The sequence below is a fragment of the Saccharibacillus sp. O23 genome (assembly GCF_002205895.1).
GTDB lineage: Bacteria > Bacillota > Bacilli > Paenibacillales > Paenibacillaceae > Saccharibacillus.
In genome coordinates this window covers 1-57671 of sequence record NZ_NJDE01000004.1, presented here as the reverse complement: position 1 = coordinate 57671, position 57671 = coordinate 1, and the positions used below count along the sequence as shown (strand labels likewise).

Annotated in this window: 42 protein-coding genes and 1 pseudogene (1 of these 43 running past the window's edge); 27 read left to right on the top strand and 16 right to left on the bottom strand. The window is 58.1% G+C overall.

Annotated elements, in window-relative coordinates; genetic code table 11:
• The 3 genes from CDO73_RS06700 to CDO73_RS06685 form a co-directional block, all read left to right on the top strand.
• A protein-coding gene (locus tag CDO73_RS06700; protein ID WP_088487747.1) for a MarR family transcriptional regulator crosses the window boundary here: on the top strand, positions 1-375 show its 3' portion. It extends 141 nt beyond the left edge of the window; the window shows 375 of its 516 coding nt (coding positions 142-516); its start codon lies off the left edge, out of view; it ends in the stop codon at positions 373-375.
• 226 nt (positions 376-601) lie between these two features.
• Complete coding sequence (locus CDO73_RS06695; protein WP_088487746.1) at positions 602-1216, top strand: DUF4241 domain-containing protein; 615 nt, start codon at positions 602-604, stop codon at positions 1214-1216.
• A gap of 208 nt (positions 1217-1424) precedes the next feature.
• A complete protein-coding gene (locus CDO73_RS06685) occupies positions 1425-2027 on the top strand; it encodes a hypothetical protein (RefSeq protein ID WP_088487744.1) in 603 nt (200 codons plus the stop codon).
• Between the two features lie 91 nt (positions 2028-2118).
• Here the strand turns inward: CDO73_RS06685 and CDO73_RS06680 are convergent, their stop codons facing one another.
• Entirely contained in the window at positions 2119-3042 is a 924-nt protein-coding gene (locus CDO73_RS06680) for a DMT family transporter (protein ID WP_088487743.1), read from the bottom strand.
• Positions 3043-3218: 176 nt separating this feature from the next.
• On the opposite strand from CDO73_RS06680, the gene CDO73_RS06675 reads away from it, so the two are divergent.
• The 8 genes from CDO73_RS06675 (at position 3219) to CDO73_RS06640 (ending at position 18639) form a co-directional block, all read left to right on the top strand.
• Complete coding sequence (locus CDO73_RS06675; RefSeq protein WP_088487742.1) at positions 3219-4109, top strand: LysR family transcriptional regulator; 891 nt, start codon at positions 3219-3221, stop codon at positions 4107-4109.
• Between the two features lie 47 nt (positions 4110-4156).
• On the top strand, positions 4157-4504 hold the full coding sequence (locus CDO73_RS06670) for an immunity 51 family protein (RefSeq protein ID WP_088487741.1): 348 nt from the start codon (positions 4157-4159) through the stop codon (positions 4502-4504).
• 265 nt (positions 4505-4769) lie between these two features.
• A complete protein-coding gene (locus CDO73_RS06665; protein WP_088487740.1) occupies positions 4770-5687 on the top strand; it encodes a DUF6612 family protein in 918 nt (305 codons plus the stop codon).
• 265 nt (positions 5688-5952) lie between these two features.
• Positions 5953-11376 carry a diguanylate cyclase gene (locus CDO73_RS06660; protein WP_088487739.1) on the top strand — a complete coding sequence of 1808 codons (5424 nt, stop codon included), beginning with the start codon at positions 5953-5955 and terminating at the stop codon, positions 11374-11376.
• A gap of 76 nt (positions 11377-11452) precedes the next feature.
• Positions 11453-12409: a copper amine oxidase N-terminal domain-containing protein gene (locus tag CDO73_RS06655; protein ID WP_088487738.1), complete on the top strand. Its 957-nt coding sequence runs from the start codon at positions 11453-11455 to the stop codon at positions 12407-12409.
• A gap of 174 nt (positions 12410-12583) precedes the next feature.
• Positions 12584-13876 carry an MFS transporter gene (locus tag CDO73_RS06650; RefSeq protein ID WP_088487737.1) on the top strand — a complete coding sequence of 431 codons (1293 nt, stop codon included), beginning with the start codon at positions 12584-12586 and terminating at the stop codon, positions 13874-13876.
• 423 nt (positions 13877-14299) lie between these two features.
• Positions 14300-16732, top strand: coding sequence for a 5-methyltetrahydropteroyltriglutamate--homocysteine S-methyltransferase (metE, locus tag CDO73_RS06645; protein WP_088487736.1), 2433 nt, complete (start codon positions 14300-14302; stop codon positions 16730-16732).
• Entirely contained in the window at positions 16732-18639 is a 1908-nt protein-coding gene (locus tag CDO73_RS06640) for a bifunctional homocysteine S-methyltransferase/methylenetetrahydrofolate reductase (RefSeq protein WP_088487735.1), read from the top strand. Before metE ends, CDO73_RS06640 begins: the two co-directional genes overlap by 1 nt.
• Before the next feature lie 146 nt (positions 18640-18785).
• On the opposite strand, the gene CDO73_RS06635 is transcribed toward CDO73_RS06640, so the two are convergent.
• Positions 18786-19190, bottom strand: coding sequence for a CBS domain-containing protein (locus CDO73_RS06635; protein ID WP_088487734.1), 405 nt, complete (start codon positions 19188-19190; stop codon positions 18786-18788).
• Positions 19191-19362: 172 nt separating this feature from the next.
• Between CDO73_RS06635 and CDO73_RS06630 the strand changes: the two genes are divergently transcribed.
• Complete coding sequence (locus CDO73_RS06630; protein ID WP_088487733.1) at positions 19363-19863, top strand: hypothetical protein; 501 nt, start codon at positions 19363-19365, stop codon at positions 19861-19863.
• On the top strand, positions 19860-20396 hold the full coding sequence (locus CDO73_RS06625; RefSeq protein WP_088487732.1) for a hypothetical protein: 537 nt from the start codon (positions 19860-19862) through the stop codon (positions 20394-20396). Before CDO73_RS06630 ends, CDO73_RS06625 begins: the two co-directional genes overlap by 4 nt.
• A gap of 135 nt (positions 20397-20531) precedes the next feature.
• On the opposite strand, the gene CDO73_RS06620 is transcribed toward CDO73_RS06625, so the two are convergent.
• Positions 20532-22151: a PucR family transcriptional regulator gene (locus CDO73_RS06620; protein WP_088487731.1), complete on the bottom strand. Its 1620-nt coding sequence runs from the start codon at positions 22149-22151 to the stop codon at positions 20532-20534.
• A 173-nt stretch (positions 22152-22324) separates the two neighbouring features.
• Here CDO73_RS06620 and allC point away from each other — a divergent pair, with 173 nt between their 5' ends.
• From allC to CDO73_RS06575, 9 genes are all read left to right on the top strand, one after another.
• Positions 22325-23569, top strand: coding sequence for an allantoate deiminase (gene allC / locus CDO73_RS06615; RefSeq protein WP_088487892.1), 1245 nt, complete (start codon positions 22325-22327; stop codon positions 23567-23569).
• A gap of 59 nt (positions 23570-23628) precedes the next feature.
• The gene (locus CDO73_RS06610) at positions 23629-24870 is read left to right on the top strand and encodes a pyridoxal-phosphate-dependent aminotransferase family protein (protein ID WP_088487730.1); all 1242 of its coding nucleotides are present in this window, start codon (positions 23629-23631) and stop codon (positions 24868-24870) included.
• 687 nt (positions 24871-25557) lie between these two features.
• Entirely contained in the window at positions 25558-27033 is a 1476-nt protein-coding gene (locus tag CDO73_RS06605) for a uracil/xanthine transporter (RefSeq protein ID WP_088487729.1), read from the top strand.
• 61 nt (positions 27034-27094) lie between these two features.
• Positions 27095-28336 (top strand): amidase, encoded by a 1242-nt coding sequence (locus tag CDO73_RS06600; RefSeq protein ID WP_088487891.1) that lies wholly within the window; start codon positions 27095-27097, stop codon positions 28334-28336.
• Positions 28333-29205, top strand: coding sequence for a fumarylacetoacetate hydrolase family protein (locus tag CDO73_RS06595; protein ID WP_088487728.1), 873 nt, complete (start codon positions 28333-28335; stop codon positions 29203-29205). Before CDO73_RS06600 ends, CDO73_RS06595 begins: the two co-directional genes overlap by 4 nt.
• 443 nt (positions 29206-29648) lie before the next feature.
• Complete coding sequence (locus CDO73_RS06590) at positions 29649-31043, top strand: NCS1 family transporter (RefSeq protein WP_088487727.1); 1395 nt, start codon at positions 29649-29651, stop codon at positions 31041-31043.
• A gap of 84 nt (positions 31044-31127) precedes the next feature.
• Positions 31128-32522, top strand: a complete 1395-nt coding sequence (locus tag CDO73_RS06585) for an allantoinase (RefSeq protein WP_088487726.1) — start codon at positions 31128-31130, stop codon at positions 32520-32522.
• A 164-nt stretch (positions 32523-32686) separates the two neighbouring features.
• Entirely contained in the window at positions 32687-34603 is a 1917-nt protein-coding gene (locus tag CDO73_RS06580; RefSeq protein ID WP_088487725.1) for an SGNH/GDSL hydrolase family protein, read from the top strand.
• 72 nt (positions 34604-34675) lie between these two features.
• Complete coding sequence (locus CDO73_RS06575) at positions 34676-36106, top strand: alpha-L-fucosidase (RefSeq protein WP_088487724.1); 1431 nt, start codon at positions 34676-34678, stop codon at positions 36104-36106.
• Positions 36107-36121: 15 nt separating this feature from the next.
• Here CDO73_RS06575 and CDO73_RS06570 read toward each other — a convergent pair whose 3' ends face one another.
• The gene (locus CDO73_RS06570) at positions 36122-36685 is read right to left on the bottom strand and encodes a hypothetical protein (RefSeq protein ID WP_088487723.1); all 564 of its coding nucleotides are present in this window, start codon (positions 36683-36685) and stop codon (positions 36122-36124) included.
• A 139-nt stretch (positions 36686-36824) separates the two neighbouring features.
• Positions 36825-38816, bottom strand: coding sequence for a beta-galactosidase trimerization domain-containing protein (locus CDO73_RS06565; protein ID WP_088487722.1), 1992 nt, complete (start codon positions 38814-38816; stop codon positions 36825-36827).
• Between the two features lie 200 nt (positions 38817-39016).
• Between CDO73_RS06565 and CDO73_RS06560 the strand changes: the two genes are divergently transcribed.
• Positions 39017-39895: a helix-turn-helix domain-containing protein gene (locus CDO73_RS06560; protein ID WP_179218609.1), complete on the top strand. Its 879-nt coding sequence runs from the start codon at positions 39017-39019 to the stop codon at positions 39893-39895.
• Positions 39896-40083: 188 nt separating this feature from the next.
• Here the strand turns inward: CDO73_RS06560 and uxaC are convergent, their stop codons facing one another.
• The 11 genes from uxaC to CDO73_RS06505 all read right to left on the bottom strand — a co-directional run bounded on the left by uxaC (position 40084) and on the right by CDO73_RS06505 (position 49784).
• Positions 40084-41523 (bottom strand): glucuronate isomerase, encoded by a 1440-nt coding sequence (gene uxaC, locus CDO73_RS06555; protein WP_088487720.1) that lies wholly within the window; start codon positions 41521-41523, stop codon positions 40084-40086.
• Positions 41520-43007 carry a UxaA family hydrolase gene (locus CDO73_RS06550; protein ID WP_088487719.1) on the bottom strand — a complete coding sequence of 496 codons (1488 nt, stop codon included), beginning with the start codon at positions 43005-43007 and terminating at the stop codon, positions 41520-41522. Before CDO73_RS06550 ends, uxaC begins: the two co-directional genes overlap by 4 nt.
• A gap of 18 nt (positions 43008-43025) precedes the next feature.
• Positions 43026-44447 carry a tagaturonate reductase gene (locus CDO73_RS06545; RefSeq protein WP_088487718.1) on the bottom strand — a complete coding sequence of 474 codons (1422 nt, stop codon included), beginning with the start codon at positions 44445-44447 and terminating at the stop codon, positions 43026-43028.
• 137 nt (positions 44448-44584) lie between these two features.
• Complete coding sequence (locus tag CDO73_RS06540) at positions 44585-45610, bottom strand: LacI family DNA-binding transcriptional regulator (RefSeq protein WP_088487717.1); 1026 nt, start codon at positions 45608-45610, stop codon at positions 44585-44587.
• A 129-nt stretch (positions 45611-45739) separates the two neighbouring features.
• Positions 45740-46606: an AraC family transcriptional regulator gene (locus tag CDO73_RS06535; RefSeq protein WP_088487716.1), complete on the bottom strand. Its 867-nt coding sequence runs from the start codon at positions 46604-46606 to the stop codon at positions 45740-45742.
• A gap of 161 nt (positions 46607-46767) precedes the next feature.
• A complete protein-coding gene (locus CDO73_RS06530) occupies positions 46768-47019 on the bottom strand; it encodes a SunI/YnzG family protein (RefSeq protein WP_088487715.1) in 252 nt (83 codons plus the stop codon).
• A gap of 93 nt (positions 47020-47112) precedes the next feature.
• Positions 47113-47391: a DUF2653 family protein gene (locus tag CDO73_RS06525; protein WP_088487714.1), complete on the bottom strand. Its 279-nt coding sequence runs from the start codon at positions 47389-47391 to the stop codon at positions 47113-47115.
• Between the two features lie 3 nt (positions 47392-47394).
• Positions 47395-47853 carry a hypothetical protein gene (locus CDO73_RS06520; protein ID WP_088487713.1) on the bottom strand — a complete coding sequence of 153 codons (459 nt, stop codon included), beginning with the start codon at positions 47851-47853 and terminating at the stop codon, positions 47395-47397.
• A gap of 110 nt (positions 47854-47963) precedes the next feature.
• Positions 47964-48503, bottom strand: a complete 540-nt coding sequence (locus CDO73_RS06515; RefSeq protein ID WP_088487712.1) for a PadR family transcriptional regulator — start codon at positions 48501-48503, stop codon at positions 47964-47966.
• A 193-nt stretch (positions 48504-48696) separates the two neighbouring features.
• Positions 48697-49287, bottom strand: coding sequence for a beta-class carbonic anhydrase (locus CDO73_RS06510; RefSeq protein ID WP_088487711.1), 591 nt, complete (start codon positions 49285-49287; stop codon positions 48697-48699).
• Positions 49288-49427: 140 nt separating this feature from the next.
• Positions 49428-49784: an iron-sulfur cluster biosynthesis family protein gene (locus tag CDO73_RS06505; protein ID WP_088487710.1), complete on the bottom strand. Its 357-nt coding sequence runs from the start codon at positions 49782-49784 to the stop codon at positions 49428-49430.
• A 145-nt stretch (positions 49785-49929) separates the two neighbouring features.
• On the opposite strand from CDO73_RS06505, the gene CDO73_RS06500 reads away from it, so the two are divergent.
• The 4 genes and pseudogenes from CDO73_RS06500 to mutL all read left to right on the top strand — a co-directional run.
• Entirely contained in the window at positions 49930-51453 is a 1524-nt protein-coding gene (locus tag CDO73_RS06500) for a carboxypeptidase M32 (protein WP_088487709.1), read from the top strand.
• A 153-nt stretch (positions 51454-51606) separates the two neighbouring features.
• Positions 51607-52566 (top strand): aromatic acid exporter family protein, encoded by a 960-nt coding sequence (locus CDO73_RS06495; protein ID WP_088487708.1) that lies wholly within the window; start codon positions 51607-51609, stop codon positions 52564-52566.
• Between the two features lie 723 nt (positions 52567-53289).
• Positions 53290-56172: a DNA mismatch repair protein MutS gene (mutS, locus tag CDO73_RS06490; RefSeq protein ID WP_088487707.1), complete on the top strand. Its 2883-nt coding sequence runs from the start codon at positions 53290-53292 to the stop codon at positions 56170-56172.
• 54 nt (positions 56173-56226) lie between these two features.
• Positions 56227-57303: pseudogene (gene mutL, locus CDO73_RS06485) on the top strand (DNA mismatch repair endonuclease MutL); the annotation flags it as partial.
• Between the last annotated feature and the right edge of the window lie 368 nt (positions 57304-57671).

The following is a 57671-nucleotide window of genomic DNA, read 5'->3' as shown; positions in this document are numbered from 1 at the left end:
AGCCGGGTCGGCAATCTGACCGTGGTCAACGCGATCCGCTGCATCGGTCTGCACGAACCGATCAACGGCACGACGATCGCGGAGAAAATCGGGCTGTCGCGCGCCGGCGTGACCAAGATCGGTACGCGTCTGGTGCATGAAGGTCTGGTCAAGCGCGAACGCATGCGCCACAACCGCAAAGAAATCTACTATCGTCTGACGCCGGCCGGCCGCGAAGTATTCGAGACCCATCGTCAACTGCACGAACGGGAAGAAGAACGGTTCCGTACGTTCCTTAATGCGTACAGTCACGAGCAAATCGCTTTTGTCGGAGAATTTCTGCGTCATGCCGGCGCGGAATTCGAACGCCAACAGTTCATGGAATACGCCAGATAAGAACAGCAGGTTGGCTGGATAGCCGGCCGCCGCGCGAGCATTCTCGCGCGGCGGCTTTTTTGCGTATTCAAATCGTCGAACGAAGAGCGTAAAGTAAAGAAGAAACAAGCTTTGCGGTTCCGCGAAACGTTAGGGGTTCGCGCGCAGAGGCGCAGGCTTGAGTTCGATATTCGGTAAACGGGTATACATAATGGGATGACATTCGAAACAGAGAGGGAGATGTGCGATGTCGAAACTACTGCAAGGTCTGTTGGAACCGTCGGGCGGCGCGCTGCGTCCGCAGCCGCTCGAACCGTTGAAGATCGTATCGGGACGCGTCGCGGCGTGCGATCCGCTGACTGCGCCGCTCGAAGCGTTCGAATTGGAAGTAAAGCCGGGGACTTATCCGGTCTATGCTTGGCACAGCGAGCAGCACGGCGCGATCGCGGGAGCGGAGCTGCGATTCTCCGATAATAAGCCGGTGCGTTGGGAATTGGCCGTACGTCCCGGTCAGGACAAATCCGCGCTCAAAGAAGACGAGATCTTCGGTTATCCGGTCGATGCGGGCATCGGAAGCTTTGCCGACGAAGAAGCGCTGAGCGCTTTGCAATCTTTGGACGAACGCCTGCAAGAAGAACTGGGCGACGAATACATCAGTTTGTACGACGATCTGGTCGCCGACGTGCTCGAAGAACACGACGACGTCTGGGGCAACCTCGTTGCGGACGAAGAAGCCGGCTTGAACGTGATCCTGTTTACTTCCGGTCACGGAGACGGCGTCTACGCGTCTTACTGGGGAATCGACGAGAACGACGAAGTCGTCTCGCTGTTGACCGACTTCCGCGTATTGGAAGAAAGCTGATCGCGGCGAACCCGGTCGACCCGGAGTTCTTTTGGACGATTGGATTCGTTTTCTAAGCCCGACAGCATAGCAGATACCGGCTCGCCGCAGAACGATTCGTTCGCAGGCGGGCCGTTTTTTATCTTTTTCTTTGTCGGCTTCATGGTACAATGGTCAGCAAAGTCGGCCTTGAAAAGAAACGAGGCCATACAGTCGGAGGAGCAGACCCATGGGAAATGAATCGTTGCAGAAAACGAAGCAGGCGGAGAACGACGCGGCATTCGCGCATACTGCGGAAATGCAGGGCAAAATGGACGCGCTGCGCGCCGTGGCGATGCGTCTGGAACGCGCGGGCGTCGAGTACGCGATCGGCGGAAGCGGCATGCTGCTCGGCTTGGGATTGGCGGAAGCGGTACGCGATTGGGATCTGATGACCGACGCGCCGGAAGCCGAAGTCCGCGCGGCGCTGAGCGATCTGGAAGTGACGTCCGACAGCGGCACGAGCGAGCTGTACGGAAGCGGCAGCAAGCTTACCGTGGAAGGGCTGGAACCGGAAGTGGAAGTCATCGTCGGCTTCGCCATTCGTTCCGGGCGGGAGATCTGCCGTTTGCCTGCGCTGTCGGGCGGCGTCCGCCGCGGTCTGCGGATCGCCAGTCCGGAAGTCTGGTTCGCCGCGTACGCGCTGATGGGACGGACGGAGAAAGCGGCGCTGCTCGAAACGTATCTGCGCGAGCGCGGAGCCGACGCGGCGGCGGTCGCAAGATTGCGCGAAGAGCCGCTGCCTCCAGAATTGGCGCAGCGGCTCGATCTTCTGCCGATCGCGGAGAACTGAGTTTCGGCCGTCGCGAATCGTCTGTTGGAATCATGTTGTTCGAATCGACGGATCGGCGGCGAATCCGATCCGTTTGCTGTTTTTCCGTTTTTCAATCGCCCGCGCAGTCCTGAAGCGATCCCGTTTTCGGAGCGGGAACGGGAACTTGGCGGCGATTGACGAGCATGATGCTGCCGGCGATCATCAGCAGGCCGATCAGCAGCGTCAAAGTGGCTTTTTCGCCGAGCAGCAGAATGCTGAACGTATTCGACAGCACGGGGATCAAAAAGGTATAAGCGCCTACCGTGCTGACTTCGCCCGCGTCGATCAGCAGGAAATAGATCAGCCAGCCGCCCGCGATGACGAACAGGGAAATGAACAGCAGGATGCCGACGAAAGAAGGCGTCCACGAGATAGCGCTCCAGCTTTCCGTGCCGCTTCCGATCATCAGCAGCGCGGCGCCGCCGATCAGCAGCTGCACGGTCACCGCCCAGACGGAATCGAGACGCGCGCCTTGTTTTTTCATATAAATCGTGCCGAGTCCCCAGCAGAGAGCGGAAGCCAGCGCAAGCAGGATGCCGAGCGGCGACAAGCTGCCTTCGAGACCGCCGAGACTGATCACGGCCACGCCGGCGAATCCGAGCACGAGTCCCGCGATCTTGAACCGGTTCAACCGTTCGCCGAGCCAGATTCGGGAGAAGATGCCGAGCAGGATCGGCTGCAAGAAGACCAGCGTCGAGAACAATCCGGCGGGCAGATACCCGATGCCGATCGTTTGAAGTCCGTAATAGCCGCCGACGTTGAGCAGGCCGAGCAGCAGATAAGCGCCGGCGTTGGACTTCAAGCGCAGCGACGGCAAGCGGCGCAGCGCGATCGGCAGCAGGATCAGCCCGCCGATCAACGTGCGGAGTCCCGAGAACAGCAGCGGAGGCGTATGCGGCAGCGCCATCTTGGTAAGCGGCCAGTTGATCCCCCAGACCAACACGAGGAACAGCACCATTCCGAACGTTTTGCGCGGTGAAAATGCGTGAGTCATATTCATCATCCTTTCATTAAACAACAAGATAAAGCAAAATAAAGCGAAGCGCCGGATCGAAGCCTGAAGATGCGACGGCGATTTCGCTTTTTTGGCGTTTCGGGCTTATTAAGCGTATACTGAAAAACGACATAAATAAAATGAATGTTTTGCATGAAGGAGATAACGATAAAGTTATGACTATTACGCAGATCGCCGTATTCGTGAAGGTCGCCGAAAGTTTGAGCTTTACCCGTGCCGCGGAAGAACTGCATATGACCCAGCCTGCGGTCAGCCATGCCATCGCGGCGATCGAGTCGGAATTGGAGACCCGACTGCTGCTGCGCGACCGAAAACGCGGCGTAGCTCTAACGGACATCGGGGAGCGTTTGCTGCCTCAGTTTCGCGCGATGCTGCAACGGATGGATCAGATTCGGCAGCAGGTCGCGGCGGATAAAGGAATCGACGTCGGAAGCGTGTCGATCGGCGCTTTTCCTTCGGCTTCGGCGTATTTCTTGCCTACCGTTATCCGCGAGATGCGCGAAAACTATCCGAACCTGCATTTCGAATTGAGCGAAGGTACGGCCGACGAGATTCGCCGAGGCGTGCACGAACGCGAATACGACGTCGGTCTGGTCCTGCTTCCGGCTCCCGGACTGGACACGATTCAATTGGCCGAGAGCCGGATGGTGCTGCTGCTTCCGGACGGTCATCGGCTGCATCGCCGGGAAAAAGTCGCGATTCGGGATCTGGAACACGAAGATCTCATCTTATGCCGAGGCGGCCACGAAGTCGCGGTGCTGAACGCTTTCGAGCAGGAAGGTCTTGAACCGAATATCCGGTTTACCACCCATAACGTCAGCACGATGGTGGGCATGACCGCGCAAGGACTGGGCATCGGCATCGTATCGGAGATGGCGCTGTCCATGCACCCCCATTCGCTGCAAGTCCGGGAGACGGTGCCGTCGATCGTGCGAAGCATCGGCGCCGCCGTGCCTTCGCTCGAAGAAGCCTCGCCCGCGGTCCGGCTGTTCTTGGAGACGGCCGGCCGGCTTTTTGTGGAGCAGGAGGGTTTTATAGTAAAATAAGAAAGACGCTGTACCTATCTTTTCGCGTAGGCGGAGGAGGAAGGGGAATGACGGAAACGGAGCGAAGCATGGAACCTTTCAAATGGGTTCGACACGACGGAGGCAAAGCCTCGGTCATCTTGAACGCGGGCATGTACAAAAACGAAGTATTCGAAGAACGGGCGGACGAAGGGTTCGAAGGCGGCGGTTACGATTGGGCTTCTCTGGCCGCCGTGTTTCTCCAAGAAAAAATGCCGCATCTCGTCGGACGGGTGAAGTTCGATCCCGAAGCGGACATGTTCGCCGCTTATTCCGACGATCCGGAAGCGCTGGAATTGTTCGTTTACGCGTTCAAAGACGCTTGCGAAGACGATGCGTTGATCCGCGATTTGTTCTCCCGGGCGGAACTGGATTAGGCCGACTCGAAATTCGACCGCTCCGTTCACGAGATTCGTCAAAAACGATTAGTCTCGAAGACCTGTTTGATTATGAAAAAAGCCCCTGTTCACATTCGTTCGAAAGGCATCTGTTTACCTGCTCGGTAACTTGGTATGCGTCTCGCTTGTTTTTCGGTTTTTTTTGCGGCTTGCGGCGCAAATTCGCGAAAAAACGTTAGAAAGCAGGCGATTTGGTGTAATGACCCAAAGAGAGAGACATTTATCATAACCGGGAGGGTTAAAAATGAAAAAATGGTGGACTATGGTGTTCTCGGCCATGCTCGTCGTAAGCATGACGGCCTGCGGCAAAAATAGCGAAACGGCGGAAAAGCCTGCGGATACGACGGCTTCCACGGGAGCGGCGACCGAAACGCCTGCAGCGGAAACCCCTGCGGCCGAAACGCCGGCAGCCGAAGAGCCTGCCGCAAGCGGCGACGCTTCGTCGATGTCGGCCGAAGATCTGCTGAACAAAGCTCAAGAAGCGAGCAAAGAGCTGAAAAGCTTCAACATGAAAGCCGACGTCGAACAGAACATCAATCTGAACGGCCAAGAACAAGCTTCCACGACGAAAATGGACACGGACATGGTGCTTGATCCGCTGAGCGCGCATCAAACGATCTCCAGCGATGCGGGCGGCAAGGCGATGGACATCGAACAGTACATTACGCCGGACGCCGTATACATGGGTCTCGACGGCAAATGGACGAAACTTCCGGAAGCACAACGCGCTCAGATCATGAGCAGCATTGAAGCCTCGGCCAAACTGGAAGATTCGTTCGGTCAATTCAAATCGATGGCCAAAGAGATGAAAGTCACCGAAGAAGGCGACGATTATGTGCTGACGGCCAATCTGTCCGGCGACGACATCAAATCGATGGCCAAAGAAGTCATGGGACAGAACGATCCGCAAGGTCAAATGTCCGCGATGATCGATCAGATGAACATCGAGAAAATGAACGTCGTCTACAAAATCAACAAAAAAACGTATTACCCGACCGATTCCACGATCGATATGACGATGTCGATGAAGAACGAAGCGGGCGGCGAAGGCGCCGAAGCCGTGGACATGAAAATGGACATGGTCATGAAGAGCAGCATCTCGAAACACAACGAAATCAAAACGATCGAAGTGCCGAAAGAAGTTACCGACGGCGCGCAATAAGCTCCATGCCATGCAAGCCGGTCGCGAATCCCGCGATCGGCTTTTTCCGTGTGCGGAAAGGGATCATACAACCGCGACGAAAGGCGCATTCCCCGGCTTCTCATCGCTTTCGTAATAGGATATGCTAGAGCCAAGAGGGGCTGAATGAAGGTCGGGCTTTGTTGGGGAGCGCCGACCGGATCGTCCCGATTCTAAGCCCGGAATTTCGTATGCGCGAAAAGCAGCGGAGGGGCATGCGAAGCCGGGCGGACGAAGGTGGAATGGGATGATGTTGACGATCGATCAGTTTAGCGTTATAGAAACTTTCTCCGAGTATGGTCGAAAAGCCGTCTATCGTGCCGTCGACGGAGAGTCCGGCAAATCCGTTATTCTGAAAATTTTGCGCGCCGGCGCCGCGGACGCTCACGAGATCTCGCGGTTCAAACGCGAATATCGGCTGCTGAAGCGGTTAAGCGCGGATATTCGCGGCGTGGTCCGTCCTCTTCGATTGGAGGAGCGGGGCGGGCTGTTGATGCTCGAACTGGAAGACATCGGCGGCAGTTCGCTGGATCGGATCTGGGCGGACGAACCGCCGGATCGCCATGCTTTTATGCGTACGATGATCGGATTCGTCGAGATCTTGGAGGATGTGCACCGTCTCGGCGTCGTTCACAAAGACATCAAACCTTCCAATCTGATCTGGAACCGCAGAACCGACGAGGTTCGGCTGATCGATTTCGGATTGTCCGAAGAGCCGAAACGGAATTCCGATTCGGATTACGCGTTCGATCTGCCGGAAGGCAGTCTGGCTTATATGTCGCCGGAGCAGACGGGTCGAATCAATCGGGAATTGGATTTCCGTACGGACTATTATTCGTTCGGAGTGACGTTATACGAACTTGCGGCCGGTCAACGGCCTTATCAGGAGGAACACGCTCCGGAATATCTGTATTCGCTGATGGCGAAAAACCCCGTTCCGCCGCATGAAATCTCGCCGCGGAGCGTGTCGCCCGCTTTGTCCCGCGTGATCATGAAATTGATGAGCAAATCGCCGGAAGAGCGTTATCAGAGCGCTTCCGGCATCAAAGCGGATCTGCTGCGCTGCTTGGCAGGCGAAGAAGATTTCGAACCGGGAACGGAAGATCTTCGGGAACGATTCCGTATTCCGCAGCGTCTGTACGGCCGCGCCGCGGAGCTTCGGCAGGCGGAGGAATGGTTTCGCGGAGGCGTGGGCGAAGCGCCGCGTCTCATGCTTGTTTCGGGAGAAGCCGGAACGGGCAAAACGGCTTTCGTGCACGAACTGATGCAAGCGGCGGAGCGGGAGAACGGCCGTTTTGCCGAAGGCAAATGCGATCCTTACAATCAAAGCGTGCCTCATGCCGCGATCGTACATGCTTTTCGCGGGCTGATCGTCCGGTTGGCGGCCGAACTTCACGGCACCCTGCCTGCCGAGTCGGAGATCGCCGCGGCGCTGCGGCGCGAGCTGGCCGACGGCGGAGCGTTGATTACGCGGCTCGTTCCCGAACTGGAAGCTTGGATCGGCTCACGGCCGGAGCCCGAAGCATTGGGACCGGCCGAAGATACGAACCGTTTCTTCCTGACGTTCGCCGCTTTCGTTCGCGGCTTGACGGACGGCGGGCGTCCGATTCTGCTGTTTCTCGACGATATGCAGAGAGCGGACGCGGCCGAGATGCAGTTGATCGAACGGCTGATGCTTGATCCCGAGCTTCGCGGCTTGTGCGTCGTCTGGGCTTATCGGCCGAGCGAAACCGGAGAAGGCCATGTGCTGCCGCCCACGGTTTCGCGGATCGCGGCGAGCCGCGAGGTATCGGAGATCGAACTCGGCCCGCTGTCCAACGAAGCGTTGGAAGCTCTTGTCTCCGACGCGCTGCATGCCGATGTCGAGCGAACGCGATCTTTGACCGCGCTGGTCCGCCGCAGAACCCGGGGCAATGCGCTGTTCGCCCGGGAAATGCTGCGGGATCTGCATCGGGACGGATGGCTGGCTTACGATGCCCGTCGAGGAGGATGGGACTGGCAGACGGAGCAGATCGCGGAGCTGCCGGTTCGCGAAGACGTGCTTGAACTGCTGATGCGGCGCCTGCTGAATCTGAACGAAGCTTCGCGTCGTTTGTTGGGAGTCGGAGCCATTCTGGGCGCCGGATTCGACAGCGAGCTGCTGGAGCGGGGGAGCGGACAGGATGCGACGACCGTCGCCCGCTGCTTGAACGAAGCGTTGGAAGAAGAACTGCTCGTGCCTCAATCGGCTTTCGAAGCGGGAACCGCCGCAGTCGAAGAGGACGAGCCGCTTGCTCCGATCCGTTACCGATTCCGGCATGATCGCATTCAACAGGCGGCTTACGAGATGCATGCGCCGGAAGAGATCGGGCGGCTGCACCTGAACGCGGGCCGCGCTCTGCTGGAACGATCGGACCGGTTTCCGGCTCGCCGGGAAAAATATCTGCTGGAAGCGGCGTCGCATTTGAACGCCGGCCGGGAGTGGATCTCCGGCGAGACGGAGCGCGAGCGTCTGGTCGCGCTGAATATCGAAGCCGCTCGGGCGGCGAAGTCGGCGTACGGCTACGCGACGGCGCTGAATCTGGTCTCGGTCGCTATGGAAATGCTGGGAGATCGGCGCTGGGAGAAACATGCGGCATTAACGCGCGAAGGGTTGACCCTGTATGCGGAGTGCGCTTATCTGTGCCGCCGCGTGGCCGAAGCCGATGCGGCATGCGCGGAATTGCTCGGCCGCGCGAACGGTCCTCTGGAAGCGGCGGCACTGTACGAGATGCAGGTCGGTTTCTACTTCCATCTCGGTCTGATGCGCGAATCGCTGGACGCGGGCAGACGCGGGTTGGCGCTGTTGGATATCCGCCTGCCCGAACGCGCCGCCATGACGGGCGTGATGGCCGAGTTCGTTCGGGTCAAAGGAAAGCTCGCTTTGTCTTCGATTCAACGCGTCGAGAACGGGAAAGAGATGAGCGATCCGCGGGTGAAGCTGGCCATGCGTCTTCTGATCGGCATGTTTCCTCCGGCCTTCGTCTCGGGCGACCAGCCGTTGTTCGGCTTGCTCGTGCTCAAAAAAACCGGACTGACGCTGAAATACGGTCTGGCGCCGGAATCCTCGCTTGCTTTTACCGGTTACGCGCTGCTGCTGTCGGGAATGGGCGACGCGGAAGGCGCTTACCGATTCGCTCGGCTGGCGCTTCGCATCAACGAGCGGTTCAACGATCTGCGTTCGCGAAGCGCCGTGCAAGTGCTGGTCGCGTTATTCGCCCGGGTCTGGAAAGAACCGTGGCAGCGCCTGCCGGAAGCATTCGGGGAAGCGATCGATTCCGGAATGCGTTCGGGCAGTCTGCTGTATCTGGCTCACGCTTGTTATTACGTCAACCTATGGCATCCCGATATGGACCTGAACGCGCAGATCGAAGAAAGCGGACGCCATATCGCCATGATCGAAAACACCGGGCATCAAGAAGCGTTGGCCACCGCCAAGCTTGCCCGGCAGCAGTGGCGAAGCTTGGCGGGGCTGCTGGAAGATTCGACTTCGTTCGACGGGCCGGATTTCAGCGAAGAAGATTGTTTGGCGCAGCTGCGGCAAGCCGATTACCAGTCGGGCATCGCGATTTACTACCTCTACAAGATGAAACAGCAGTTTGCCGCCGGACAATACGAAGACGCCGCTTCGTATCTCGAACAAGCGGAAGCTTGCATCGGCGCTTTGGCCGGTTCCGCTTTTATGGAAGAATTCGCGCTGTACGCGGCATTGATCTGCCTATACGCGAAACGTCCGCCCGAAGCGGGCAAGCAGCGCCGCAGACAGAACCGGCTGCGCCGGGAGATTCGCCGTTTGCGGGGTTGGTCGGATCATAATCCGGCCAACTTCGCTTGGCATGTACGGTTGATGCGAGCCGAACTGGCCCGCCGAGCCGGCGACGTTAAAGAAGCGGGACGTTTGTACGACGAGGCCTGCGCGGAAGCGGAAGAGAATGCGCCGATCCGTTACAAAGCGTTGAGTTTCGAGTTGGCGGCCTCGTTCCGGTTTCAGAAAGGGCAGACCGATTACGGCGCTTATTTGCTGAACAAAGCGGTCTATTATTACGCGATCTGGGGAGCGGAAGGCAAGGTTCGCCAACTGGGTCTGCGTTATCCGCAGCATGCCGCGCCGCGCGACGAAGAACCTTCGGGGTCGGGCAGTCTGAGCGGTTCGACGGGCAGTATCGATCTCGGAGCGCTGATGCAGGCGTCCCAGGCCATTTCGCGGGAGATCGAACTGGACCATCTGCTGCAAGCGCTGATGGAGATCGTCATCAAGAACGCCGGCGCGCAGCGAGGCTGCATCCTGCTCCGGCAGAGCCCGATGATGGTCGAAGGCCGGTACTCGGCCGATCAGGATCGGGTCACGGTATTCGTGCGGGAAACGACCTTGTACGATCGGCTTCCGGAAAGTCTGCTGCACACGGCCGAGGAAACGAGGAAAACGTTGATCTACGACGACGCGAGCCTTGACCCGGAACTCGCCGACGATCCGTACGTGCGCGCATACCGTCCGCGTTCGCTCGTTTGCATGCCGCTGATCAACCAGAATCGGACGGTGGCCGTCATTTATTTGGAGAACAATCTGGTTTCCGGCGCGTTCACCCGAGAACGGATGAAGATCATCAACTTGCTGTCGCGGGACATGGTCTTTTCTCTCGAGAACGCGACCTTGTACGAAGAACTCGAACAATCGGAAGCCAAGTACCGGGAGTTGGTCGACAATATCCAAGACGGGATCTTCCTGATTCAAGACGGGCGTTTCGTGTACGTGAACGAAGCGTTGGCCGAGATGTTGGGTTACCGGGCGGAAGAGATTCTGGGCGCGCGTTACCATGCTTTTATCCATCCGAAAGACGCGGAACGCATCGAGAGTTATTATTGGAACCGCATCGAGAACCGCGAGGTGCCTTCCGAGTACGAAGCCGGCCTGCTGCATCGGGACGGTCTGCGCTCGATTATCGCGATCCACAAAGTCAGCGGCGTGACGTATCGCGGCAAACGCGCGGTCCAAGGCACGGTCAAAGACATCACGGCGCGCAAAAGGGCGGAGCAGGAACTTCGCCGGCACAAAGAACATCTCGAGGAGCTCGTGGCGGAACGGACCGAAGAGCTGGAACGCAATAACGAAGAACTGAATCGTTCTCTGAAGCTGATCGAACGGTTATCCGTGACGGACGAATTGACGGGTCTCTATAACCGTAGGCATTTCAATACCGTGTTTACCGAAAGCGTCGCCCGAGCGAATCGGTACGGACAGACGCTGGCTTATCTCATGCTGGATATCGATCACTACAAAAAATATAACGACACCTACGGACATTTCGAAGGCGATCGGGTGTTGGAACGTCTCGGCCGGACGCTGCACGGATTTTCGGCCGAAGGACGCAGCTTCGTTTTTCGGCTGGGCGGCGAGGAGTTCGGCATTCTGCTGCCGGGGGCGGGAGAAGAAGAGACGCGGCGTTACGCGGAACAAATCCGTCAAGGAGTCGCCGCTTTGGAGATCGAGCACAGCGGGCATCCGGAAGCGGGCATCGTGACGGTATCGATCGGAGCCGCATGGGTTCAAGGACCGGGAATCCAAGAAGAGAACTTATACAAAACGGCCGACGAAGCGTTATACGTTTCCAAACACGCGGGCCGCAATCGGGTGACTTTGGCGGAAAAGGAATAACCCGAAGAACTTTCGGCTTTCTCCGAGCGTCAATAGGAGAGAAAGAGGATGACAGCCGAAAGAAGGGAAGATCAAGATGAGCACGAAGAAAAGAAAAATAACGACGGCGATCGCGGCCGCGGCGCTGACGGCAAGCGTATGGTGCACCGGCGGAGTCTCGGCTTCGCCGGCCGTCATCCAAGCTCCGGGCAGCAGCATTCGCACGGATATGCAGACGACGGCGTATCAAGGACGGATCGGGATGCCGCTAAGCGATCTGGCGAAAGCGATCGGCGCGGAATTGAAATGGAAGCCGGCGGCGGGTACGCTGACTCTCCGCAAATGGAATCGCACGTATACGTTCAAGATCGGCAGCCGCGAATACGACGACGGCATGAACGCGGGACAGAAACCGATGCTGCTCGAACCCGTGCGCTCGATCGGCGGCCGGGCGTATATCGAAGCGACTTTTCTGCGGGTGATGGGGTATCAGGTGGATTATCGGGGCGGAACGTTGACCGTCGCGCCGCCGCTGGGCAAGCAGCTGCAGGAGACGCTGTACCGAGGCGATCTGTCTCAAGCGAGAAAGGCGGTCATGCGGATCGCGTCGAACGGACAACTGCTGCGTTACGAGCACGAGCCGCTGGAGACCAAGGCCGGAGAAACCTCCGATGAGATCTTCTTGTTCCCGCAGGGAGAAGCGCTTCGCTTCTATATGATGTACGGCGACACGGTTTCTTTGGTTCGATTCGAAGACGGCTTTCCGGTCGTGAAGGCGCAGGCCCATATTATAGAAGGAGACGGGGCATTCAAGCAGTTGTTCGGCGGCCGGGCGACAGGAGCAAACGGCAAATTCCCGCGGATCGACAAGCCTTTCTTGACGTACGCTTCGCACATTTTCGGAGAATCGACTTCGCTCAGCAGCGGCCGGGTCGAACCGGACGGTACGTATACGTCGCTCGGCAGCGAATATTGGTTCGGCGGACAAGTCGACAAAAGCCGGGGCAAGATCACGTATACGTTGGATGGGGAAAAACGGACGGATCAACGTTGACGCGTAAGTCCGTACGTCGAACGCGTCGTCGGCCAAAGCGGCTTCTTCTCCAAAACTCTTGAAGCTTCGCTTTCGGGCGAAGCTTTTTTGTACGGCAAAACGATGAAGCATTGACGGATAAGCCGTCATTCTATAGAATTCAAGCATTCGATTGACGGTAAAGGAAGGTGCAAGGTGAAAGCAGGTATATCGGAAAAACAGCAGGCGCTCATTTCCGCTTATGCGGAATCGCCCGAGAAACAGCGCAAGCTCTACAAGCGCACTCTGATCACGGTAATCGCTTCGCAAATCTTCGGCGGAGCCGGCTTGGCCGCGGGCATTACGGTCGGGGCCCTGCTGGCGCAGGAGATGTTGGGCGACGAGCAGGTGACGGGGCTTCCGACTGCCCTGTTCACGCTCGGCTCGGCGCTCGCCGCTTTTATGGTGGGGCGCGCGGCGCAGAAGTTAGGCAGGCGGGCCGGCCTCGGCATCGGATTTATCGCCGGAGGCTTGGGCGCGATCGGCGTCGTGGCGGCGGCGATCTTGAACAGCGTCGGGCTGCTGTTCGTATCGTTGTTCGTTTACGGAGCCGGTTCGGCAACCAATCTGCAAGCCCGTTACGCGGGAACGGACTTGGCCGGACCGGGTCAGCGCGCGACGGCGGTCAGCATGGCGATGGTCTTTACGACCGTCGGCGCGGTAGCCGGTCCCAATCTGGTCGAGATCACCGGAGACTTTGCGCGGTCTATCGGGATACCGGCGTTGGCCGGGCCGTTCCTGCTGGCCGCTGCCGCGTATCTGGTGGCAGGAAGCTTCTTATTGATCTTTCTGCGGCCCGATCCTTTATTGGTGGCCCGAGAGATCGCGGCACGCCTCGAACGGAGCGGCGCAGCAGGTTCGGCTTCGACGGCCGCCGACGAATCGGCGGGACGCAAAGGCGTCATGCTCGGCGCTCTGGTGATGGTGCTGACCCAGATCGTGATGATCGCGATCATGACGATGACGCCCGTACATATGAAGCATCACGGACACGGCTTGGGCGAAGTGGGACTTGTTATCGGCTTCCATGTCGGAGCCATGTATCTGCCGTCGCTGTTCACGGGAATTCTGGTGGATCGGATCGGGCGGATCGCGATGGCCGTAGCGGCGGGCGTAACGCTGCTGGCTGCCGGCGTGCTGGCCGCGTCGGCCCCCGCCGATTCGATGGTTCTGCTGATCGCGGCGCTGTGCCTGCTCGGCTTAGGATGGAACTTCGGTCTCATCAGCGGAACTGCGTTGATCGTGGATTCGACCACGGCGGCGAACCGCGCGCGCGTTCAAGGTTCGGTCGACGTGCTGATCGCGCTCGCCGGCGCTTCCGGCGGAGCGTTGTCCGGCATGGTCGTCGCGCATTCCAGTTACGCCGCTTTGTCTTACGCGGGAAGCGCGCTGTCGCTGCTGCTGATTCCGCTGTTGTTCGCGTTGAATCCTCGCAAATCCGCTCGTTAAGCGAGGCGGGAAGGCGTTCGCGATTCCTGATCAAGCTTTTCCGCAAAAGACGCATGTCGCCGATCCGGCGCGCATCGCGTCTTTTTTTGGCTATAGATCGGCTCTATCGCCTTATTCGGGTTTGCTATAGTAAGCCATAGCCTGAGGATATAGAGGGGAAAGGCAGAACTCGCGGTCTCGGATCGCTTTGGCGACGGGAAACCTTATGCCGCAAGGGCTGCGAGAAAACGGCCGTTTTCGGAGTGGCGGTTTGGCTATCGGAAAATCCGAGTACTGGACATGGAATTTGCCTATAACGGCTTCACGGAGGCTTTTCGAATACGTTGACACCCTCTCGCCTGCTGCCCTATGATCATACTCAAAGTTCAAGACGAGCCGCCGAGAGGCAGGCGACGCGAACATCCGACAGGGAGGACGATGAATATGACGCAAGCGAAAAGTTCGAATCTGGGGTATCCGAGAATCGGTGAAAAACGGGAATGGAAAAAACTGCTGGAGGCCCATTGGTCGGGCAAGATCGACGCCGCCGAGCTGGAGAGCGAAACGAAAAAACTTCGTCTAAGCTATCTGAAGAAGCAGCAGGATCTGCAAACGGAATTGATTCCGGTCGGCGATTTCTCGCTGTACGATCATGTTCTCGATACGGCGTTCACTTTCGGTCTCGTGCCGCAGCGCTTCACCGGCGGCGCCAACACCGTTTCGCATGACGAGAACTGCAGCTGCTCGCACGGTTCGCAAGACGAAGAACCGGCAGCGGCGCAGGATGCGGGCACGAAGTTCTTCGCTCCGAACGATCAAGGCGTATACGGACTGGACGCTTACTTCGCGGTAGCGCGCGGCACCAAAGCTTTCGCGGCTTCGCCGATGACCAAATGGTTCGATACGAATTACCATTATATCGTGCCGGAACTGCAAGGTCTGACGCCGAAGCTAACGCACAACCGTCCGCTGGCCTTCTATCTGGAAGCCAAAGAAGAGCTGGGCATCGACGGCAAACCGGTCATCGTCGGTCCGCTGACGCTGCTGAAACTGGCCCGCGGCATCGAAGCCGGACGTTTCGACGGCCTGCTGGACGAACTGATTCCGCTGTACGCGCAGGTGCTTAAAGAACTGAGCGAAGCCGGCGCGAAGTGGGTACAGATCGACGAGCCGATTCTGGTTCTGGAAACGAGCGACGAAGACGTGGCCCGTCTGCGCAAGATCTACGAAGCGTTCGCCGCAGCCGCGCCGGAACTGAACATCCTGTTGCAAACGTACTTCGAATCCGTGTCCCGCTACGAAGAGATCGTGCAGCTTCCGGTTCAAGCGATCGGTCTGGACTTCGTGCATGACCGCGGCCGCAACTTGGCGGTGCTGGAACAACAGGGCTTCCCGCAAGACAAGATTCTCGCCGCAGGCGTGATCGACGGCCGCAATATCTGGCGCTCCGATCTGAAGGTCAAGCTCGACCTGCTGCGCCGCATCGAGAAAGCCGCAAACGCCAAAGAACTGTTCGTTCAGCCGTCTTCGAGCCTGCTGCACGTGCCGGTCACGACGCGCAGCGAAGAAAAGCTGGACGCCAAGATCAAGAACGGTCTGAGTTTCGCCGACGAGAAATTGACGGAGATCGCCGTGCTGGTCAAAGCGTTGAACGAAGGCTTCGATGCCGCTGCCGCCGATATCCAAGCCAGCGTGGACGCGGTCGCCGCTCTGAACGCGTCGCCGGAACGCAACGACGAATCGGTGCGCGACGCCCTGAGCAAGCTGGACGCGGACCGTCCGGAACGTTTGTCTCCTTATGCGGCTCGCCGCGAAGTGCAAGCCAAACATTGGCCGCTGCCGCTGCTGCCGACGACGACGATCGGAAGCCTGCCGCAGACGACGGAAGTGCGCCAAGCGCGCAGCAAGTGGAAAAAAGGCGAGTGGAGCGAGCAGCAGTACGTCGATTTCCTGCACGCCGAAACGGAACGTTGGATTCGGATTCAAGAAGAAATCGGCATCGACGTATTGGTACACGGCGAATTCGAGCGTAACGACATGGTCGAATATTTCGGCGAACAGCTCGCCGGATTCACGACTTCCGCGTTCGCTTGGGTCCAATCGTACGGTTCCCGCTGCGTGAAGCCGCCGATCCTGTTCGGAGACGTGAAACTGCTCAGCCCGATGACGGTAACCGAGAGCGCTTATGCGCAATCGCTCACCGACAAGCCGGTCAAAGGCATGCTGACAGGTCCGATCACGATCTACAACTGGTCGTTCGTTCGCGACGATCTGCCGCGTTCCGTCGTGCAGAATCAGATCGCTCTGGCGCTGCGCGCCGAAGTGAGCGCGCTGGAAGAAGCGGGCATCGGCATGATCCAGGTCGACGAGCCGGCGCTGCGCGAAGGCCTGCCGCTGAAACGTCAGGACTGGCAGGATTACCTCGACGACGCGGTCTACGCGTTCCGCGCTTCCACGACGAGCGTGCAGGACGAGACGCAGATCCATACGCATATGTGCTATGCCGAATTCGGCGATATCATCCAAGCGATCTCCGATCTGGACGCCGACGTCATCTCGATCGAAGCGGCGCGCAGCCACGGCGACTTGGTCGCCGCGTTCGAAGACGGCACGTACGACAAAGGCATCGGCCTCGGCGTATTCGATATCCACAGCCCGCGTCTGCCGGAACAAGAAGAGATCGAATCGATCGCCAAGCGCGCTCTGGAAGTGCTCGATCCGGCCCAATTCTGGATCAATCCGGACTGCGGTCTCAAGACGCGCCGCGAAGAAGAAGTCGTTCCTTCCCTGAAGACGATGGTCGCTTCGGCCAAAGCGCTGCGCGAGCAGTTTGCCAAAACGGCCGCGGGAGGCGCCGTAGCCGGCGGACAAAACTAATGGGACTGCTCGACGAACTGCGCACAAGAGTGGTCGTCGCCGACGGCGCGATGGGGACGCTGCTGTATCTGAACGGCATCGACCGCTGTTTCGAAGAGCTGAACTTGACCCGTCCGGAACAGGTACGCCAGATTCATCAGGCGTACCTCGGAGCGGGAGCCGAAGTGATTCAGACCAATACGTATGCCGCTAACGATCACAAGCTGAAACGTTATAATCTCGAATACGAACTGGAAGCGATCAACCGGGCGGGAGCCCGGTTGGCCCGCTCCGCCGCTCAAGGTACGGGAGCTTACGTGCTCGGAACCGTAGGCGGAATCCGCAGTACCAAGCCGGGGGAAGTCTCGCTCGGCGAGATCCGGCGCAGCAACGAACGCCAGATCGACGCGCTGCTGTCCGAAGGGGTAGACGGCCTGCTGCTCGAGACGTTCTACGATCCCGAAGAGCTTCGCACCACGTTGGCGCTGGCCCGCAAGAAGACCGAACTGCCGATCGTCGCCCAAGTGTCGACGCAGGACTCCGGTTATTTGCAGGACGGAAGCACGCTGACGGAGATGTTCGCCATTCTCGAAGATCTCGGCGCGGACGTCGTAGGCTTGAACTGCCGGCTCGGCCCGTTTCATATGACCCGTTATCTCAAACAAGTTCCGCTGCCGAAACACGCGTACCTGTCCGCTTATCCGAACGCCGGTCTGCCGGAATACAACGAAGGCCGCCTGCGTTACCGCTCGGGCGCCGATTATTTCGGACGCAGCGCGCTGGATCTGCGCGACGAAGGCGTACGCTTGATCGGCGGATGCTGCGGCACGACGCCGGAACACGTCGCCGCGATGGTGGAAGCCGTCAAAGGTTCCGCTCCGATCACCGATAAAGTTCTGGAAGCGCTTCCGGGCAGTTTGTCGCGAACGGAAGGAAGAATCGAAGTCCGCGAGACCGCGGAAGAATTGGCCGGAGCAGGCGTTGTGCCGCCGACGGGCAAATTGTTCCACGAACTGACGGCGGCCAAAGACCATTCCGTCATCGTAGAATTGGACCCTCCGCGCACGCTGCGTACCGAAGGCTTTTTCAAAGGCGTGCAGGCGCTCAAAGAAGCGGGCATCGACGCGCTGACGATGGCGGACAACTCGCTGGCCAGCCCGCGGATCGCCAACGAATCGCTGGCCGCGGTCGTGAAAGAGAAGTACGGCGTGAAGCCGCTCGTTCATGTCGCCTGCCGCGACCGCAACATGATCGGCCTGCAATCGCATCTGATGGGCTTGGCCGCTTCGGGCATCAATCAGATGATCGCCATCACCGGCGATCCGTCCAAAGTCGGCGACGTGCCGGGCGCGACGTCCGTCTACGATTACAATTCGTTCGACCTGATCAAGCTGTGCAAGCAGTTCAACGAAGGCCGCCTGCCGTCGGGCCGTTCGCTCGGCGTACGGGCCAACTTCTCGGTCGGAGCCGCGTTCGATCCGAACGTGCGCCATCTCGACAAAGGCGTGCAGCGGCTGGAGAAGAAGATCGCGGCCGGAGCCGATTATTTCATGACTCAGCCGGTCTACGACGAGAAGCGGATCGAAGAGCTGTACCATGCCACCAAGCATATCAAGCAGCAGATCTTTATCGGCATCATGCCGCTCATCAGCGCGCAGAACGCTTCTTTCCTGCACAACGAAGTGCCGGGCATCCGGTTGACCGACGGCGTGCTGGAACGGATGCAGCGCTACGAGCACGACAAAGAAGCCGCGATGCAAGAAGGCATGAATATCGCCAAATCGCTGATCGACGTAGTGCTGGAATATTTCGGCGGCGTCTATATCATGACCCCGTTCCTGCGTTACGAGCAGTCGGCCGAACTGACGCGCTACGTGCACGAAGCGGCGGCCAAACGCGGGAATCAACGGGCGCGGTTGGTGCAGTGACCGTTTTTCGAGCCCGTTTCTGAACAGATCGTTTCGCGTAAAAAGAAAAAGCGTCCCGCCGTTTGCCAACGCAAACGTGCCGGGACGCTTTTTTTGAAAAGAGGCGGCGTTCGTCGTCCAAGACTCGCGCCGCCACTTTCGATCGATCAATCCATGATGCCGTCGTTATAATAATTGATGATATCCCGCCGCCGGATGATGCCGAGGAAGATGCCGTCATGATCGGTGACCGGCACGAAGTTCTGGTCCGCGGCCAGCGTCAGCATGTCTTCCATATCCGCGTCGATCACGACGGACTCGTTATGGCGATAACGTTTGATGCTGCTGAGCGGGACTTCGGCCATCGTGCTGAGGTCGAAATTGAACGTATTTTTAAGCTTCCAGAGCAGATCGCCTTCCGACAGCGTACCGACGTAACGGCCTTCTTCGTCGATGATCGGCACCGCGGAATAGTGGTTTTTCTCAAGCAGATCCATCGCTTCCATCATCGTGGCGGAAGAGGGGATATGTTTAACCTGATCTTTGGGCAGCAGAAAACGCGAGACTTCCATAGTATGTATCCACTCCTAACCGTCGAATTTCCCAAACCCTTATCTCTATTAAAACATAGTTGAGGCTTTTTTTGAACGCTTGGCGGGTTATACGACAAAAGCGTAACTATTTAAGAGCAATAGTCGTTTAAAAAAGAGAGGTTATGTTCATTTTCAGGAGGGTGGCGATTCTTTGTCCGATCTATCCGTATTAAGCCTTCGCAAACAGCAGCGGAAAGGTTATCCGTGCACGTTCGAGTATGCGGGATTCGTAATCGACGGGAATTTGTTGTACGACCGCATTTTGGAGATAGATCCCGAGGCCGATCACGCCGCTTGTCTGGGTATGGGGCCGGAAGATTTTCAACGCCGCGAGATCGAACGGCTGCTGCTGAATAGCGAAGCCGATTTCCCCAATGATCGACGTTCGCTTTATATTTGTCCGGGATGCGGCGATTTGGAATGCGGGGCGATATCGCTGCGGATCGATCGCAAAGACGGAATGTTCGTGTGGCATGACTTCGCGTTCGAGAGTATCGATTATCCGCCTTCGAAACCGAAGCCTTTGCCTCATATCGGACCTTTTTATTTCGAAGCCGAGGCTTATGAGCAGACAATCCGTTCCGCTTACGGACTCGGAGGTTTCCATTGGCCGACTCTCCAACCGGATGACGACGAAGAGGGGGAATCATGAAAAAGAAAATCATAGCACTGATTGCGCTGCTCGTGTTAGTCGTCGCCGCTGCCGCTTGGTGGTTCTGGCCCAAGCCCGTACATCTGGACGCGCAAGGATGGTCGTACCGTTTGGGCGGGCAAGACGCGCAGCAAGGGCAGGCGGCCAAAGTCGTGCTCGACGGCGAAGTCTGGCGGGATTGGACAGGAAAGCGGACTTTCTCCGGTACGATCGAGGTCGAAGGACACGAAGCGCCTGCGCCTGAAGGGCAGCGGAAGATCCAAGTCCGGCTGGACGAAGGCCCTGCCGATCGGGTGGTCGTGTACGGCTGGATCGATCAAGACGGCCCGCATACCGAAGCTTACGGCGCATTGTACGCGAACCGCGGCATGGACAAGATCGCGCTTCGGCTGTTCGAATCGGAAGGTATGGGGAAAGGCTGGAGCAGCGCGTCCGGCTTGATCGTGAGCGCTCCGGCTTCCGATCGCGAAGAAGCGCTGAATGTAGCGAACGAGCTGATGGAAAAAGATATGCAGGGCGAAATCTTGAAGTAAATTCAGAACACGTCTCGTCACGAAACAAGCAATTGTCGCAACATCACCCGATTCGCCGACGCAAAAGGACCGCCAGAGCCACTTCGTGACTCGGGCGATCCTTTTTTGCGTTGTCCGCCTGAAAAAGACGTTCTTTTACCCTTCCGGCAGCAGCGCCTTGATTCGGAACGCCATGCGCAGCCGCAGCGTTTCTTCCGGATCTTTGAGGCTGCGGCCGATAATCTCTTCACATTTTTCCAACCGATAAATGACCGTATTGCGATGAATGTACAGCCGTTTGGCCGTTTCTGCGAGCTGACAATGCGTCTCCAAATACACGGACAGCGTCTGAAGCAGCATATGATGGTCCTTCAGCGTCTCGTCGGTGAACCCCTGCATCGTGTCGGCATAGAACTTGCGAAGATGATCGTAAGGAATCATGCGCAGGATCTCCGGCACTTCTTTGGGCTGATACAGTTCGATAAAACGCGTTTTCCCCGCCATTCCGCCGAAATAAAGCGCCTCGTTCGCTTCTTTGTAGGACACCGGCAGATGAACCAGCGGCTGCGCGTAACTGCTTAATCCGAAAGACAGCTCCGAACCGTAATGAACGGCGATCTTGTGCTGCAGCCGCTCGAGCAGAGCGAGAAAAGCCGGCTCCGCCGTTTTCCAATCTTCGGTCAGCGGCATCAGCAGGACGTAGGTCCGATCGTGCGTGAACAGATGAACGGGATTCGGATATTGGGCCGATTCCGCTTCGAGATGTTCGGCGATGCGATCCTGCTCGGCTTTGTACTGCATAAACGAAGTGGTCTTGTCGCTGCCGTCGATCTTGCCGACCGTGCAGATATACCGCTGATCGCCCGACAAACCGAATTCCCGTCCGCGGCTGGCGATCTCTTCGCTGCCCGAGAACGTGCCTCCGATAAAGTTGGCGAAAAATTCGTTCTGAATACGGCGGCGGTTCTGCTTGAGGGCGTTCTCTTTCATCAATTCGAACGCGATAACGTTGGTAGCCTGCTCGACCGTGAGGATATGCGAACGTTCGGAAGGAGGAATGAGGCCTTCGATGCAGAGATAATGAAGCTGACGATGCGTGTAGACGGGAAACAGCGTCAGCGTCTCGCGTTCTCCGCCGAGCAGCGAGAAGGCCGAGAAGACGGAAGGGACCGCATGAAAACGGCTTCCGCCGGACAACAGCGTTTCGAGCCGGGCCGCCGTGGAAGAACGGGAAAAGCGGCCGGCGATCGGCTGAAGATAAGGACCGAGCAGCAGAACGGGCAGCCGCAGCAGCGAAGAGAGCTGATCCAGCAGTTTGGGAATTCCCTGCCCGCTCATGATCTGCTGCGTAAATTGGCGGTGGGTCTGCATGGCGTTATGCAGCTCGGTTGTCCGTGCGTCGAGGATATGATTCAGCGCTTTGTTGACGATATCGCCCAACGAAGGATCGACGGGCAGTTCGAGAAGAGGCAGGTTCAATTCGTCCGCAAGACGAACCGCCGAATCGGGCATGCTGCCGAGAAACCTTTTGCTTTTGATGCCGAGCGCGGCGCAGTTCTGGCGGCTCATCTCGCGGATCAGTTCGAGCAGGGCGGGCAGATCGTCTTTGAAATGAAAAGCGGTCGTGACGAGCAGTTCGTTTTTGCGCAAATAAGGAATGATATCGGGGGCATCCATCATATTGACGGTGTGGACTTCCCGATTCAAACCCAATTCTCCCGCGGCGATGGCAGTTCCGTCAAACACGGGCAGCTTCAGCAGATCCCCCAATTTCATCGTTCTCGTTCCCCTTTGGTTAACATGTCCAATAAATCATCCGATTCTTCTACACTTCCGTGAATGATTTCAATGATGATTTATTCTACAATTAATCCATAGCCTTTGCCAAGTCAAATAAACTAACACCGGTTGAAAAAGATGAAGCTGCCGGAACGGGGGAGATTGTAATGATGATCGAACAACCGAAGCCATCCGCCTTATCCGAGCAGGTGCAGCGCATGATCGAATGGTTGGCTTCGCACGGAGGCGAAGAAGGAGGCGGCGTGACCCGATTGCTGTACGATCCGGCTTGGCGATCCGCCCAACGGGCGATCGAGAGCCGAATGCAGGAGATCGGATTGGTCGCGCGCTACGACGATGCAGGGAACCTGTTCGGCCGGATGGCCGGACGCGATCCGGAAGCCAAAGTCGTATTGACGGGTTCTCATGTCGATACCGTAATCGGCGGCGGCAAATACGACGGGGCTTACGGAATCGTCGCCGCTTTGGTCGCCGCGGAACATTTGCTGACGCGTTACGGTCCTCCGCTCAAACCGATCGAAGTCGTGTCGTTATGCGAAGAAGAAGGAAGCCGTTTTCCGCTGACTTATTGGGGTTCGGGAAATATCACGGGCACGAAGAGTCGCGAAGCCGTCGCCGACGCTGCGGACGCGGCCGGCGTAACCTTCGAGACGGCGATGCGCGAAGCGGGCTTCGGTTACGGTCGGCATCCGCAGCCTCGGCGCCTCGATCTGGAATGCTTTATCGAACTGCATATCGAGCAGGGAGAGGTGCTGGAACGCGAAAACAAATCGATCGGAGTCGTCAGTCATATCGTCGGACAGCGCCGCTACGATATTACGGTGCGCGGCGAGAGCAACCATGCGGGAACGACCCCGATGCGCTGGCGTCATGACGCCATGTTCACGGCCGCCGAGATGATCCGCGCGCTTACGCTTCGGGCCAAAGCGGACCCTGCGGGTCTGGTCGCGACGGTCGGCCGCATGGAGGTCAAGCCGAACGTGGGCAACGTGATCGCGCGCGAAGTGACGTTCAGTCTCGATGTTCGCCATAGCAGCGCGGAGACGATCCGCCAGTTCTGCGAAGAATCGTTCCGCGAATTCGAGACGATCGCGGCGGAACACGGAACGCGAGTTTCTTCCCGCAAATGGATGGACGAAGCGCCGGTCGCGATGGACCCGCTGCTTCAACGGACGGCGCGCGAAGTGCTCGAGCGTGAAAGCGTCTCTTACAAGACCATGACCAGCGGAGCGGGACATGATTCGCAGGTCTTCGGCACGTTCTGCCCGACGGCGCTTCTGTTCGTGCCGAGCCGAGGCGGCATCAGCCATTCTCCGGCGGAGTTCACGGAGACCGAAGATCTGGAACGCGGCGTCAAGCTGCTGATCGACCTGCTGTATCAATTGGCGTATTGACCTTAAACACGATCGAAAATGCGGAATTCGGACAGACCAATCGAGGAGGCGTTCTATAGATGACGAAGTATCGGGAAATTCAAGCACCTTTGCGAACGATTATGACACCGGGACCCGTCGAAGCGGACCCGAGAGTGCTGCGCGCGATGGCGACGCCGATTCTCGGCCAGTTCGACCCGGCGTTTACGCAGATGATGAACGAGACGATGGACATGATTCGGCAGACGTTCCAGACGAAGAATCAATGGGCGTTTCCGATCGACGGCACTTCGCGTTCCGGTTTGGAAGCCGTGCTGTGCAGCTTGATCGAGCCGGGCGACAAAGTACTGGTCCCGATCTTCGGCCGTTTCGGCCATCTGCTCACGGAGATCGCCGAACGTCAAGGCGCGGAGATTCATCTGATGGAATGCAAATGGGGCGAAGTCTTCGACCAGCAGGCCGTTATCGACGAAGTGAAAAGGGTGCAGCCGAAGATTCTGGCGATCGTGCACGGCGAGACGTCGACGGGCTGCATGCAGCCGCTCGACCGGATCGGTCCGGCGTGCCGCGAACTCGGCGTACTGACGGTAGTCGACGCGGTCGCTTCGATCGGCGGCGTCTCGGTCCGAGTCGACGAATGGCAGCTCGATGCCGTGATCGGAGGCACGCAGAAATGCATCTCCGTGCCGTCCGGCATGGCGCCGATCACCTACAACGAGCGGGTGGAACGTATTCTGGCCAGCCGAAAAAAGGTGGAGCGGGGCGTCGCGCAAGAAAGCGACCGCCGCGACGTGGCGCATCCGATCCGCAGCAACTACTTCGATCTCAGCCAGCTTCAGGACTACTGGGGTCCGCGCCGCCTGAACCATCATACGGAAGCGACGTCCATGCTGTACGCGCTGCGCGAAGGACTGCGGATTCTGCTCGAAGAAGGTCTGGAAGAACGTTTCGCGCGCCATAAGCTGCACGAGCAGGCGTTGATGGCGGGCATTCGCGGCATGGGATTGGAACTGTTCAACGACTTCGATTGGAAACTGCCGGTCGTGACCTGCATCAAGATTCCGGCCGGCGTGGACGGCGAATCGGTGCGCGGCATGCTGCTGGATCAATTCGGCATCGAGATCGCCAGCTCGTTCGGCCCGCTGCACGGTCAGATCTGGCGGATCGGCACGATGGGCTACAGCTGCCGCAAAGAAAACGTGCTGTTCGTGCTGGCCGCGCTGGAGGCGGTGCTGATCCGGCACAAAGCGCCGATCGCGATCGGCAAAGGCGTGCAGGAGGCGTTGGATGTGTATGAGGGCGTTGGGGTAGTGACGGTGTGACGGGCGGAGGGGAGGAGCGTGGGGGCTGCGGGAGAGATTCGCATAGCATCTGCTTCCGAAGTGACTTTCTGCGAAAGTCTTTAGCATATGCTTCCGAAGTGACTTTCTGCGAAAGTCTTTAGCATATGCTTCCGAAGTGACTTTCTGCGAAAGTCTTTAGCATATGCTTCCGAAGAGACTTTCTTCGAAAGTCTTGAGCGTATGCTTCCGAAGTGACTTTCTGCGAAAGTCTTGAGCTTCTCCGCTGAATCTCCTCCTCCGCCCCAGGTCATCCCTGCTTGGTGGTAGGAAAGATAGAAGAGCAAGGATTCCGGGAAGTTCCGGAATCCTTTTGCTTAAGGGCCGATTCGATTCGGGCGCATACGGGAAATGTTGACTTTTGGTCAGCAATTTTGCTCTTTTCAAGCAATGCGAGCAAGAATGTTGACGTTATGTCAAAAATTCAAGCGATATAGGGCATAATCAGACGATAATCGCTGAAAATACTGACTTTAAGTCAACATTTGCGCTTAAATACGCTTTGTATGCTGAAAATGCTGACTTTTAGTCAACATTTTCGCGTATCTCCGTTTTTTACGCTCGAAATCTTGACGCTTGGTCCATGTTTGCGAGTGCAGTGAGTGTATGAAGAAAGATTTCAAGAGTCGACAAAGGCGCGAAAAGAAAACCGGATACGGAAGGTGAATCATGAAAAACATCATCTCGCTGCGTTCGGGATTGGCGGGGCTGCAATGGCTCTTTTTTTTGTTTACGAATACGGTCGTCATTCCGATCACGGTGGGGGCCGCGTTCGGGCTGCCGCAGGATCGGATTCAATTTCTGATCCAATGTTCGTTCGTGCTTACCGGGCTGGCCTGCGTCGTACAAGCGGGGCTGGGCCATAAAAGGGCGGTCATGGAAGGACAGTCGGGACTGTGGTGGGGAGTGATCCTCAGCTTATGCGCGGCTGCGCCGTCGCTCGGGATCTCGCTGATCGGATTGGGCGGAAGCCTTGCGGTCGGCATCGTGATCTCGGGGATCCTCACCGTCTTGATCGGCGCATGCGGGCTGGCGGGGCCGCTGTCGAAATGGTTTACGCCGGGCGTGATGGCCGTTTTCATGTTTCTGCTCGGCTGCCGGTTGAACATGATTTTCTTGCAGGGCATGTTGGGGATCTCGTCGGGAACGCCGGCCGGGGAAGCGGTCATTCAGCCGGGGATTTTCCTGCTTGCGGCCGCTGTCGCGGCATTTGTCGCGGTGTTCTCGGTCGTGGCGAATCCCAAGATCGGGCAGTACGCGCTGCTGATCGGAATTCTGGGCGGTTGGGTGCTGCATGTGCTGATCTTCGGTTCGCAAGGCGGCGCGTCGGGAAGCAACGGACTGCTGTCCGCCGCTTGGTTCCCGCTGGGCGAACCGACCGGAGACAGCTTGAACGTAGGCGTGATCGCGATCGCCGTAATCGCGGGGCTCGTGAACGCGTCGAATACGTTCGGCGCGCTCAAAGGAACCGACGGCATTTACGGACAGGAAGCGGACAAAGGGCAGTATCGGCGTTCGTTCACGATCAGCGGAATCTTGGCGATCTTGTCTGGCGTGCTGGGGCTGGTGCCGTATGCGCCGTACGTCTCGTCCGTCGGCTTTTTGCAGCAGACCAAGATTAGCGAAAGGCTGCCGTTCGTGATCGGAGGCTTGCTGTTCGCCGCGATCGGTCTGATTCCGGCGGTAAGCGGCGCGTTGACCGCTCTTCCGCTGAGTATCGGCAGCGCGGTACTCTTGGTGACGTATCTGCGCCTGCTCGGTTCTTCGCTGCAGTATTTCGGACAGATCCGGATGGACGCGGCCAATCTGTACCGCACGGCCGCGCCGCTGTTCGTCGGCATTATCGTCATGGGGATGCCGTCGACTTATTTCGCTTCGCTGCCGCCGCTGCTCCGTCCGCTGCTGGGCAACGGACTGCTGGTCGGCATTCTGCTGGCGCTGCTGCTGGACCGGCTGCGTTTCGGCGCGCCGCGTCCGCAAACGGAGCAGGAAAAAGAAATGCGCGAACAAACGGAAACGGGCGAACAAGCGCAGAAAACCCAGCAGACGCAAGTTACGCAAGAACCGCATACGAAAACGGACAGAGAAGATCCGGTTTCTGCTTCCCTGCACGCGACTAGAGGAGGAACGTCTTATGAACGCTAATTCGAATCATCCGGAAACGTCGTCGATTCATTCGAACGGCCGGCTTCTGCCGGAAAACGAAATGGATTTTCCGAACAAGTCTGCCCAAAATCGTTCTGCCGAAGATCGTCTGGGGGCTTACGTCGATCCCGGGATCCGTCTGCCGGCTATCGGCGAAGGCGTACTGAACGGATTGAAGTTTGCCGTAAAAGACGTCTTCGATCTGCAAGGCGTGACCAGCGGCGCGGGGAACCCCGATTGGCTGAAGACGCATGCCGCCGCCGAATCGACTGCTCCCGCGCTGGTGCGCCTGCTCGAAAACGGAGCGACGCTGCAAGGCACGACGCATACCGACGAACTGATGTACAGCCTCAACGGTCAGAACGCCCATTACGGCACGCCGGTCAATCCGGCCGCGCCGGAACGGATTCCGGGCGGTTCGTCCAGCGGTTCGGCGGTCGCCGCCGCCGCGGGACTGGTCGATTTTGCCGTAGGTACCGATACCGGAGGTTCGGTGCGGATTCCTTCGTCTTACTGCGGGCTGTACGGATTCCGCCCGACGCACGGGGCGGTATCGGCGGAAGGCGTCATTCCGCTGGCCCGCAGTTTCGATACGGTCGGCTGGATGAGCCGGGACCCGGAGGTTCTGCTTCGCGTCGGCGAAGCGCTGCTTGAGCCGCAGCCGTCGGCGCAAGCTTCAGGCTTCAAGCGCCTGTTCATGGCGCGAGAAGCTTGGGAACTGCTCGAAGCGGGCGACCGTAGCGCGCTTCTGGCCGCTCTGCGCGGGTCGACGGCGGAGCAAGCGCCGGAGGAGCGGGCCGAGCTGCGCCTGACGGAAAGCGGCGAGACTCTGGCCGATTGGTCGGCGGCGTTCCGCGTGCTCCAAGGCACGGAGATCGCGCGCGAGCACGGCGAGTGGATCGACCGCGCGAATCCGGCCTTCGGACCGGGAATCGCGGAGCGGTTCGCTTGGGCGCGCACGCTGGAAGCGCAGGGAAGCGAAGCGGAAGAAGCTTTGCGCGCGCGGGTACGCCGCGTTCTGGTCGAACGGCTCGGCGAAGACGGCTTGCTCGCGCTGCCGACCGCTCCGGGGCCGGCGCCGCTGCTCGGTCTTGGCGGCGAGGAAGCCGAGGCTTACCGCGCCAAAGTGATGCAGCTGTCCTGCATCGCGGGTCTGTCGGGTCTGCCTCAGGTGACGGTTCCGATCGGGCGCGAAGACGGCCTGCCGATCGGGTTATCGTTTATCGGAGGACCGGGCAGCGATCTGAAGCTGCTGCGCTGGGCCTCGGAACATTTTGCCGATCAGAAAGAGGTGCAGGCATGAAGCTGGCGACGATTCGATACGAAGGCCGCGAACAAGCGGCGCTGCTGACGTCTAAAGGCGTCGTTCCGCTGTCTCTGCTCAATGAGCGGACCGGCTCCGATTGGGAAACGGATCTGCTCGGCCTGCTGCAAGCCGGTCGCCTGGACGCTTTGCGAAGCGCGTACGAAGCAGCCGGCGAGGAGCTGGAACGTTCGCTGCCGGATCTGTTCGTCGATGCCGCACGCGTGCGTTTTACCGCGCTTACCCGACGTCCGGGCAAGATCATCGGCATCGGGATGAATTATCTGGAGAAAGCGATCGAACTCTCCGGACGTCCGCCCGAAAACGAACCGGTGATCTTCTTGAAGCCGGATTCGGCGTTGATCGGTCCGGAAGAAGACATTGTCCTGCCGGAAGGAGCCGGAGCGATCTCCGCGGAAGCGGAGCTGGCGATCGTGATCGGCCGCGTCTGCCGCCGAGTAGACGAAGAAGACGCGCTAAGCTTCGCCGCCGGCTTCGCGACGTCGCTCGATATGACCGCCAAAGACATCCATGCCCGCAATCCCCGTTTTATGCAAAGAGCCAAAAGTTTCGATACGTTCGTCAGTCTCGGCTCCGTGCTGGCGACGCCGGACGAATATGCGGATCTGTCCGAAATATCGGTCGAAACGGTATGGAACGGCGAGGTCGTTCATCGCAATCAAGTGAACCGGATGATCTTTTCGCCCGCTTATCTGATCTCGTTCCTCTCGCGGATCATGACGCTGAATCCCGGCGACGTGATTCTGACGGGAACGCCGGGTTCCGTCGCGATCAACCCCGGCGACCGTGCGGCGTGCAGCATCGCCGGTCTGCCGCCGCTCGCGAATCCGGTAAGTGCGCACAGCTGATATTTCGTCCCGGCGTCCATTTTTCACCCTATGCTCTCTATAATGTTCGGAAATAAAACGGTTCCACTCCGATATCACACTCTGTGTGATATTTTTTTGTTTAATTTCAACAGCTAAAGGTCCGATAATCTACGTTTTTGCCAATGAATTGTGACCGTAAGGTGATAAAATAAGAAACAGAAAACAAGAGTAAGAATACGTTACATAAACAAGTGATGTTATCTTACCGGATTTTCAATCGCCTGTAGGCGTACGCGAGAGGTCAGCCGCTTGTCTCGCTTAAATAATTGGTTTATGTTCGGCTGAAACGCGCACGTTTCTAGGGCGTTTCAGCCGAACATAAACGTTCATCAGATGAGACAAGCGGTCAGCCGGAACGGTAAGGCAAGTCAGCAGAGGGCGACCCCGCGTACGCGAAAAACAAAAAAAGGGAGTGGAGCTGTATGTCTACGAATTTGGCCGGTCGAGTGTTGGAGGAAGCGCCGCTGCAAGAAGAAATCCGTGTGGACGACTCCCTGAAACCGAAACGGGAGAGCGACAGGACGGTTGGTTCGGTACCTTACATGTTTATGTGGATCGGGGACGGCGTGAATCTCGGCAACATGACGCTGGGAGCAAGCTTGATCGCCGCGGGGGTCGCCACGCTGAACGTGCTTCAGACTTTCGTGGCCGCGATCATCGCGATCGGCATCATCTCCGTGATCTTCGCCTTGAACGACCGTTTCGGTTATCGGACGGGCATTCCTTACGTGGTGCAGCTTCGCATGTCGTTCGGCATCAAAGGTTCGGTGATCTCTTCGTTCCTGCGCGGCGTGCCCGCCATCGTCTGGTACGGATTCCAGAGCTGGGTCGGCGCAACGGCGCTGAACGAGATCGTCAAAGTGCTCAGCGGAGGCGGCTTCGACAGCATCCCGATCTGTTTCGTCATTCTGCAAGGGGTTCAGATCGTCTTGTCGCTTTACGGCTTTCATGCGATCAAGTGGGTGGAGACGCTCGCTTCCGTCGTCATCATGCTGGCGCTGGTCTACGTGTTCGGCCTGCTGCTGAACTCGCACAGCTCGGCGATCACGGACGTCTGGGTCAACGCCAAAGGCACGTGGGGCCTGCCGTTCTTCGCTTTCATCATGGTCTTCTTGGGGAACTATGCCGCCATCTTCCTGAGTGCCGCCGACTACTCGCGGGAACTCAAGACCGGCATCAGCGACAAGAAACGCAGCGCGCTCTATTTCGTCCCGATCGTGATCGCTTACGGTTTCGTGCTGACGATCGGCGCGATGATGGCCGCGGCGACGGGCATCTCCAACCCGGTCAAAGCGTTCGCGGTTATCGTCGATAATCCGTATATCACGGTCGGCGTGTCGGCGTTCATCGTCATCGGAGCCATCGCGGTCAACATGGTCGCCAACATCGTGCCGCCCGCTTACGTGATCTCGCTCGTGACCAAATTGAAATACAAAGCTTCCGTCGTCGTGACCGGCCTGCTCGCGCTCTGCTCCTTCCCGTGGGTGCTGGTTCAAGATTCGTCCGCCAAAGGACTGAACATGTTCATCCTGATCTACTCGGCGTTCCTCGGACCGATCGTGGCGATCCTGCTGGTCGAATACTACATTTTGCGCAAACAAAAAGTGGACACCGCCGAACTTTACCGCGAAGACGGCGCGTTCAAAGGCTACAACCCGAGCGCCATTCTCGCGATGCTGATCGGAGCCGGCGCGGCGTTCCTGCTGGTGGATATCGGTTGGATCATCGGATTTACCGCCGCGGGCATCTCTTACTTGCTGCTCAGCAAGTTCGCGTTCAAAGGCTCGTCGTTCAAAAAAGGCACCATTTTCGAATAAGAGGGAGAAGGGCGTCGGCAGCAGCTGCCGCGCTCTTCGCGATTCGGCGGTTTTCGCTATTCAACAGTCAAAGGAGAGAGGTCTATGAAAAAATTCGATCTGATCATTCGCGGCGGCAGCGTCGTGCTGCCGACCGGCGTCGCGCAAACGGATATCGGCATCGCGGACGGCAAGATCGCCGCGATCGGCGCGGAACTTGCGGGAGAAGCGAAACAGGAATGGAACGCGGAGGGACGTCATGTCCTGCCGGGCATGATCGACGTGCACGTCCACTTCAGCGAACCGGGGCGCGAACATTGGGAAGGCTTCACGACCGGTTCGGCCATGATGGCGGCGGGAGGCTGTACCACCTTTTTCGATATGCCGCTGAACGGGATTCCGTCGACGGTCACGGAAGAAGCGCTGCTGGACAAAGCGCGTCTGGGCAACGAAAAATCCGTCGTCGATTTCGGCCTCTGGGGCGGATTGGTGCCGGGCAACGAAGACGATCTGGCCCCGCTGGCGGAAGGCGGCGTGATCGGATTCAAAGCGTTCTTGTCCACGACGGGCAACAAAGAATTCGAAGCGGTGGACGACATGACGCTGCTGACCGGCATGAAGAAGATCGCGGCGCTCGGCAAGATTCTGGCTCTGCATTCGGAAAGCGCGGCGATCACCAACTGGCTCAAAGCGGAAAAAGAAGCGGCCGGACAGTTTACCGCCGACGATTATCTGGAAACGCGTCCGATCATCGCCGAAGTCGAAGCCGTCGAGCGCGCTTTGTATTATTCGGAAATCACCGGCTGCGCGCTGCATTTCGTGCACATCAGCTCGGCGGCGGCCGTCGCGAAGATCGAAGCGGCCAAAGCGCGCGGCATGAACGTGACGGTCGAGACCTGCGCGCATTACCTGCTGTTCAACCACGACGACCTGCGGACCCGAGGCAATATCGCCAAATGCGCGCCGCCGCTGCGGGAAGCCGACGAACAGCAGAAGCTGATCGCGCTGCTGGCGGAAGGCAAGTTCGATATGCTATCGTCGGACCATTCGCCCTGCCCGTACGATATGAAAGATCCGAAAGACTTCAATCTGTTCGAAGCTTGGGGCGGCATCAGCGGCGGACAGTTCACGCTGCTCGCGGCGCTGGAAGTGGCGCTTGCTCATGAGCTTCCGCTGGAACAGGTCGCGGCTTGGACGGCGGCGAATCCGGCGCAGCGCTTCGAACTGGCCGATCGCAAAGGCCGGATCGAGATCGGAATGGACGCGGATCTGGCGATCGTCGATCTGAACGAAACGTTTACCGTGACGGAAGACAACTATTACGCCAAACATAAGCAGACGCTGTACATGGGGCATACGTTTCCGGCTTCGGTCGTCGGCACGATCGTTCGCGGACAAGTGGTCGTTCAAGGCGGAAAAGTATCGGAAGCGACTCCGCAAGGAAGCTGGCAGAAACCGGTAGGCATTCCGTCTTCGGAACCCGCGCTGCCGACGTTTTAACTCCATAATCCTTCAGCAAGGAACGGAAACGGCCCGGAACTCGGCGCTGCTCCGTTCCTTTTCGCGTACCCGCTTTTTGGATAGAAAGCCTTTTCAATGCAAGCTCCGGCGCTTATAGTGAAAGAGATGCCAAGCGAATATCAGTAAGAACGGAGACGATGAACATGGAAAGCGAAACGAAGTCTGTGACGGCCGATCGGAACGAAGCGAGAGGGGAAGAACGCGCCGCTCCGCGCGCTCCCCGCGATCCCGAGCAGCGCCGCAGTTTCTGCTACGTGCTGTTCGAAGCGCAGGCCGAAGCGACGGCGCGTCCGGAAGGTCGGCCTTCGCAGGAAGTCTATCTGGATAACGGCCGGCTGGCCGAAAACGTACGCTGGACGAGCGGCGTCGAAGACGAGTCGATCCTGAAGCGGCTCGGCACCTGCGAAGGCTTCCGCGAGTTGGTACATAGCATCGGAGTGACGGTGGAAACGGGCAGCACCGGGCAAAAAGAAAGCGAACCGCCGACGGACGAATCGCATGTTTCGGATTCGCCGCAAGAAAAGCTGCGTTCCGTGACGTTTCTGCTTCAGCATTGGGGCAAAAGTAGCCGCTACGAGACCGGCACCACGCTGCGTATCGAATGTCCGGCGGACGGCGCGGAGACGCTGCTGGAACTGGACGGTATCGATTGGAACGAAGACGACGACGTGCCGGGCAAGATGGCGTTCGAATTCGACCGTCCCGGCGAGTTGGCGAAAGTGACGGTCGCGCTGTACTTAAACGACGGTTACGCTGTACCCGAGCCGCAGATGGACCCGCCGGTCGATTTCGATTCGGAAGCTTACGCGGCGATGATCGAACGTTCGCAGCTTCGCGCCGACCGCACGGGCAGACTCCGAGCCGCGATCGAGCGGGCGCAAAGCGGAGAACCGGTTACGCTGGCTTATATCGGTGGTTCGATCACGCAGGGAGCCGGAGCGAAGCCGATTCATACCGAATGCTACGCGCATCGCTCGTATCGCGATTTCGTCGAACGCTTCGAGAAGACGGGCAAAGAAACGGAGCAAGAATCGGACGGCCGTTTCCGCTTCGTCAAAGCGGGCGTCGGCGGTACGCCGTCGGAGCTGGGCATGATCCGCTACGAACGCGATATTTTGCGAGGCGGCGACGTGCTGCCGGATATCGTGGTCGTCGAATACGCGGTCAACGATGCGGACGACGAGACGGAAGGCGTGTGTTACGAGAGCTTGTGCCGCAAGATTCTGAACGCGCCCAACCGTCCTGCCGTGATTCTGCTGTTCAGCGTGTTCATGAACGATTGGAATCTGCAGGACCGGCTGCTGCCGATCGCGGAGCATTACGGTCTGCCGGCCGTCAGCATCAAAGACGCGGTCGTGCCGCAGTTCGGACAGGCGAGAGGCGAAGGCGGGATCATCTCCAAACGACAGTTTTTCTACGATATCTATCATCCGACGAACGACGGGCACCGGATCATGGCCGACTGCTTGGGCGAACTGTTCCGTCGCGAAGCCGTGGAGAGGGCCGCAAACGGCGAAGCGGATCGCGAAAAAGAAGCGGCGAGCGTCGGCGTTTCGGCTTCCGGATCGCCGGGCGCCGAAGCTGAGACATTGCCCGATCCCGTTTACGGAGCCGAGTTCGAGAACGTGCGCCTGCTCGATCGCAAAGACGGCTGGGCCGGAGCGGAGATCGATCCGGGAGACTTTACGGGAACCGACTGCGATCTGCATCTGATCGAGCTGGACGCCGAGCCGCTGGGCACGCCGCAGCTTCCGCACAACTGGATGCGCGAGACGGCCGCCGAGGGCGAGGACAATCGTCCGTTCCGCTTGAAGATCCGTTGCCGCAATCTGCTGCTGATCTTCAAAGATTCGGGCAGTCCCGAGTTCGGCAAAGCCGAAGTGTACGTGGACGGAGAGCTGCGCCTGACCGCCGATCCGCATCGGAACAACTGGACGCACTGCAACACCGTCCTTTTATTCAGCGACACCGAAACGGCGGAGCATGAGATCGAGATCCGCATGGCGGCGGGCGACGAGGACAAGACGTTTACGGTGCTGGCTTTCGGCTATACGGAGTAACGGTATAACGGCGGCCGGACGCGTTTTCCGAGATCCGGCGGCGCTGCATCACGATCATCGGGGAGGGTGAACATGGCAATTTCGATACGGGAAGCGGCGCAGATCGTCCCTTCGGACAGACAAGCGGCTTGGCAGGAATTGGAGTTCTACGGATTTATCCATTTTACGGTCAATACGTTCCGTGATCGCGAATGGGGAGACGGCAGCGAATCTCCTGCGGAATTCGCGCCTTCGGCGCTCGACGCGCGACAATGGGCCGAAGTTGCGAGAGATGCGGGGATGAAAGGGGTGATTCTGACCTGCAAACATCATGACGGATTCTGCTTATGGCCGAGCGCTTATACCGATCATTCGGTGCAGAGCAGTCCGTGGCGCGGCGGCCGCGGCGATCTGGTGCGCGAGACGGCGGAAGCTTGCCGCGAATACGGCCTGAAATTCGGCATCTATCTGTCTCCGTGGGATCGGCACGAACGCAGCTACGGCGACTCCGACGCGTATAACGACTTTTTCGTCAATCAATTGCAAGAACTGTTGACCGGCTACGGCGAGATCTTCAGCGTATGGTTCGACGGAGCCTGCGGAGAAGGGCCGAACGGGAAAAAGCAGGTGTACGATTGGGACCGCTATTACGAGACCATCCGCCGCCATCAGCCGGGAGCGGTCATCTCCGTATGCGGACCCGACGTGCGTTGGTGCGGAAACGAAGCCGGACATACGCGCACGGCGGAATGGAGCGTCGTACCGGGTTCTTTGCGCGATAACGAGAAGATTCAGGCCGAATCGCAAACGGAAGACGACGGAACATTCGCTTCCCGCATCAACTCGGACGAAGACGATCTGGGCAGCCGCGCGGTGATCGAACAGGCGAACGAACTCGTCTGGTATCCGGCGGAGGTCAATACGTCGATCCGGCCGGGCTGGTTCTATCACGCAAGCGAAGACGAACAGGTCAAAAGCGCGGACGCGTTAATGGATCTGTACGAACGCGCGGTCGGCGGCAACAGCTGCTTCCTGCTCAATCTGCCGCCGGATCGGCGAGGATTGCTTCATGAACGGGACGTAAGCGAATTGCGGGAACTAGGCCGGCGAATCCGCGAAACGTACGGAAACGATCTGGCTGCCGGCGCTTCGGTCACCGCTTCGACGTTCCGACCGGAACACGAAGGCCGGCAGACGACCGACGGCGATCCGCAGACGTGGTGGGAAGCGGAAGAAGGCGCGGAACAGGCGATATTGGATATCGAGTGGAAGCAGGAGCAGACGTTCGACCGTATCGTATTGACGGAGCAGATCCTGCGCGGCCAACGCATCGAAGCTTTCGAGATCGAAGTGCTGGACGAAAACGGGAACGGGTCGAATATCCACCGCGGAACCGTCGTCGGCCACAAATGTATCTGCCGTCTGGAAAGTTCGCAGACCGCCCGTCGGCTGCGCGTGATCATCGTGCAGTCGCGTTTAAACCCGACGCTGCGGCAGGTAGGCGTATATCAGAGCTGCCGATAACGGAAGCGAGATTTATCAACGGATCCGAATAGGGAAAGACGAACCGGTTGGAGGCGCGTCAGGAACAGAAGGCGTCGGTTCGGACAAAGAAGGGAAGTCGCCTTCGAAAGGATTCAGATCGAAACGGACGTGATAAACGCCCGCCGGCGCAGGCAGCGAATCATCGCCTTGAATAGATTCCGTGCTGAAAACTTCTTCGTTTCCCGTCGACTGGCCCGGAGCCAGCGAACCGTATCCGAGATCGGTCGTGCAGGCGTGTTTTTCGAAACCCAAACCGACCTCTTTGCTTGACTTGGCATACGCGATATCGATATTCACGTCGGACGGGCATGAAGAGCTTCCGATCGTATAGCCGAGCGTGCGAGTTCCGAGATTCTGCACGGCGGCCCGGACCCGAATCGATTCGCCTCGCTTGAATACGTCGCGATCCAGATCGATCGTATACAGCAGGTCGCCTACGCGTTCGACATGATGAATCGGTTCGGGATGCGGCAGCAGATATTCTCGTCCGGCCGTTATAAGCAAGGCTGACAGCAAAACGGTCAAAGCGGCTATCGTCCATTTTGTTTTTCGTTTCATAAGGCTCCTTTTTTTGCTCCGTGTTTTTGTTCGGTTAACCGCAAGACGTGCCTAAGCGCCGTAAAGTTGCATCAAAAAGCCGGTAAGCCGCCTCCACAGGCAGCTTACCGGCTTGTTTTTTGTACAATAGAGACATGATTTAGACTTCCACGACCACCATCTGATGGCAGGACCATTCCGGTACCGTGCAGCGAATCCGGCCGTTCTCCTGCGTGAACTCGATCGGCGTGCGCTGCGGGGCCAGATAGACTTCGCGAGCGGGACGATCTTCGGCCAACGACACTTCGGTCGGACGGACGAACGGCAGATCTTCGATGATCTCGACGTCTTTGCCTCGGCGGATCGGCGGGGCGTACAGCAGATGCAGCACCCGGCGGTTCCGGCCCGGTTGTTCCTGCAAAGTGGCTACCGCCTGCGCCGGAAGACTCGCTTCCAGCGTCCGGCCGCCGGAAACGGATGACAGCAGCTTATCGAGCGCATGGTGCAAAATCTGTTTGACCGGCAGGCTGCCGAACAGCGCGTAATCCGCGAACAGATTCCAAGCGACGTAGATGCCGGCCGAACCTTCCGTCATGCCCGGACCGGCGTCCTGCATGTTAGACGGCGTATGGCGGTGCGAGCTGAACGTGAACAAGTCGCGGTTGAAATACGGGTTTTGACGAGCGGCCAGCACTTCCCCGGCGTTCTCCGCTTCGATGTCGTAGCCTTGCGCATAGACGAGGAAGGAAGCGGTCCGAAGCGACGGGAGTTCGAAAGACGGGCGGATATACGTCGGGTTGAACGGCGAAACGCCCGACCAGCTCGCGCCCAATTCCAGAGCGAAACCTGCCGCGTCCGGAGTCAAGCCGGAACGTCCCGTCGCCAGAATCTTGCCGCCTGCCGCGACGAACGCATCCAGCCGTTTTTGCAGCTCCGGCGTGATCGCGATGCAGTCGGGCAGCACGACGACTTTGTAAGCTTGCAGATCGCTTTCGTTGTCGACGACGTCGAACAAATATTGGCCTTCGAGCAGGATGCGAACCGCGCCGGTATCGGCCAGCGTGATCGCTTTGCGGTCGGGTTCCGCGTCGCCGTAATGCGAACAGGCCGCTTCCGCCGACAGCAGAGCGATATCCGCGACGGACGATACATCCCGGCACCATTCTTCTTTGGCTTCGACTTCGGCGTACGCTTCGCCGATCAGCGCGTACGTGGCCGGGTCCATTTCTCCGAGCGGATGCAGTTGATCGCCGACGGAACAGCCCGCGCCGTTCGCGATGCTGAGCGCCGCTTCGTAACGCAGCGCGTTCGGATGTTTGAATCCGCCGAACTCGCCCCAAGACTGATGGAACTTGCCCGTCATGCCGAGCACGTCCATGCCCAATCCTTGCGCATAACGGACGGACAGCGGGAAGTGGTCGTAGCCCCAACCGCCGGTCGGAAGCGATTCCAATTCCAGATGCGTATTGAACGCGGCCAGATCGCGGCGTCCGCGCTTGATATGTCCGTTATTATGGAACAGCGGCAGACCGGGTTTCAGCTCGTGTACGGCTTTATCCATCTCGGCCGCGTAGCGGGCATACGTCTCTTCCCATAAGACGCGCATGTCTTCTTTGCTTCGCGGATCGGACCCGCGGCGGCGAATCTCGGCGACGCAGGATTGACAGTAACATTCGCGTACCCCCACGATATCGAGGAAGATGCCGTCGGCGTCGTAACGTTCGACCACTTCGCGCACCTGCGCGGCCAGAATATCGAGATAAGGCGTATTCATGCAGAATTGATGGTAACCCGGTTCCATAAAATCGGCGGCCCAATTGGTACGTTCTTGCGGATCGCGGATCAACCATTCGGGATGGCGGCGGGCCAGTTTCTCGTCCAGACCGGCCGACAGGTACACGGGCGTATTGACGCCGATCTCGTGCGCCGCTTCGATCTGCGCGCCGAGCAGGTCGAAATTCAGCTCGGGATGCGTCTCGTTGGCTTCGGAGGGATGGTAAGCCCAACCGTGATGGCATTTGGAGAAAACGGTAATCGAATCGACATGACCGAGTTTGAGCATCTCTTGAAACTGCGTTTTGGAGAAATCCCGGCCGATCTCCCCGATTGCCTCGGATGTGTGGAAATCCAGATGAACCTGACGAAGTCGCATGCAATAATCCTCCCGCGTTCGAAATAAGAATCGTACGATATCTACCACTGTAACGAATATTATCGCCTAAAAAAGCTGACAATTTCGACTACCTATCGTACAATTTCTACATTGTCGAAACGATTGGAGACGAAACGGGCGGAGCGTCCTAAAATAAGGAACGTGCCGGATTGAATCCAATGCGGAAGGAGGAGAAGGGGATGAGGACTCTGGAACTGAACGTTCCGCCGTTTCCTCGGATCGCGGCGATCGGGCATGGCGTCTGGCGAAAAGGCATGATCCACGCGCAGCGCGTATTCGGCGCGCATGACCTGATCATCTGCTGTTCGGGCGCTTTGTTTATCGAAGAAGAAGGCGAGCGTTACGAAGTAGGTCCCGGCAAAATGCTGGTATTGGAAGAAGGGCTGCGTCACAAAGGATTCCGGGCGACCGAAGAAGATACGGAAGTCTATTGGGTCCACTATCGGCACGATTCGGTTTCCGAAACCGAATCCGGCGAAAGCGGAGCGCCCGGTCAGCCGCTGCTGCCGCGCTCCAGTCAAGAAACGCAGCCGAGTCCCGGCAAAGTCGTGATTCCGAAGTTCGCGGATATCGAACTGGCGGAGCTGCGCCCGCTGTTGGACGGGATGCTGAGCTTGTACGAGACGTTGACGCTGGCCCGATCGTACGAACTCCAAGTCGAATTCTGCCGCTTGCTGCTGCTGCTTCAACGGAAGGTCAACGGATCGGCGGCGCGCTCCCGCGCGGATCGTCTGGGCGAATTGGCGGCCGCTTATATTGCCGAGCGCTTGGAATCGCCGTTCGACGCGGCGGCGATGGAACGCGATCTGCATTACCATTTCGATTATTTGTCCAGATGCTTGAAGCAGCATGCGGGCCTCAGTCCGCTGGCTTACCGGCATCGCCTTCAGATCGAACGGGCCAAACGGTTGCTGGCCCATTCGGACGAGCCGTTGGCGCGGATCGGCGAACGCTGCGGGTTTCCGGACCCCAGTTATTTCGCGCGTTTGTTCAAACGGGAAACGTCGTTGACGCCCGGCGAATACCGTCGGCGGCATAACGTGTTTCAGTCCGAATAACGCGGCGGGCGAAACGCGTCCGCGTTCGAAAAAGGTTGCGGCAAAAGCCGCAGCGGACGATTCGCCGTCCGCGTTCGTCCGATCGCAAAGAAGCTGCCCGAACGAAGTCGTCGCCGACTCGCCGGACAGCTTTTTTTGCGCAGAATCGCGAAATCTTATTCGCAAAGAAATTTGCCTAATCTTCCGGATCAAGCCTTCCCGAATCCGAAATACGAAGCCGCGTTGCCGTAGGCGATATCTTCCGTAATTCGGCCGAGCAGTTCCGCATCGTCCGGCGCTTCGCCGCGCGCCGCCAGTTCGCCGATCCATTCGCACAGCACGCGGCGGAAATATTCGTGCCGCGTATAAGAAAGGAAGCTGCGCGAATCCGTCAGCATGCCGACGAATCGGGGCAGCAGACCGTTGTCGGCGAGCAGCGTCAGTTGGCGGCGCATGCCGTCGCGCGTATCGTTGTACCACCAACCGGAACCGAGCTGCATTTTGCCCGGAATATCCCGTTGATAGCAGCCCATCAAGGCCAGAAGCGCCGGATAATCGCCGGGGTTCAGCGAGTAGAGGATCGTCTTCGGCAGACCTTCCGGACCGCTCTCCGCACGGTCCAGCAGTCGGGAGAGCGATTGGGTCAGCGGCAGATCGTTGAGCGCGTCGAAACCGGTATCCGGGCCGAGCTTGCGGAACATCGGCGTATTATTGTTGCGGTAAGCATGAATATGCAGCTGCATCGTCCAACCCTGCTTGGCATAGAAAGCGATCAGTCGCGTCAGCAGCTCGGTGCGGTAGCGGACGATCTCGGACTCGCTCAGTTCGCCGCCGGACAAACGCTTGGCATAGATGCGTTCGAGTTCGTCTTCGTCCGCTTCTTCGTACTTGAGCGTATCCAGCGCATGGTCGGACAGCCTTCCGCCGCGTTCATGGAAGAACTTCACCCGTTCGCCCAGCCTCTCGCTCAATTCGGCGAACGTGGAAGCGGAGCGGCCGCAGACGGCTTCGAGCTTGGCGATCCAATCCGGGAAGCCCGGAGCGTCGATATTGAGCGCTTTGTCCGGGCGGAACGTCGGCAGCACGGCGAACCGCTGTTCTTCTTCCGCCAGCAGGCGATGGTATTCCAGATCGTCGGCCGGGTCGTCGGTCGTGCAGACGATCTTCACGTTCGATTTCGCGATCAAGGCGCGGCGGGTGAAATCGGATTCTTGCAGCCGCTCGTTGGCGCGTTCCCAGATCTCCGGAGCGGTACGTTCGCTTAGCGGGGTATCGATGCCGAAGAAACGGCGCAGTTCGAGATGCGTCCAGCTGTAGAGCGGATTGCCGACCGTTCTCGGCACGGTCTCGGCCCAAGCGAGAAAGCGGCCGTAATCCGGCGCGGAACCGGTGATCCGTTCTTCCGCGATTCCGTTCGCGCGCATCAGCCGCCACTTATAGTGATCGCCGTACAGCCAAGCTTCGGTCAGATTGGCGAACGGACGGTCTTCGTAGATTTCTTGAGGATCGAGATGGCAGTGATAGTCGATGATCGGCATATGCCGCGCGTGATTATGGAACAGCGTTCTGGCGGTATCGGTAGACAGCAGGAAATCGTCGTTCAAAAAGCCTTTTTGTGCGGTTTTCGGCGCTTCGTTCTGCGTATTCATAGCGTAACCCCCGTTTTGAAAATAGCCAGTTCGCGCACTTGGTTCTGTTCGTTGCGCGTTTTGCGTCCGCCGGCGACTTCGATCAGATAAGCGATAAATTCTTCCAGCACGTCCTCCATCGGCCGCTCCAGCAGCGGACCGGCGTTAAAGTCCATCCAATGGCCTTTTTTCTCGAACAATTGATTGTTCGTCGCGACTTTCACCGTCGGCACGAAGCTGCCGAACGGCGTGCCGCGTCCCGTCGTGAACAAGACGAGCTGGCAGTCCGCGGCGGCAAGAGCGGAGGACGCGACCAGATCGTTGCCCGGCGCCTGCAGCAGGCTGAGCCCTTTGCGGCGCAGCTTCTCGCCGTATTTCAGCACGTCGACCACGGCCGACGTGCCGGCTTTCTGCGTGCAGCCGAGCGATTTGTCTTCCAGCGTGCTGATCCCGCCCGCTTTGTTGCCCGGCGACGGATTCTCGTAGACCACTTCGCCGTGCGACAGGAAATACTGCTTGAAATCGTTGATCAACCAGACGATGTCTTCGAAGACCTGCTCGTCGGCGGCGCGCGCCATCAGCATCTTCTCCGCGCCGAACATTTCCGGCACTTCGGTCAAGATGGTGCTGCCGCCCTGCGCGATCAGAAAATCGGAGAACGCGCCGAGCAGCGGATTGGCCGTGATGCCGGAGAATCCGTCGGAGCCTCCGCATTTGAGTCCCACGTTCAGCTCGCTCAGCGGTACCGGCTCGCGGCGATCCTCGAGCGCCGCTTCGCGCAGCTCTTCGAGCAGCGCGAAGCCCGCTTCCACTTCGTCGCCGACTTCTTGGGCGACGAGAAACTTCACGCGCGACTCGTCGTAGTCGCCCAACAGTTCGCGGAACTCGGCCACGATATTGTTCTCGCAGCCGAGCCCGAACACCAGCACCCCGCCCGCGTTGGGATGGTTGACCGCATCGATCAGGATGCTGCGGGTCATGCGATGGTCGTCACCGAGCTGCGAGCAGCCGTACGGATGGCTGAGCACCGTCACGTTGTCGAACGGCCCGAGATCGGGATAAGCCGCTTTGTATTCGGCGACGATCAGCTCGGCGATGCCGTTGACGCAGCCGACCGTCGGCACGAGGAACAGATCGTTGCGGATGCCGACTTTGCCGTTCTGCCTGCGGTAGCCGTCGAAGGTCAGCTCGCGGCGCGGATACTCCGCCGGGTGCAGCTCGGGCTTGTATTCATACTCTTCTTCGCCGGCGAGCGTGGTGCGGATATTATGGGTATGCACCCATTCGCCGATCTCGATGTCTTCGGCGGCGAAGCCGATCGGCGCGCCGTATTTCATGACGACGGTTCCGATCGGGATCGGAGCCGTCGCGATCTTGTGGCCTTGCGGGACGTCGCGTAGGCTCCGCAGCGTCAAGCCTTCCGCCGACAGCGCTTCGCCGGCTGCCAGCGGACGAAGCGCCACCGCGACGTTGTCGCGGGGATTCATCTTGGTGATCGTTCGCATGGATCGGTCCTCCTTTTCTTAAACTTTCTCCAACTCATGCAGTACCGCGCGCGAACCCGATCGCTCCAACTCTTGAAGATGAGCGTTCACTCTGGCCGTCAGTCCCGGCACTTCGTTCAGATCGGTTCCCCACAGCGCCGTTTCGCCCAGAATCGTCGCCGCGAAGTTCTCGGGATCGTTCCAAGCGCGGTCGAAGATCTCCAACACGGCCGGTTCGTCCTGCGGCGGGACGCGGTCGCCGCGATAGCTGTACAGCAGGGCGGCCAACGCCAGCACGATGCGCGGCGGCAGTTCGCCGCGTTCTTCGGCGTAACGCAGCAGGATCGGCAGCAGGCGGGCGGTGAACTTGGACACGCTGTTCAGCGAGATCGAACGCAGCTCGTGACGGATGGACGGATTGCGGAAACGGTCGAGCACCGCTTCGGCATAAGTTTGCAGTTCAGGCTTCGGCAGATCCAGCATCGGGATCAATTCCTGTTCGATCAATAAACGAATGAAAGGGAAGAGATCTTCGTCGTTCATCACGTCTTTGACCGTCTCGAGGCCTGCCAACAGGCCGAGCGGAACCATCGCGGTATGCGGGCCGTTCAGCAGACGGACTTTGCGTTCGCGATAAGGCGTCATATCGGGCGTAACCACGACGTTCAATCCGGCTTCGGCGAGAGGCAGCTCCTTTTTCAACGATTCCGGTCCTTCGATCGCCCAGAACAGATAAGGTTCCGAAGCCACCAGCAGCTTGTCTTGATAACTCAGCCGAGTGTCCAGCTCCGACTCGCGGCCGCTCGGGTATCCCGGCACGATCCGGTCTACCAGACTGCAGCAGAAGACGTTATCCGTATCAAGCCATTGCTTGAACGCTTCGCCCAAGCGCCAATCGTCGGCATGCCGTTTGACGATCTCCAGCAGTTTCTCGCCGTTGCGGTCGATCAGCTCGCACGGAATCACCGTAAAACCCGGTTTGCCGAGCGTATAGCGGCGGTGCAGCAGAGCGGTCAGCTTACCCGGAAATCCGGCGGGCGGTTCGTCGCCAAGCGAATCTTCGGCGCGGTAGACGATGCCCGCTTCCGTCGTGTTGGACACGATAAAACGCAGATTTTCGTTTTCGGCCAGCGCCAGATAATCCGCATAATCGACATAAGGGTTAATCAGGCGGCTGACGCTGGAGACCACTTGCACGGAATCGACCGGCTTGCCGTCTGCGATGCCGTTGGTCAGAACGGTGAACAGGCGATCCTGCTCGTCGAATTTCGGGTCCGTCTTTCGGGAGAACGCTTGGACCAACACGGCGCTGCCGCCGAACAGTCCGCGGTCGTTCATTTGTTGAAGCTGCCAATCGACGAACGCTCGGATAAAATTGCCGCCGCCGAACTGAATCACTTTTTCGGGATAAACGGGGAGGTCCGGGAACAGGCTGCGCGACAATCTCGGATAGCTGGTCATGCAAGGTAGCTCCTTTGGCAAATGGATTTGAACGATTCTTCCGTCGGCTAACGAAGTCTATTGATATTGAATTGCACACGTGAACATTTTGCGTTGAAAAAGACGGGAGACAAGCCTGTCGGACTTGTTCCCTCGTCTCATATCGAATCTCGGTTCCGCGAGGCGACGGCCGGCGCGGCGGCGGAGCGTCGCGGGATCAATTCGCTGCCCAGATGCCGCTGAACGGCAGGCCTGTCCGGACGTTCCATCTGTTCGATCAGCAGCTTGGTACCCTCGCGTCCGATCTCGAACACGGATTTACGAATCGTGGTCAGCGGCGGATTCGCATAGCGGGCGAAGACCATATCGTCGAATCCGATGAGCGACATGTCGCCCGGCACGGACACCCCGTGGTCGAAGCAGGCATTCATCGCCCCGATCGCCATATCGTCGTTGCAGCAGAATACGGCGGTCGGCCGATCGTTTTGCTCCAGCAACTTGATCATGGCTTCATAGCCGCTCTCGATGCTGTAGTCGCCCTGCACGAAATGCGCGGGATTCGGCGTCAACCCGTGCGCCATCAAGCTTTCCGTAAAACCGAGCCTGCGCTCGGCAGAAGACTTGAATCCCGCCCGGCCTTCGATGATGCCGATCTGCCGATGGCCGAGTTCGTAAGCATGGTCGGCCGCGGCACGTCCGCCGCCGCGATCGTCGGCCGCCACGTTCGAGATGGCGGGATCGTCGAGTTGGCGGTTCAAGACCACGAGCGGAATCCCGCCGGCTTGCACATGGTAGATGAACGCGTTGTCGCGCTCGGTCTGGCTCATCACCAGAATGCCGTCGTAACGCCGGGCGTGAACCCGTCCCAGATGGGTCACGTCGTCGATGCCGTTCACCGTCAACAGATAGTTCTCGTTCAGCGTCTGGCGGATGCCTTTGAGCGCGTCCATCAGGAAGCTGGAAGACGTGCCTTGATCGATGCTGGAGAAAAAGAGTCCGATCGTGTTCGATTTCTGCGTGACGAGATTCTTCGCGCTGTCGTTCGGTACATAGTTCATTTCCGCCGCGATCCGGGCGATCCGCTCCCGCGTATCCGGCTTGATCAGAGGGCTGCCGTTCAGCGCTCTCGACACCGTCGTATGCGATACGCCCGCCGCTCTGGCGATGTCTTTGATGGTAATCATGGCATACTCTCCGTTTCGCGAATGTTAACGGTTTCAGTGTAGGGCGGCTGAAGAGCGATGTCAAGCGAAGAAGACAGAAATGCACACGTGAAAATTTTCCGAACCAAGCCGGCTTTCAAAACCGTGCTTTTACCCGGAGCCGTAAAGCTTGCGGTAGGCTCTCGGAGACAGGCCGGAGAGCCGCTTGAACATTTTGCCGAAATGCGAAAAGTTGTCGAATCCCGCCAGTTCCGATACAGTCGTCACGCTGTGCGCGCTCTCGCGAAGCAGCCGACGGGCTTCCTTGATCCGCGTGATATTGACGTATTCGGCGAATCCGAAACCGGTCACTTCTTTGAACGTTCGGCTCAAGTGGCTGCGGCTGATATAGAACTTCGCGGCCAGTTCGCCGAGGTCGAGCGGCTGCGCATAATAACGGTTGATATGGCGGACGACTTCCGATATTTTGCGCTCGACGGGCGTCGGTTCCGGCAGAGCGGGCGCGCCTCGTCTGAGCGAAGCCCGGGCGACGAGCAGCAGCAGTTCGCCCGCCATATGCCGCACATGCAGCCGGTAACCGGGCGGACGCTCGTGCAGCTCGCCGAGCAGGGAGAACAGCAGCTCTTCGGCTCGCAACCGTTCTTGCAGATTGAGCGCCACCAGCGGCCGATCGCGAACGAAAGGGGAGAGAAGCATCTCCCGTTCGTCGGGCGGAAGAACGTCGAAATAAGCAGGCGAGAAATACAGCACGGCCCGCTCGTGATCGGGAATGCCGGAATCCGTGCTCTTATGCACGACATTCGAATCGATCAGCACCGTATCGCCCGCGCGAACGCGGTACGTGCTTTCTTTGACGAAATAATTCCGTTCGCCGCTGAACAGGTAATACAACTCGTAACCGGTATGAAAATGATGCTGCCTCATCGAGAAATGGCCGATACGCCGATCGAATTCGAGACGAAGAGCGTCGTCCTCCTCGCCGAAACGCAGCCGATCGGGAATTTGTCGCAGAATCATGGAATCCTCCTTATGACGGATATTCGGTACGCCGGAATCATCAAATCCAATATAGCAAAAAAAGCGGGGTTTCGCCGCTGCGCAGCGAGTCCTGAACGACGGAAACGACAAAAAGCGCCGTTTCGGAAAACGGCGCTTTTTTGGGTTTACCCGACGATCGGTCAGGATAAAAGCTTGCTGCGAACAGCTTCATAGTTGGTCGTATACAAAATGTAATTTTGATGTTTGGTCTTCACGACCACCCGGTCTGTCGTACCGTAAGGCGTTCCGATTCGGATCGCGTCACGATCTTGTCCTGCATACGTATCGTCAAGATAAACTTCGGCGATATCGGCGGAAGGGATTTCGATCTTGGACAGCAGCCATTGGATCGTCACCTTTTCTCCGCTTTTTTTGACGTCGATGCCCAGCATGCGACCAGTCCTTTCTTCAAGAGGCTCGGGTGCAAGTTCCATTTTAACAAAAGCACCGCCGAGTTGGCGAGAGCAGGGAAGCTTGAGCCAAATTCAACTCGCCACATGCGCGACAATTTCGTCCGTCAGATCCAACCGGATCTGCTCCGGGAACACGCGCCTCCCGTACTCTTGGTCCAGATAACGCATGATCGCTTCGATCAGCGCGCCTTCGGCGATATACCAGCTCTGTCCTTGAACGGTGATCTGCGCGCTGTAGCCGAGGTCCTCGTCCCACAGCAGCTCCACGATCACGTCCGTAGGGCGGATCTGCCGGCGCTCGGCGATATTCAGGCAGACGGCGTTGATAATCTCGTCCATCGTGAGCTGCATGGCTTAATAACGTCCTTCCCGTTCGCGCGAACGGCGGCGGTTGTCCCGCACGGCGCGGTAGACAGCACGGATCAAGACGAAGGCCATGTAGAGGACCAGCACGTTGACCAGCAGGCCCAGAATGCCGCCGAAAGCGCCCATGCCCGCGAACAGGCTGCCGAACATCAGGCCGGCGATGCCGCCGAAGAACAGGCCGCGCATCAACCCTCCGCCGAAGCCGCTGCGGTTATTGGTATTCGAACGGTTATAGCTGCTCGTGTTGGACTGCTTATCGGAGTTCGAGCGCGTGCTCGAATTGTAGCTGTCGGTATTTTGCGATTTGTTCGGCGTGCTCTGGTAAGATCTCGGTCCCGAACTGAAACCTCCGCGGCGCGCGTCGGCTTGATCCGGCACGACGGCCGAAGCGGCGAATACGATCATGGCGGAGAGCAGAACGGCGAACGCTTTTTTGAATCGGGTCATAAAAAAATTCCTCCTGTAAGGTCGGGGTGTCAAGCAAAAAGCTTGCGCTTTTTGTCCTTGTCTGACCTTATACGGAGGAATTTCGGAAACGTTTCAATTTTTAATGAATTTCAGGATTCGAACTTGGCTTGACCGTATTCCTGTTCGACCCAATCGATCCAGTCGACGCTGGCTTTGGTTCGCAGAATGGCTTTTTGCAGCAGGATATAATCTTCGAAACCGATATGTCCGGGATTGCGGTATTCTTGCGGGATATTGTCTTGGATGTCTTTGTAATACTTCATTCGATCCACATGGTAAGCCCGGCGATCGGAGAACATGCGGCGCACTTCGGCAGGGTCGGCCAGATGGATGCAGAAACATTTGAGGTTGAACTCGTCCCGCATGACCGGAGCCGCCGTATCTTCGAGCAGCCATTCGTGCAGCTTGTTCGTGCCTTCTTCCGTGATGGAATACAGCTTCTTGTCCGGCTTATCCGTCTGCTGAATCCATTTGGCGCTCAGCAGCCCTTTTTCTTCCATGCTGCCGAGCAGAGGGTAGATCTGGCTGTGCTTGGCCTGCCAGAACGGCTGGATCTTAAGCATCAAATCATAGCCCGAGGCTTCCTGGCGCGAGACCAGAGCAAGCAGGCCGTAAGAAAGTATATTCATCAAATCACCCGTTCCCCGTATTCAAGCGATCCTCCGAGCGCGGATACGCTTCTTCTATTCAGTGTACAACATCGCAAGACCGGACGGCAACCGAAGTGAAAAGGGGAACAAGGCTCCAAAACGCAAAAAAGCGGCGTTTCCGATAGAAACGCCGCTTTGTCGGACAAGCTTTGGCATCCGTGAAAGAAAAAAGTCAAGGGGCTGTCGTTTCGCCGGCTTGGACATGCTCGTAACCGTCGTAAATCAATTCGAGCGCGCCCGTCTTCGGATCGATCAGCATGCCGTGAACGGGAACGCCCGCAGGCATCAGCGGATGGTTGGCGATCATGTTGACGCTGTGCATCACGCCCTGCGTTTCGTTCTCCACGCCTTTGAACCATTGTCCGAGATTGACGCCCGCATGATCGAGAGTCGCGAGCACTTCGTCGGAGATGCCGCGATCGCGCATTTTGCCCATGATATGGTCGGCGTTCAGCGAAGCCATGCCGCATTCGTGGTGGCCGACGACGATCACTTCTTCCGCTTGAAGTTCGTAGAGCGCGACCAGAATGCTACGCATGATACTGCCGAACGGCGAAGAGATGACGGCTCCGGCCGTTTTCAGGATCTTCGCGTCGCCGTTGCGCATATTCATCGCACGCGGCAGAAGCTCGGTCAGCCGGGTGTCCATGCAGGTGAGCACGACGACTTTTTTCTCAGGGAATTTGCCGCTCAGGAACGTCTCGTAATCTTTGTTTTCCACGAACGCCTTATTATGATTCAAAATCTCGGTAATCTGAGTCAAAACGGTTTCCTCCTTAAATGTCGGGCCGGCACTGCATAAGCTGCATAAAAAACCGGCGTCCGTTAGCGTTATTCCGAATTTTACATAAATGCTCGGTCAAAATTCAACCCCGAATTTTGACGAATATCGGCGGAAGCGCTTCAGGAGGAGATTCGGGCCGCGTCGCGTCTGTCTTCGAGCGGAATGCTGGAACCGTAAGATTGCCCGTCGCTGGCCAACCGGACCGAAGATTTGTCGAAGCCGCTGATCGTGATCGAGAGGTTCTCGTCGAAATACACCGCGTCATTCCGATCCACGATAAACGGGATGCCGCTGTCGGAAGCGATATCGAGATCGGAAGTTTTTTGTTCGTCCACGATCCACAGCGCGATCGCGCCGCTCAGCGAGCAGCCGCAGCCTTCGTTGTCGTAAGCGACGCGGAGATAGCCGGGACGACCGTCGAACTTTTGCTGCAGCAGGGCTTGCGCTTCGGGAGATACTCGCATGGTCAAAGACATGATCAGGACTCCTTTTGATAAATTATATTTTGCAAAATCTTTTTCTTGATATTGATTATACGCCGGTCAATAAGTATGATCAAGAGGTAAACAAACCTTTTTACCATTTTTATGGAACGTTTAATCAGAGGGAGGAACGACTCGGATGGAGCAGCGATTACAAGAGCAATGGAACGGATTCCGCGAGTTGGTAGGCAGAATCGGAAGTTATAACGAAGCGGTAGGCCTGATGTATTGGGATCTGCGTACCGGAGCGCCTCGCAAAGGGGCCGAGAAGCGCGCGGAGACGATCGGTTTGCTGTCGACCGAAGCGTTTAAACTGGGAACGTCCGACGAAATGGGTACATATCTCGAGCTGTTCACGCAGGAGTCCGTCCTGGCGCAGCTCGACGACGTCGATCGCCGCTTGGTGGAGACGGTCAAAAAAGAGTACGATCTCAATCGCAAAGTGCCGGCGGAAGAATTCCAAGCCTATACGATTCTGACTTCCAAATCGGAAACGAAATGGGAAGACGCCAAAGAAAGCGGCGATTTCGAATCGTTCGAGCCTTTCCTGAGCGAGATCGTGGCGACGCTGCGCAAATTCATCGGCTATTGGGGAGCCAAAGACACTCCTTACGATACGCTGCTGGACATGTACGAACCCGACCTGACGGTCGAGCGTCTGGACGACGTGTTCGATCGGCTCAAAAAGCGGCTCGTGCCGTTGGCGGAAGCGATCGCGGCCTCGGACATCAAGCCGAACCTGCCGTTCTTGGACGCGACGTATCCCAAAGAAGGCCAGAAAGCGTTCAGCCATTTCATTCTGAAAGAAATGGGCTACGACTTCGACGCCGGCCGTCTCGACGAGACGGTGCATCCGTTCGCGACGGGATTGAACCCGGGCGACGTGCGCATCACGACGAACTATCACGAGAAAGACGTTTTGAGCGCGGCGTTCAGTTCGCTGCACGAAGGCGGCCACGCCTTGTACGAACAAAACATCGATCCGAAGCTTACCGGAACGCCGCTTGCGCAGGGCACGTCGATGGGCATCCACGAATCGCAGTCGCGTTTCTGGGAGAACATGGTCGGACGCAGCCTGCCGTTCTGGCAGCGGTATTTCGGCGAATTGCAGAAGCAGTTCCCGGACCAACTCACGGGCGTGACGCCGGAACTGTTCCATTTTGCCGCGAACCGGGTCGAGAATTCGCTGATCCGCATCGAAGCGGACGAGCTGACGTACAATCTGCATATCATCATCCGTTACGAGATCGAGAAGATGCTGTTCAACGAAGATCTCGACGTCAAGAAGCTGCCTGAAGTATGGAACGCCAAATACGAGAGTTATCTGGGCATCACGCCGCCGAACAACTCGCAAGGGGTGCTGCAGGACGTTCACTGGTCCGGCGGTTCGTTCGGATACTTCGCTTCGTATTCGCTCGGCAACATGTACGCGGCGCAGATCATGCACACGCTGCGCAAAGAGCTGACGAATTACGACGAATTGATCGAACAAGGCAATCTGCTGCCGATCAAAGAATGGCTGACCGAGAAGATCTACCGGTTCGGCAAGTCCAAGAAACCGGCCGAAATCATTTTCGACGTGACCGGCGAAGAATTGAATCCGGATTACTTGGCCGACTATCTGGAACAAAAGTACGCGAGCCTGTATAATCTCAAATTGTAGACATGACTCGAAGCGGAGTCTGACGACGATCCTGCCCATTCCCTCAGCGGAAGCGGCAGGATTTTCGTTTCCGCGAAGAATTGTAAGCGTCATGGCAATTTTGAAAATTAAGTGAACGTTTCTGAAAAACGGAGAAGGGATTCGGTGACTGGCATGTTTGGTTTTCGCGTCATCAAGACGGCGCTCGCGGCTTTCGCCTCGATCATGATCGCGCATTTCGTCGGCATCCCCTCGGCGACATCGGCGGGACTGCTGGCTATTCTGGGATTGGATACGACCATTAAGCGGAGCGTCAAAACGGTCGTGGACCGCTTCTTCGCGTCCATCGTCGGCCTGATCGTCGCAAGCGTGCTGTTCGGCACGCTGGGCTTCCATTATTGGGTCATTCCGATCTACATCCTGATCGCGTTTCCCGCGATCGTCAAAGCGACGTTCAAAGGCGGGATCGTCACGAACGCGGTCGTCGTGTTCCACGTCTTTAATGCGGGAACGATCAGTTGGCCGGTCATCTGGACGGAGCTGCAGCTGCTGGTCATCGGCCTTGGTTCGGCCATGCTCGTCAACTTGATTTACATGCCGAATCCGGAAGAGCAGCTGTCGAAGATCCGCGCCGAAGCGGACGATTGCTTTTCGCGGATCTTCGCCCAATTCGCGCGCACGCTGCGCAATCCGGATTATGTGTGGGACGGCAAAGAATTGATCGAAGCGGACAAGAAGGTGGCGCAAGGCCTGGAGCTGGCCAAACGGTCGCGAGAAAATCAAGTGCGCAAAGCGGACGAGTTCTGGATCGTTTACTTCGTTATGCGCAAGCAGCAGCTCGAGTCGATCCAAACGATGGCGCTGCTGGTGTCGCAAGTGTATCGCCAGATCTCGCAGGCCGAATTGACCGCGCAGTTGTTCGACCGGTTGGAAGAAGACGTGAAGCGCGAGCATTATACGGGCAAAGCGGCAGAAATGCTCCAAGAGTTGGAAGAGCGGTTCAAAGAGATGAGTCTGCCGGATACGCGCGAAGAATTCGAAGTGCGTTCGGCGATCCTCCAATTATGCCGGGAATTGAAACGGTATTTGGAGATGTCGAAGAAGGATAAGGCTCCGCATGTGGTGGGAGGATGATGAAAATCCTATTCGTGGGGTCGAAAGGCTAAGGCAGCTTCAGGGGAAATTCGTTAGTTTATGCTTCCGAAGTGACTTTCTTCGAAAGTCTGTAGCTTATGCTTCCGAGGTGACTTTCTTCGAAAGTCTGTAGCTTATGCTTCCGAAGTGACTTTCTTCGAAAGTCTGTAGCTTATGCTTCCGAAGTGACTTTCTTCGAAAGTCTGTAGCTTATGCTTCCAAAGTGACTTTCTTCGAAAGTCTTTAGCGTATGCTTTCGAGGTGACTTTCTTCGAAAGTCTGTAGCGTATGCTTCCGAAGTGACTTTCTTTGAAAGTCTGTAGCGCCTAACTGAACTTTCCCTTGTGCTGCTTAACCTTTTTACACAAAATAATTTTCTTGGGGCGATCGGGAGAAGATCGTCTTTTTTTACGGGTGTTCGCAGACGTATCTCCTCAAAAAATGTAAGGCGCAGCCTGTGAGAGGTAAAAATGCTGCGGTATGTTGCTTTTTAGTCAACGTAGCGAAGCAGAAGCAGCCGTGCTTTGACTTCCTCGAGAAGAAGAATTATATTGGGAACATAAGTTCCTGTTTGGCGAGATGAAATCGGAATTCAGCGAGAAAAGTGTGAGGCATAGGGCGGCGGCAAAGCTTGAACGCACGTTCGTCGGAAGCGGGCTTTTTGACGGAATTCTGGTATAATCAATAGGATGAACGACGAAGGCAACAGTATGGAGGGGAATCATGGCCAAGTTAACGCCGATGATGGAACAGTATCTTCAGATCAAGGAAGAAGCGAAGGACGCGATCCTCTTTTTCCGTCTGGGGGACTTTTACGAAATTTTCTTCGATGACGCGCTCACGGCTTCGAGAGAGCTGGAGATCACGTTGACCGGACGCAACGCGGGACTGGACGAAAAAGCGCCGATGTGCGGCGTGCCGTACCATTCGGCCGAAGGCTACGTGCAGCGTCTGATCGAAAAAGGATACAAAGTCGCGATCTGCGAACAGGTGGAAGAGCCGGGTGCGGGACGCGGCATGATGAAACGGGAGATCGTTCGCGTCGTGACGCCGGGCACGCTGATGGAAAGCCGCGCGCTCGGCGAGAAGTCGAACAATTATCTCGTCTGCGTGACCCGTTCGAACGGCATGACCGCGATCGCGGCCTGCGATCTGTCGACGGGCGATCTGCACGTGACGTCCGCGCCGGACAGCGAAGAATGGCTCAAAGGCGAAGTGGGCGTCTACCAGCCGTCGGAAGCGATCGGGGACGAGACGCTGCTGAAGCTGCTGGAAGCGCAGATCGCGCCGATGGAACGCCGGCTCGTCTGCACGCCGTGGGACAAATCCAAAGAGGACGGCGCGCGCGAACAGTTCGGCGAAGCGGCTTGGGCGCGGCTGGACGACGAACGCCGCCAATGCGTGGCGAGACTGTTCGCTTATCTGGCGGAGACGCAGAAGCGCGCGCTCGGCCAATTGACGAAGATGTCGGTCTACGAGCCGAACCATTATATGATTCTCGATCCGTTTACCCGCCGCAATCTGGAATTGACGGAGACGGTGCGCGAACGTTCGAAAAAAGGTTCGCTGCTCTGGCTGTTGGATCGTACCAAGACGTCGATGGGCGCGCGCACGCTGCGCCGCTGGATCGACAAGCCGCTGCTTCAGCGCGGAGCGATCGAAGAACGTCTGGAAGCGGTCGAGCATCTGCATCGCGATCTGATTCTGCGCGGCGACATTCAAGAAGCGCTGCGGGAGATTTACGATCTGGAACGGCTTGTCGGGCGCGTGGCGTTCGGCAGCGCCAACGGACGCGATATGGTCGCATTGCGCGATTCGCTCGTGCAGATTCCGGGACTTAAGCAGATCTGTCTGAATTCCGGCTCGCGAACGCTCGCGGAAACGGCTGACCGGATGGACGAGTGCGCGGAACTGGCCGAAGCGATCGCGGCGGCCGTTACCGAAGAACCTCCGGTCTCGGTGCGCGACGGCGGACTTATTCGCAAAGGGTACCACGAACATCTGGACCAACTGCGCGAAGCGAGCGTCAACGGCAAACGTTGGATCGCGGAACTGGAAGCGGAAGAACGCCGGGTGACCGGCATTCGTTCGCTCAAAGTCGGCTACAACAAAGTGTTCGGCTACTATATCGAAGTGACGCGCGCCAATCTGGGACAGCTTCCGGAAGGCCGTTACGAACGCAAGCAGACATTGGCGAACGCCGAACGGTATATCACGCCGGAATTGAAAGAAAAAGAATCGTTGATTCTCGAAGCGGAAGAGAAGATGGCCGATCTCGAATACGGGCTGTTCTTGGAACTGCGCGAGAAAGTCGCGGAGCGGATTCCGAGACTCAAATCGCTCGCCGAACGCGTAGCGGAGATCGACGTGTATCAGGCGTTCGCGGAAGCGAGCGCGGAGAAGTCGTTTGTCCGTCCGCAGCTTCACGACGGTTATGATCTGGCGGTCGATAACGGACGCCATCCGGTCGTCGAAGCGGTCATGGAAGGCGGCTCGTTCGTCGCCAACGCGACCGACCTGACGGAAGACGGCGCGAATATCATGTTGATCACCGGACCGAACATGGCCGGCAAGAGCACGTACATGCGTCAGGTCGCGTTGATCTCGATCATGGCGCAGATAGGCTGTTTCGTTCCGGCGAACCGGGCGAGCGTGCCGCTGCTGGACCGGATCTTTACCCGGATCGGCGCGGCGGACGACTTGGTCGGCGGACAAAGCACGTTCATGGTCGAGATGGCCGATATTCAGGTCATGACGCAGCAGGCGACGCGCGACAGCTTGATCATCATCGACGAACTGGGCCGAGGCACTTCGACCAGCGAAGGCATGGCGATCGCGCAGGCCGTGATCGAACACGTGCACGAGTCGATCGGCTGCAAAGCGCTGGTCTCGACGCATTTTCACGAACTGGCGCATCTCGAAGAAAGCCTGCCGCGGCTGCGGAACTACTGCATGGCGGTTCGCGAAAGCGGCGATAACGTAACGTTCCTGCGCAAATTGGTGCCGGGAGCGGCGAGCACGAGTTACGGGATCTACTGCGCGCGTCTGGCGGGATTGCCGGGCAGCATCATCGATCGCGCTTACGGACTGCTTCAAGGCTTCGAGCAGGCCGCGGCCGAAGTGGCCGTGGGACATTCCGGCACGGCGTCGGGCGAGCGTTTCTCGAAAATCGAGATTCGGTCGAACGAAGCCATGAGTACTTCGTCTGCGAGGACTGCCGTAGCCGACAAGGCGGAGATCGAAACGTCCGGCGCGCAGCCTGCGAAGCCGGCCTCGAATACGAACGGAAACGAAGTTCGCGAACGCCTTGCTGTTGCGGAAGAAACGGCCGAAGCCGGTCGCGAGACTGTTTACGGAGCGCGTTCCGGTCAAGAAGAAGCTCTCGCCGAACAATCGTCCGCGGACGAAGTGGTGCAGCTCTCGATCTTCGGCGACGAAGAACGTCCTGCCCGCGCGGCGGCTCATGCAGCTCCGGCGCAGGTCAAGGAAGATCCGAAAGTCAAAAAGATGCTGCAAAAAGTGCGGGAGCTGGACGTCATGAACATGACGCCTCTTCAAGCGATGCAGCTCTTGAACGAATTGAAATTGGAAGCGCAGCGGCTGTAAAGCGGGCATGCCGCTCGGACGCTGCGGAGATTCGATCGGGAAAGGAGAAGAACGATGGGCAAAATCAAAGTATTGGACGAGCATATCGCCAACCAGATCGCGGCCGGCGAAGTGGTGGAACGGCCGGCTTCGGTCGTCAAAGAATTGGTCGAGAACGCGATCGACGCGGGCGCGACCAAAGTGGACGTCTGGGCGGAAGAAGGCGGTTTGTCTTCGATCCGCGTAACCGATAACGGGTCGGGAATCGCTCCGGAAGATTGCGAGACGGCGTTCTACCGTCATGCGACCAGCAAGATCTCGGGCGGACGGGATCTGTTTCAGATCACGAGTTTGGGTTTCCGCGGCGAGGCGCTGCCGAGTATCGCGTCCGTCTCGAAAGTCGAAGTCGTGACCGCCTGCGGCGAAGACGGCGCGGGACGCCGTCTGGTCGTGGAAGGCGGCACGCTCAAGAACAACGAAGACGCTCCGGCTTCCCGAGGAACCGATTTTCGCGTACGCGAGCTGTTCTACAACACGCCCGCGCGGCTTAAATACATGAAGACCGTGCAAACGGAATTGGGGCATATCTCCGATTATATGTACCGGATGGCGCTGTCGCATCCGGAGGTGGCGTTCACGCTGCGCCATAACGGCAACTCGCTGCTTCAGACGTTGGGCGGAGGCGATCTGCTTCAGGTGATCGCCGCCGTCTACGGCACGACCAGCGCCAAAGCGATGCTGCCGCTCGAAGGCGAGAGTCTCGATTTCGCCGTCTCGGGATTCGTCAGTCTGCCGGACTTTACCCGTTCGAACCGCAGCGCCATCACTACGGTGGTGAACGGCCGTTATATCCGCAGCCATGTGCTCAATCAAGCGATCATGCGGGCTTATCATACTTTGCTGCCGGTAGGCCGCCATCCGCTGGTCGTGCTGCGCTTGGCGATGCATCCGTCGCTGGTCGACGTGAACGTGCATCCGGCGAAGCTGGAAGTCCGTTTCAGCAAGGAAGCCGAGCTGACGGCGTTCGTGGAAGAAAGCATCCGCGCGGCTCTGTCGCGCGAAGTCTTGATCCCGAAAGCCGTCAATCAGCGCGTCGGACGCAGCAACGACACGATCGTGCAGGAGCAGTTCCATTTCCCGAAAAGGGAAGGGTTCCTCGGCGAGTTGGCGGCGGGACTGCCGCAGGACAAAGACGTTCCGGTTCAAGGCGGCTACAGCTTGCCGCCGGAACCTCCCGCCGACCGCGAGCCGTCGGCGGCTGTGCCGGGCGCGCCTTTGGCCGCGCGCCCGCAGGATCCCGCCGCCGCGGACTCGGCGGCGGCTCATGGAGCGGCCGCTGCGCCGGCCGCGATCGGAAGAGCGTCGTGTAGGGGGCGAGTGTAGATTTCGGCGGTCGCCGCTGCACTTCATAAACAACATCTACGTCAGCACTCAGACTATGCCGGGCTGCCGGCAGGACTGCGTCGCGGTCAACCCGCAGCCCCATGGTGTCGGGTCAGACCACACGACTGTTGACGAGG

Coding starts and splice junctions, on each gene's coding strand:
- CDO73_RS06505 (WP_088487710.1), bottom strand. CDS start 49,784: ATGTCTTTGACCATGCGAGTATCTCCCGAAGCGCAAGCCCTGCTGCAG.
- CDO73_RS06680 (WP_088487743.1), bottom strand. CDS start 3,042: ATGACTCACGCATTTTCACCGCGCAAAACGTTCGGAATGGTGCTGTTC.
- CDO73_RS06550 (WP_088487719.1), bottom strand. CDS start 43,007: ATGCGAACGATCACCAAGATGAATCCCCGCGACAACGTCGCGGTGGCG.
- mutS (WP_088487707.1), top strand. CDS start 53,290: ATGGCCAAGTTAACGCCGATGATGGAACAGTATCTTCAGATCAAGGAA.
- CDO73_RS06595 (WP_088487728.1), top strand. CDS start 28,333: ATGAAGCTGGCGACGATTCGATACGAAGGCCGCGAACAAGCGGCGCTG.
- CDO73_RS06565 (WP_088487722.1), bottom strand. CDS start 38,816: ATGCGACTTCGTCAGGTTCATCTGGATTTCCACACATCCGAGGCAATC.
- CDO73_RS06500 (WP_088487709.1), top strand. CDS start 49,930: ATGGAGCAGCGATTACAAGAGCAATGGAACGGATTCCGCGAGTTGGTA.
- CDO73_RS06665 (WP_088487740.1), top strand. CDS start 4,770: ATGAAAAAATGGTGGACTATGGTGTTCTCGGCCATGCTCGTCGTAAGC.
- CDO73_RS06610 (WP_088487730.1), top strand. CDS start 23,629: ATGACGAAGTATCGGGAAATTCAAGCACCTTTGCGAACGATTATGACA.
- CDO73_RS06660 (WP_088487739.1), top strand. CDS start 5,953: ATGATGTTGACGATCGATCAGTTTAGCGTTATAGAAACTTTCTCCGAG.
- CDO73_RS06580 (WP_088487725.1), top strand. CDS start 32,687: ATGGAAAGCGAAACGAAGTCTGTGACGGCCGATCGGAACGAAGCGAGA.
- metE (WP_088487736.1), top strand. CDS start 14,300: ATGACGCAAGCGAAAAGTTCGAATCTGGGGTATCCGAGAATCGGTGAA.
- CDO73_RS06540 (WP_088487717.1), bottom strand. CDS start 45,610: ATGATTACCATCAAAGACATCGCCAGAGCGGCGGGCGTATCGCATACG.
- CDO73_RS06530 (WP_088487715.1), bottom strand. CDS start 47,019: ATGCTGGGCATCGACGTCAAAAAAAGCGGAGAAAAGGTGACGATCCAA.
- CDO73_RS06670 (WP_088487741.1), top strand. CDS start 4,157: ATGACGGAAACGGAGCGAAGCATGGAACCTTTCAAATGGGTTCGACAC.
- CDO73_RS06655 (WP_088487738.1), top strand. CDS start 11,453: ATGAGCACGAAGAAAAGAAAAATAACGACGGCGATCGCGGCCGCGGCG.
- CDO73_RS06590 (WP_088487727.1), top strand. CDS start 29,649: ATGTCTACGAATTTGGCCGGTCGAGTGTTGGAGGAAGCGCCGCTGCAA.
- CDO73_RS06685 (WP_088487744.1), top strand. CDS start 1,425: ATGGGAAATGAATCGTTGCAGAAAACGAAGCAGGCGGAGAACGACGCG.
- CDO73_RS06520 (WP_088487713.1), bottom strand. CDS start 47,853: ATGACCCGATTCAAAAAAGCGTTCGCCGTTCTGCTCTCCGCCATGATC.
- CDO73_RS06675 (WP_088487742.1), top strand. CDS start 3,219: ATGACTATTACGCAGATCGCCGTATTCGTGAAGGTCGCCGAAAGTTTG.
- CDO73_RS06495 (WP_088487708.1), top strand. CDS start 51,607: ATGTTTGGTTTTCGCGTCATCAAGACGGCGCTCGCGGCTTTCGCCTCG.
- CDO73_RS06525 (WP_088487714.1), bottom strand. CDS start 47,391: ATGCAGCTCACGATGGACGAGATTATCAACGCCGTCTGCCTGAATATC.
- CDO73_RS06695 (WP_088487746.1), top strand. CDS start 602: ATGTCGAAACTACTGCAAGGTCTGTTGGAACCGTCGGGCGGCGCGCTG.
- allC (WP_088487892.1), top strand. CDS start 22,325: ATGATCGAACAACCGAAGCCATCCGCCTTATCCGAGCAGGTGCAGCGC.
- CDO73_RS06605 (WP_088487729.1), top strand. CDS start 25,558: ATGAAAAACATCATCTCGCTGCGTTCGGGATTGGCGGGGCTGCAATGG.
- CDO73_RS06640 (WP_088487735.1), top strand. CDS start 16,732: ATGGGACTGCTCGACGAACTGCGCACAAGAGTGGTCGTCGCCGACGGC.
- CDO73_RS06625 (WP_088487732.1), top strand. CDS start 19,860: ATGAAAAAGAAAATCATAGCACTGATTGCGCTGCTCGTGTTAGTCGTC.
- CDO73_RS06570 (WP_088487723.1), bottom strand. CDS start 36,685: ATGAAACGAAAAACAAAATGGACGATAGCCGCTTTGACCGTTTTGCTG.
- CDO73_RS06575 (WP_088487724.1), top strand. CDS start 34,676: ATGGCAATTTCGATACGGGAAGCGGCGCAGATCGTCCCTTCGGACAGA.
- uxaC (WP_088487720.1), bottom strand. CDS start 41,523: ATGAATACGCAGAACGAAGCGCCGAAAACCGCACAAAAAGGCTTTTTG.
- CDO73_RS06545 (WP_088487718.1), bottom strand. CDS start 44,447: ATGACCAGCTATCCGAGATTGTCGCGCAGCCTGTTCCCGGACCTCCCC.
- CDO73_RS06560 (WP_179218609.1), top strand. CDS start 39,017: ATGAGGACTCTGGAACTGAACGTTCCGCCGTTTCCTCGGATCGCGGCG.
- CDO73_RS06635 (WP_088487734.1), bottom strand. CDS start 19,190: ATGGAAGTCTCGCGTTTTCTGCTGCCCAAAGATCAGGTTAAACATATC.
- CDO73_RS06600 (WP_088487891.1), top strand. CDS start 27,095: ATGGATTTTCCGAACAAGTCTGCCCAAAATCGTTCTGCCGAAGATCGT.
- CDO73_RS06535 (WP_088487716.1), bottom strand. CDS start 46,606: ATGATTCTGCGACAAATTCCCGATCGGCTGCGTTTCGGCGAGGAGGAC.
- CDO73_RS06515 (WP_088487712.1), bottom strand. CDS start 48,503: ATGAATATACTTTCTTACGGCCTGCTTGCTCTGGTCTCGCGCCAGGAA.
- CDO73_RS06620 (WP_088487731.1), bottom strand. CDS start 22,151: ATGAAATTGGGGGATCTGCTGAAGCTGCCCGTGTTTGACGGAACTGCC.
- CDO73_RS06585 (WP_088487726.1), top strand. CDS start 31,128: ATGAAAAAATTCGATCTGATCATTCGCGGCGGCAGCGTCGTGCTGCCG.